At 53.2% G+C, this 56,311-nt stretch carries 60 protein-coding genes (1 of these 60 cut by a window edge); 12 read left to right on the top strand and 48 right to left on the bottom strand.

What is annotated here, in order from left to right; all coding sequences use genetic code 11:
• The 3 genes from HFD92_RS20245 to HFD92_RS20235 all read left to right on the top strand — a co-directional run.
• On the top strand, window positions 1–1,605 hold the 3' portion of the coding sequence (locus HFD92_RS20245) for a heavy metal translocating P-type ATPase (RefSeq protein ID WP_346450549.1). 912 nt of this gene lie to the left of the window's left edge; 1,605 of the gene's 2,517 nt are visible here — the last part of the coding sequence; its start codon lies beyond the left edge, outside the window; it ends in the stop codon at window positions 1,603–1,605.
• Window positions 1,606–1,860: 255 nt separating this feature from the next.
• Complete coding sequence (locus HFD92_RS20240) at window positions 1,861–2,508, top strand: recombinase family protein (protein WP_040126232.1); 648 nt, start codon at window positions 1,861–1,863, stop codon at window positions 2,506–2,508.
• Window positions 2,509–2,587: 79 nt separating this feature from the next.
• Complete coding sequence (locus HFD92_RS20235; RefSeq protein ID WP_040126231.1) at window positions 2,588–2,992, top strand: hypothetical protein; 405 nt, start codon at window positions 2,588–2,590, stop codon at window positions 2,990–2,992.
• A 25-nt stretch (window positions 2,993–3,017) separates the two neighbouring features.
• Here the strand turns inward: HFD92_RS20235 and HFD92_RS20230 are convergent, their stop codons facing one another.
• The 5 genes from HFD92_RS20230 to HFD92_RS20210 are packed head-to-tail and all read right to left on the bottom strand — an operon-like array spanning window position 3,018 to window position 7,738.
• Window positions 3,018–4,526 carry a conjugal transfer protein TraG N-terminal domain-containing protein gene (locus tag HFD92_RS20230; protein WP_167429581.1) on the bottom strand — a complete coding sequence of 503 codons (1,509 nt, stop codon included), beginning with the start codon at window positions 4,524–4,526 and terminating at the stop codon, window positions 3,018–3,020.
• Window positions 4,526–4,891 (bottom strand): hypothetical protein, encoded by a 366-nt coding sequence (locus HFD92_RS20225; RefSeq protein ID WP_242461321.1) that lies wholly within the window; start codon window positions 4,889–4,891, stop codon window positions 4,526–4,528. Before HFD92_RS20225 ends, HFD92_RS20230 begins: the two co-directional genes overlap by 1 nt.
• Window positions 4,892–4,905: 14 nt before the next feature.
• Window positions 4,906–6,360 carry an integrating conjugative element protein gene (locus HFD92_RS20220; RefSeq protein WP_081981872.1) on the bottom strand — a complete coding sequence of 485 codons (1,455 nt, stop codon included), beginning with the start codon at window positions 6,358–6,360 and terminating at the stop codon, window positions 4,906–4,908.
• An 8-nt stretch (window positions 6,361–6,368) separates the two neighbouring features.
• Window positions 6,369–7,346, bottom strand: coding sequence for a TIGR03756 family integrating conjugative element protein (locus HFD92_RS20215; RefSeq protein WP_370525241.1), 978 nt, complete (start codon window positions 7,344–7,346; stop codon window positions 6,369–6,371).
• A complete protein-coding gene (locus HFD92_RS20210) occupies window positions 7,343–7,738 on the bottom strand; it encodes a TIGR03757 family integrating conjugative element protein (RefSeq protein WP_167429580.1) in 396 nt (131 codons plus the stop codon). The genes HFD92_RS20215 and HFD92_RS20210 overlap by 4 nt, the downstream gene beginning before the upstream one ends.
• 185 nt (window positions 7,739–7,923) lie before the next feature.
• Between HFD92_RS20210 and HFD92_RS20205 the strand changes: the two genes are divergently transcribed.
• Window positions 7,924–8,958, top strand: coding sequence for a hypothetical protein (locus HFD92_RS20205; RefSeq protein WP_167429579.1), 1,035 nt, complete (start codon window positions 7,924–7,926; stop codon window positions 8,956–8,958).
• Between the two features lie 81 nt (window positions 8,959–9,039).
• On the opposite strand, the gene HFD92_RS20200 is transcribed toward HFD92_RS20205, so the two are convergent.
• From HFD92_RS20200 to HFD92_RS20070, 27 genes are all read right to left on the bottom strand, one after another.
• Window positions 9,040–9,435 carry a hypothetical protein gene (locus tag HFD92_RS20200; RefSeq protein ID WP_040126225.1) on the bottom strand — a complete coding sequence of 132 codons (396 nt, stop codon included), beginning with the start codon at window positions 9,433–9,435 and terminating at the stop codon, window positions 9,040–9,042.
• Window positions 9,432–12,296: a conjugative transfer ATPase gene (locus HFD92_RS20195; protein WP_040126224.1), complete on the bottom strand. Its 2,865-nt coding sequence runs from the start codon at window positions 12,294–12,296 to the stop codon at window positions 9,432–9,434. Before HFD92_RS20195 ends, HFD92_RS20200 begins: the two co-directional genes overlap by 4 nt.
• Window positions 12,296–12,712: a TIGR03751 family conjugal transfer lipoprotein gene (locus HFD92_RS20190; protein ID WP_040126223.1), complete on the bottom strand. Its 417-nt coding sequence runs from the start codon at window positions 12,710–12,712 to the stop codon at window positions 12,296–12,298. Before HFD92_RS20190 ends, HFD92_RS20195 begins: the two co-directional genes overlap by 1 nt.
• 11 nt (window positions 12,713–12,723) lie before the next feature.
• A complete protein-coding gene (locus HFD92_RS20185; RefSeq protein ID WP_167429578.1) occupies window positions 12,724–14,259 on the bottom strand; it encodes a TIGR03752 family integrating conjugative element protein in 1,536 nt (511 codons plus the stop codon).
• Complete coding sequence (locus HFD92_RS20180) at window positions 14,249–15,169, bottom strand: TIGR03749 family integrating conjugative element protein (protein ID WP_040126221.1); 921 nt, start codon at window positions 15,167–15,169, stop codon at window positions 14,249–14,251. The genes HFD92_RS20185 and HFD92_RS20180 overlap by 11 nt, the downstream gene beginning before the upstream one ends.
• Window positions 15,169–15,825: a PFL_4703 family integrating conjugative element protein gene (locus HFD92_RS20175; protein WP_167429577.1), complete on the bottom strand. Its 657-nt coding sequence runs from the start codon at window positions 15,823–15,825 to the stop codon at window positions 15,169–15,171. Before HFD92_RS20175 ends, HFD92_RS20180 begins: the two co-directional genes overlap by 1 nt.
• Window positions 15,822–16,187, bottom strand: coding sequence for a TIGR03750 family conjugal transfer protein (locus tag HFD92_RS20170; RefSeq protein WP_040126219.1), 366 nt, complete (start codon window positions 16,185–16,187; stop codon window positions 15,822–15,824). The genes HFD92_RS20175 and HFD92_RS20170 overlap by 4 nt, the downstream gene beginning before the upstream one ends.
• A 12-nt stretch (window positions 16,188–16,199) precedes the next feature.
• The gene (locus HFD92_RS20165; protein WP_040126218.1) at window positions 16,200–16,589 is read right to left on the bottom strand and encodes a TIGR03745 family integrating conjugative element membrane protein; all 390 of its coding nucleotides are present in this window, start codon (window positions 16,587–16,589) and stop codon (window positions 16,200–16,202) included.
• A gap of 32 nt (window positions 16,590–16,621) precedes the next feature.
• On the bottom strand, window positions 16,622–16,864 hold the full coding sequence (locus HFD92_RS20160) for a TIGR03758 family integrating conjugative element protein (RefSeq protein ID WP_040126217.1): 243 nt from the start codon (window positions 16,862–16,864) through the stop codon (window positions 16,622–16,624).
• A complete protein-coding gene (locus HFD92_RS20155; RefSeq protein ID WP_040126216.1) occupies window positions 16,864–17,199 on the bottom strand; it encodes an RAQPRD family integrative conjugative element protein in 336 nt (111 codons plus the stop codon). The genes HFD92_RS20160 and HFD92_RS20155 overlap by 1 nt, the downstream gene beginning before the upstream one ends.
• 388 nt (window positions 17,200–17,587) lie before the next feature.
• Window positions 17,588–18,361: a TIGR03747 family integrating conjugative element membrane protein gene (locus HFD92_RS20150; RefSeq protein WP_167429576.1), complete on the bottom strand. Its 774-nt coding sequence runs from the start codon at window positions 18,359–18,361 to the stop codon at window positions 17,588–17,590.
• Complete coding sequence (gene traD, locus HFD92_RS20145) at window positions 18,354–20,453, bottom strand: type IV conjugative transfer system coupling protein TraD (protein WP_167429575.1); 2,100 nt, start codon at window positions 20,451–20,453, stop codon at window positions 18,354–18,356. The genes HFD92_RS20150 and traD overlap by 8 nt, the downstream gene beginning before the upstream one ends.
• On the bottom strand, window positions 20,450–21,019 hold the full coding sequence (locus HFD92_RS20140; RefSeq protein WP_167429574.1) for a restriction endonuclease: 570 nt from the start codon (window positions 21,017–21,019) through the stop codon (window positions 20,450–20,452). The genes traD and HFD92_RS20140 overlap by 4 nt, the downstream gene beginning before the upstream one ends.
• On the bottom strand, window positions 21,016–21,522 hold the full coding sequence (locus HFD92_RS20135) for an integrating conjugative element protein (RefSeq protein WP_167429573.1): 507 nt from the start codon (window positions 21,520–21,522) through the stop codon (window positions 21,016–21,018). Before HFD92_RS20135 ends, HFD92_RS20140 begins: the two co-directional genes overlap by 4 nt.
• Before the next feature lie 2 nt (window positions 21,523–21,524).
• Window positions 21,525–22,154: a lytic transglycosylase domain-containing protein gene (locus tag HFD92_RS20130; protein WP_167429572.1), complete on the bottom strand. Its 630-nt coding sequence runs from the start codon at window positions 22,152–22,154 to the stop codon at window positions 21,525–21,527.
• The gene (locus tag HFD92_RS20125) at window positions 22,133–22,858 is read right to left on the bottom strand and encodes a TIGR03759 family integrating conjugative element protein (RefSeq protein WP_167429571.1); all 726 of its coding nucleotides are present in this window, start codon (window positions 22,856–22,858) and stop codon (window positions 22,133–22,135) included. Before HFD92_RS20125 ends, HFD92_RS20130 begins: the two co-directional genes overlap by 22 nt.
• A 10-nt stretch (window positions 22,859–22,868) precedes the next feature.
• Window positions 22,869–23,477, bottom strand: coding sequence for a DUF2275 domain-containing protein (locus HFD92_RS20120; RefSeq protein ID WP_242461322.1), 609 nt, complete (start codon window positions 23,475–23,477; stop codon window positions 22,869–22,871).
• A 155-nt stretch (window positions 23,478–23,632) separates the two neighbouring features.
• The gene (locus HFD92_RS20115; protein ID WP_167429569.1) at window positions 23,633–24,280 is read right to left on the bottom strand and encodes a PilL N-terminal domain-containing protein; all 648 of its coding nucleotides are present in this window, start codon (window positions 24,278–24,280) and stop codon (window positions 23,633–23,635) included.
• Window positions 24,281–24,409: 129 nt separating this feature from the next.
• The gene (locus HFD92_RS20110; RefSeq protein ID WP_135778150.1) at window positions 24,410–24,658 is read right to left on the bottom strand and encodes a DUF2442 domain-containing protein; all 249 of its coding nucleotides are present in this window, start codon (window positions 24,656–24,658) and stop codon (window positions 24,410–24,412) included.
• Window positions 24,642–24,884 carry a DUF4160 domain-containing protein gene (locus HFD92_RS20105; RefSeq protein WP_135778149.1) on the bottom strand — a complete coding sequence of 81 codons (243 nt, stop codon included), beginning with the start codon at window positions 24,882–24,884 and terminating at the stop codon, window positions 24,642–24,644. The genes HFD92_RS20110 and HFD92_RS20105 overlap by 17 nt, the downstream gene beginning before the upstream one ends.
• A 104-nt stretch (window positions 24,885–24,988) precedes the next feature.
• Complete coding sequence (locus HFD92_RS20100; RefSeq protein WP_101826806.1) at window positions 24,989–25,201, bottom strand: hypothetical protein; 213 nt, start codon at window positions 25,199–25,201, stop codon at window positions 24,989–24,991.
• Window positions 25,202–25,258: 57 nt separating this feature from the next.
• Window positions 25,259–25,741 (bottom strand): STY4534 family ICE replication protein, encoded by a 483-nt coding sequence (locus HFD92_RS20095; RefSeq protein ID WP_167429568.1) that lies wholly within the window; start codon window positions 25,739–25,741, stop codon window positions 25,259–25,261.
• A gap of 329 nt (window positions 25,742–26,070) precedes the next feature.
• A complete protein-coding gene (locus HFD92_RS20090) occupies window positions 26,071–28,137 on the bottom strand; it encodes a DNA topoisomerase III (protein WP_167429567.1) in 2,067 nt (688 codons plus the stop codon).
• A 14-nt stretch (window positions 28,138–28,151) separates the two neighbouring features.
• Window positions 28,152–28,706 carry a hypothetical protein gene (locus tag HFD92_RS20085; RefSeq protein ID WP_167429599.1) on the bottom strand — a complete coding sequence of 185 codons (555 nt, stop codon included), beginning with the start codon at window positions 28,704–28,706 and terminating at the stop codon, window positions 28,152–28,154.
• Window positions 28,707–28,716: 10 nt separating this feature from the next.
• A complete protein-coding gene (locus HFD92_RS20080; RefSeq protein ID WP_135778145.1) occupies window positions 28,717–29,430 on the bottom strand; it encodes a PFL_4669 family integrating conjugative element protein in 714 nt (237 codons plus the stop codon).
• 254 nt (window positions 29,431–29,684) lie between these two features.
• A complete protein-coding gene (locus HFD92_RS20075; protein WP_167429598.1) occupies window positions 29,685–30,878 on the bottom strand; it encodes an STY4528 family pathogenicity island replication protein in 1,194 nt (397 codons plus the stop codon).
• Entirely contained in the window at window positions 30,859–33,744 is a 2,886-nt protein-coding gene (locus HFD92_RS20070) for a Tn3 family transposase (protein ID WP_001138082.1), read from the bottom strand. The genes HFD92_RS20075 and HFD92_RS20070 overlap by 20 nt, the downstream gene beginning before the upstream one ends.
• A gap of 125 nt (window positions 33,745–33,869) precedes the next feature.
• Here HFD92_RS20070 and HFD92_RS20065 point away from each other — a divergent pair, with 125 nt between their 5' ends.
• The 4 genes from HFD92_RS20065 (at window position 33,870) to HFD92_RS20050 (ending at window position 37,424) form a co-directional block, all read left to right on the top strand.
• A complete protein-coding gene (locus HFD92_RS20065; protein ID WP_000904906.1) occupies window positions 33,870–34,484 on the top strand; it encodes a recombinase family protein in 615 nt (204 codons plus the stop codon).
• A 64-nt stretch (window positions 34,485–34,548) separates the two neighbouring features.
• A protein-coding gene (locus tag HFD92_RS20060; protein ID WP_085959879.1) for an IS3-like element IS1133 family transposase occupies window positions 34,549–35,678 on the top strand; the annotation gives its coding sequence in 2 pieces (ribosomal slippage) (window positions 34,549–34,795 and window positions 34,795–35,678; 1,131 coding nt in all).
• Between the two features lie 106 nt (window positions 35,679–35,784).
• A complete protein-coding gene (aph(3'')-Ib, locus tag HFD92_RS20055) occupies window positions 35,785–36,588 on the top strand; it encodes an aminoglycoside O-phosphotransferase APH(3'')-Ib (RefSeq protein WP_001082319.1) in 804 nt (267 codons plus the stop codon).
• Complete coding sequence (locus tag HFD92_RS20050) at window positions 36,588–37,424, top strand: aminoglycoside O-phosphotransferase APH(6)-Id (RefSeq protein ID WP_000480968.1); 837 nt, start codon at window positions 36,588–36,590, stop codon at window positions 37,422–37,424. Before aph(3'')-Ib ends, HFD92_RS20050 begins: the two co-directional genes overlap by 1 nt.
• A 237-nt stretch (window positions 37,425–37,661) precedes the next feature.
• Here HFD92_RS20050 and HFD92_RS20040 read toward each other — a convergent pair whose 3' ends face one another.
• Genes HFD92_RS20040 through dnaB-PI form a run of 4 tightly spaced genes read right to left on the bottom strand, consistent with a single transcriptional unit; the run spans window position 37,662 to window position 41,440 of the window.
• A complete protein-coding gene (locus tag HFD92_RS20040; RefSeq protein WP_049852763.1) occupies window positions 37,662–37,910 on the bottom strand; it encodes a hypothetical protein in 249 nt (82 codons plus the stop codon).
• Window positions 37,911–37,955: 45 nt separating this feature from the next.
• Complete coding sequence (locus tag HFD92_RS20035) at window positions 37,956–38,540, bottom strand: DUF2857 domain-containing protein (RefSeq protein WP_101826812.1); 585 nt, start codon at window positions 38,538–38,540, stop codon at window positions 37,956–37,958.
• Window positions 38,541–38,543: 3 nt separating this feature from the next.
• On the bottom strand, window positions 38,544–40,055 hold the full coding sequence (locus HFD92_RS20030; RefSeq protein ID WP_167429566.1) for a ParB family protein: 1,512 nt from the start codon (window positions 40,053–40,055) through the stop codon (window positions 38,544–38,546).
• Window positions 40,055–41,440 (bottom strand): SPI-7-type island replicative DNA helicase, encoded by a 1,386-nt coding sequence (gene dnaB-PI / locus HFD92_RS20025; protein ID WP_167429565.1) that lies wholly within the window; start codon window positions 41,438–41,440, stop codon window positions 40,055–40,057. Before dnaB-PI ends, HFD92_RS20030 begins: the two co-directional genes overlap by 1 nt.
• A 588-nt stretch (window positions 41,441–42,028) precedes the next feature.
• On the opposite strand from dnaB-PI, the gene HFD92_RS20020 reads away from it, so the two are divergent.
• The 3 genes from HFD92_RS20020 to HFD92_RS20010 are packed head-to-tail and all read left to right on the top strand — an operon-like array spanning window position 42,029 to window position 43,442.
• Window positions 42,029–42,604 (top strand): hypothetical protein, encoded by a 576-nt coding sequence (locus HFD92_RS20020; protein ID WP_167429564.1) that lies wholly within the window; start codon window positions 42,029–42,031, stop codon window positions 42,602–42,604.
• The gene (locus HFD92_RS20015; protein WP_167429563.1) at window positions 42,586–43,056 is read left to right on the top strand and encodes a hypothetical protein; all 471 of its coding nucleotides are present in this window, start codon (window positions 42,586–42,588) and stop codon (window positions 43,054–43,056) included. The genes HFD92_RS20020 and HFD92_RS20015 overlap by 19 nt, the downstream gene beginning before the upstream one ends.
• Window positions 43,056–43,442 carry a thioesterase family protein gene (locus HFD92_RS20010; protein ID WP_167429562.1) on the top strand — a complete coding sequence of 129 codons (387 nt, stop codon included), beginning with the start codon at window positions 43,056–43,058 and terminating at the stop codon, window positions 43,440–43,442. Before HFD92_RS20015 ends, HFD92_RS20010 begins: the two co-directional genes overlap by 1 nt.
• A 32-nt stretch (window positions 43,443–43,474) precedes the next feature.
• Here HFD92_RS20010 and HFD92_RS20005 read toward each other — a convergent pair whose 3' ends face one another.
• The 12 genes from HFD92_RS20005 to HFD92_RS19950 form a co-directional block, all read right to left on the bottom strand.
• Window positions 43,475–45,127, bottom strand: a complete 1,653-nt coding sequence (locus HFD92_RS20005; protein WP_167429561.1) for a TraI domain-containing protein — start codon at window positions 45,125–45,127, stop codon at window positions 43,475–43,477.
• On the bottom strand, window positions 45,117–46,634 hold the full coding sequence (locus HFD92_RS20000; protein WP_167429560.1) for a UvrD-helicase domain-containing protein: 1,518 nt from the start codon (window positions 46,632–46,634) through the stop codon (window positions 45,117–45,119). Before HFD92_RS20000 ends, HFD92_RS20005 begins: the two co-directional genes overlap by 11 nt.
• 116 nt (window positions 46,635–46,750) lie before the next feature.
• Window positions 46,751–47,431, bottom strand: coding sequence for an N-6 DNA methylase (locus tag HFD92_RS19995; RefSeq protein WP_167429559.1), 681 nt, complete (start codon window positions 47,429–47,431; stop codon window positions 46,751–46,753).
• An 89-nt stretch (window positions 47,432–47,520) separates the two neighbouring features.
• On the bottom strand, window positions 47,521–47,832 hold the full coding sequence (locus tag HFD92_RS19990) for a DUF5983 family protein (RefSeq protein ID WP_167429558.1): 312 nt from the start codon (window positions 47,830–47,832) through the stop codon (window positions 47,521–47,523).
• A complete protein-coding gene (locus HFD92_RS19985) occupies window positions 47,829–48,767 on the bottom strand; it encodes a DUF1281 domain-containing protein (protein WP_167429557.1) in 939 nt (312 codons plus the stop codon). The genes HFD92_RS19990 and HFD92_RS19985 overlap by 4 nt, the downstream gene beginning before the upstream one ends.
• Before the next feature lie 101 nt (window positions 48,768–48,868).
• Window positions 48,869–49,855, bottom strand: coding sequence for an ArdC family protein (locus HFD92_RS19980; RefSeq protein ID WP_167429556.1), 987 nt, complete (start codon window positions 49,853–49,855; stop codon window positions 48,869–48,871).
• A 75-nt stretch (window positions 49,856–49,930) separates the two neighbouring features.
• Window positions 49,931–50,527 carry a hypothetical protein gene (locus HFD92_RS19975; protein ID WP_167429555.1) on the bottom strand — a complete coding sequence of 199 codons (597 nt, stop codon included), beginning with the start codon at window positions 50,525–50,527 and terminating at the stop codon, window positions 49,931–49,933.
• Window positions 50,528–50,598: 71 nt separating this feature from the next.
• Entirely contained in the window at window positions 50,599–51,210 is a 612-nt protein-coding gene (locus HFD92_RS19970; protein ID WP_167429554.1) for a hypothetical protein, read from the bottom strand.
• Window positions 51,211–51,323: 113 nt separating this feature from the next.
• Window positions 51,324–51,932 (bottom strand): hypothetical protein, encoded by a 609-nt coding sequence (locus HFD92_RS19965; RefSeq protein WP_167429553.1) that lies wholly within the window; start codon window positions 51,930–51,932, stop codon window positions 51,324–51,326.
• 109 nt (window positions 51,933–52,041) lie between these two features.
• Window positions 52,042–52,383, bottom strand: a complete 342-nt coding sequence (locus HFD92_RS19960) for a hypothetical protein (protein WP_167429552.1) — start codon at window positions 52,381–52,383, stop codon at window positions 52,042–52,044.
• Window positions 52,384–52,481: 98 nt separating this feature from the next.
• Window positions 52,482–52,829 (bottom strand): hypothetical protein, encoded by a 348-nt coding sequence (locus HFD92_RS19955; protein WP_135778128.1) that lies wholly within the window; start codon window positions 52,827–52,829, stop codon window positions 52,482–52,484.
• Window positions 52,830–53,127: 298 nt separating this feature from the next.
• Complete coding sequence (locus tag HFD92_RS19950; protein WP_167429551.1) at window positions 53,128–54,024, bottom strand: integrase domain-containing protein; 897 nt, start codon at window positions 54,022–54,024, stop codon at window positions 53,128–53,130.
• Window positions 54,025–54,952: 928 nt separating this feature from the next.
• On the opposite strand from HFD92_RS19950, the gene HFD92_RS19945 reads away from it, so the two are divergent.
• A complete protein-coding gene (locus HFD92_RS19945) occupies window positions 54,953–55,576 on the top strand; it encodes a hypothetical protein (protein ID WP_167429550.1) in 624 nt (207 codons plus the stop codon).
• Window positions 55,577–56,311: the final 735 nt, after the last annotated feature.

Genomic DNA, 56,311 nt, shown 5'->3' with positions numbered 1-56,311 from the left:
GCCATGGTAATGGTGCTGTTCACGATCGCGGAACTGATTGAGGCGAAGTCTCTTGACCGCGCCCGCAATGCTATTGGCTCCCTGATGACGCTGACGCCTGAAACAGCCACGATTCAGCAGCCGGACGGTTCCTGGACAGTGGCAGATGCCAGATCTGTACCCCTTGACAGCGTGGTCCGGGTAAAACCGGGTGAGCGTATCGCCCTTGACGGCAGGGTTGTCCGAGGCAGGACCAGCATCAACCAGGCACCCATTACCGGCGAAAGCCTGCCGATCGAAAAAGGAGAAGGCGATCCGGTTTTCGCCGGGACGGTTAACGGCTCCGGTGGTTTTGAATACCGGGTAACGGCTGCTGCCGGAAATACTACACTCGCACGCATCATTCATGCCGTGGAGGAGGCCCAGGGGGCAAAAGCCTCTTCGCAACGCTTTGTTGACCGCTTTGCACAGGTTTATACCCCCGTGGTGTTTGCAATCGCGGTTGCGGTTGCCATCCTCCCGCCACTGATGGCAGGTGAAAGCTGGCACGAGTGGGTTTATAAGGCGCTTGTCATGCTGGTTATCGCCTGCCCCTGCGCGCTCGTCATTTCCACGCCAGTAACTATCGTCAGCGGCCTGACGGCGGCAGCCCGCCGGGGAATCCTGATTAAAGGTGGCATTTATCTTGAAGAGGGCAGAAAACTGAAATGGCTGGCGCTCGACAAAACTGGCACGCTGACGCACGGTAAACCTGTACAAACGGATGTGATTATCTATACCTGGGTTGCCGAAGATGAAGGCCGCAGACTGGCTGCGAGTCTGGCGGGTTACTCCGATCATCCGGTTTCGCAGGCCGTGACAGCAGCATTAGAGGGTTCGCAGCGTTATGACGTTGAGCGCTTTGAAGCTCTGCCGGGCCGCGGGGTGCGGGGTGTCATCAATGACAGAACCTACAGCCTCGGGAATCTGAGACTGGCTGAAGAAACGAGCAGCTGCCCGGAGACTGTCAGGGCGACGCTCAGGGAACTGGAGTCCGCTGGTAAAACGGTCATCCTGCTCTGTGACAGTCATCAGGTACTCGGGCTGTTTGCAGTGGCAGATACAGTCAAAGAAAGCAGTCGCGAAGCGGTGAGCCAGCTGCACAGTCTGGACGTCCGGACACTCATGCTGACCGGAGACAATTCGAGTACAGCGCAGGCCATTGCCGTTCAGGTCGGTATCGATGAAGCCCGGGGTAACCAGTTGCCTGAGGACAAACTGCGCGCCATTGAAACACTTACGGCTCAGGGTACCACTGGCATGGTAGGCGACGGCATCAATGATGCGCCGGCGCTGGCTCGCGCCGATATCGGCTTTGCCATGGGCGCGATGGGCACCGATACCGCCATCGAAACCGCTGATGTTGCCCTGATGGACGATGACTTACGTAAAATCCCTGCCTTTGTCCGGCTTTCAAAACAGACTTACAGCATTCTGGTTCAGAACATCGTTATGGCAATTGGCATCAAAGCAATATTTCTGGCCCTGACCATTGCCGGCATGGGAACCATGTGGATGGCTGTATTTGCCGATGTGGGTGCAAGTCTGCTTGTTGTGGCAAACGGCCTGCGCCTGTTGCGTAAATAGCTGGTTATTATGTTGCCCGCTGGCTAACGGCGGGCAACGTCTGCTTTTCGCTCATAGCGGACATTTAGCATCTTCATGAAATGATCGCGCTACGTGAATTCTGTTGAAAATCCTATGTGATTCCCACAAAGCGTAAAAATTTGGCCGGGTATACCCAAAAGTCACCCCCTCAAATGCACCCATTTTATCATTAAGTCATTACCTAAAAGTCATGCTATGATAAGTCATCACCTATAAGTCATGGTAGCCTGAAAAATGTACATTTTTGCGTACCTCCGCGCATCTACCCGGCAACAAGATGCCGAGCGTGCTAAAAACAGCCTGCAGCAATTTGTAGCTGAGCGCGGCCATCGTGTAGCAAGCTGGTATGTTGAGAATGTTTCTGGTGCTTCACTTCAGCGGCCCGAACTTATGCGGCTACTTGAGAATGCCTCGCCAGGGGATGCCTTACTGATTGAGCAGGTAGATCGGCTTTCTCGTCTTGATGATGCTGGATGGGTAAAACTCAAGGAATTGATTAACAGTAAAAGTTTATCGATAGTAAGTTTGGATCTACCAACCAGTTACGTCGCGCTGGAGAACCATAGAAGTGACGACTTTACTGCTGCAATGCTCAGAGCAATAAATGCAATGATGTTAGATATGCTTGCAGCTATAGCCCGTAAGGACTATCAGGATCGCAGACGCAGGCAGCAAGAAGGTATCAAAAAAGCTGTTGAGCAAGGAAAGTTCAAAGGAAAGCAGGCTAACCATCAAATGCATAAAAACGTTATAAAACTGCGGCTACATAACGGGATGAGCATTAGTGAAACAGCCAATATTTGTGGGGTTTCTGAACGGCAGGTAATCAGGATTACTAAACGTTATCTTGCTGAGCATGATGAAAGTTTGCTTAATGAGTAGAGGTGATAAATGTTACAACCAAAGTTCTACAGACATTCTATGTGACTATTAAGCTCAAAGATTATTCTAAGGAGAGGCTATGGATAACTCAGCTTTCAACAGAGGAAGGCGTGCCGCCGGATTTTGGCTCAGGCTCTCTAAAAGCGCGAGAGCTGCTAACAATATTTGTATCGCATGGGCTGTCAGGCGTGAACTTCCTGCTTTTTTAGGGCGCATACCGGTTCCATTGGCGTGCTTTGTAGCGCTGTGTACTGCGGTCGCATGTGGAGTGATCTTCGGAACCATTATGATCATTGGCGGGATATTTGTTTATATGCTGTGCAACATAGCTATCAGCGGTGAAGATGGCTGCAGCGATGATCATGCCCCTTCTTATGGGACTGAGTGGCGTGATGGTTATGAGGGAACGGGGATTTATACAGGCTCATCAATGCCAGGAGCAACATCATCCAGGGTAGATAATTACGACGACGAGGAAGATTAGAGGGCATCCATGCCCACTAACAAAATCATAGCTTAGCGGCACTTTTAGCTGTATTTACAGCTGAGCCTCCCGCCTTTTGCACATCGTTTGTACCACTTTTGAACGCAGCATCCAGTGTGCCGCCAATACGTACGCCAGCCCATGAAAGTGCCCCCATCCATACTGCAGGCAGTACCAGAAACATCGTGGCCATAACAAAGTTCATGATCAGGTCATCCGAACTGTTCTGAAATCCGGCCATGTTAAAGCTACTGTGCGTGTCAGAGCTGTACAGCGCTGTCAGCAGCCAGCTGTCGAGCCACCGCGCCAGCTCCCACCAGAACGTCAGGAAGTTCAGCGCAAAAAGCACAAACGTAAGCGTAATAACGGTCTTAATTTCATAAGCAGAGAACGCCAGGATAAGCGGCAGAATCACCACTACGGCCATGAGCAACACGGCCTGGACCATTGGCAACGCCTGGCGCATGGCATCAAATGCTGGGAACGCTGCCAGACTGCCTAACGCGGTGCCGCCGATTGCAGCTACGCGGGCTACGGAGTTATCGAGCGTGAAATCGGCGTTGCCTCCGTAGCCGGCATAGACGTGTCCGCCCTGTGATACGGTCAGACTCTCAGGACTGACCAGGCGGCGGATAATAGCCTCTTTATAGTCCGCTGAGTTGCCCCCGATCATTTTCATGGCAGCTGTCAAACGGGTCCATAATCCCGGGTCAGCCTGATCGACGACGCGAGCCTCCAGCCCGGTATCAGCGCTATTCCACCACTCGCGGCATGTCGGATAGCCGCCCCGGCCTGTATCCGGCCTTCCGCTGTCGCGGCTTTCATTCCAGGCAAATTCAGCCCTGGGCGTTTTCGATTGCAGGCTGCCGTAATAATTACTGAGGAAAGTTTTGCTGCCTATCCACTCAATATCACGCAGCGCGGCTTTGTCTTTCGTCTGCCCCTGATCCTGACGTTTCCACATATACAGCGCGAGCGAATAGCAGTCGTTGGTAAAGTCCTGCAGCTCCTCCGCGAGAGATTTGTTGTTAATACGCGTGTGCTGCACCTCGAAGCGGAGCTGACGCATGTCCGGACGGCAGGGGATAGTGGCAACAGACGCCTGGGTAATGCCCTTTGCCAGCTTGTGAATCAGATACCACCAGACCGGCGCGGCAGCCGTCTGATCATTAATGCTCGATATGACCGGTGAATATCCCGTGTCATCGGGCGCTTTTGGCGTCCACGTCCCGCAGCTCTGCGCACGCGACGTGTCATATTTTATCGTGCTCATATCGACGTTCATCAGCGGCATACAGCAGGCAATCATCACCAGAAAAGACGTGTAAACCGCGTGCTCCATGCGGGGTATGGACAGGGCACCTTTATTCCCCTCATCTTCACCTTCTTCACGCACTTTCAGCCAGATGCCGATAAGCCGGAAAGCGACAGGCGCGGCAAACAGGCCGGTCGTGATGAGAATATTCCAGAGTCCGTTGTTAACCACCCAGCCGAGCAGGGTAAGGAAATATTCCAAGTAGCTGTTAGTCAGCATCAGGACGCTCCCGTGCCGCCGAGCAGCACTAGTTCACAGACAACGGCAAAAATAAGGCTGACAGCCGCAATGCGGATCAGCGGCTGCCGGTGTTGCGGGCCGAAGCCCGGTGCACGGAAAACTTTCACAAAACCCCACGCAAGCACACCATAAATCGCCAGGCGCCATATCAGCCAGCCATAGCGGGCATGCTCCATCCAGTCGCGAAATGTAGCGGCCTGTGCAGGATTTTTTATTGCCCGATCCGCGACGATGAGCCCGCCCAGCAGAAATGCCAGTAGAGCGCCGGCAGTACACAGCACGCGAAACAGCGCGGGGTGCCGACGGAAAAATGAGGCGCGTGTCGCCCCGTTATCGGTTTTCATAGGCTGCGCTCTCATCAGTTGTTTTCCGTCTCAGGAACGGCTAGATGGTTCATACGGTTGTCGGTGCTGTCATCGCTCTGCGTCTGAGGATTACTGTTAACGCGCCCGTTTTCCCGATCGATAATGGTGAGCACTGAATTACGAGACAGCTCGCGCTTAAGCTCCATTTCATTTCGTAAAGCGGTGATCTCACGATCGATGGCCGCAACGCGACGATCGCCTTCCTCAATGGCCGCATTCTGCGCGGCTGCGTTAGGCTCAGACATGCCGGTAACAATCATGCGGCGCATAATCAGCGCGGTTTCAACCGTATCCGCCATCGCCAGCTCGCCGGCGAGGCGGGCGGTCAGGGCTGCGTTATCAGGATCCCGCTGAAGTGCTCTGATAACGCCTGCAGTGATGGGCAAACTGCCTGTTTTGAGCTTTGCCAGGTTAGTCGCGTTGGGCTGTTCGGTGCCGTTAACGAGTTTTACCAGCTGTTCAGTATTCTCTTTGGTGGTCTCTTCCAGAATCGGAGCAAAGCCAGTGCCGGCCTGAGTAGCCCCCGGCTGCTGTTCGTCATCGCCGCTTGTACACTGAGATGCATCGCTGCAGGTGCGCAGGGAGCTGTCTCCCACAACCTGAACCACGGCTTTAGCGGCTTCTTCAGCACTCGCATATTTTCCGCAGGCTCCCCCGTTACAGCTGTTGCTGCTGATCGTGTCAGAGCTCAATACCGGCAGGCTGTTCATCATATTGAACCCTGCGGCCGTTAAGTCATGCGTTGGCCGGATGGCCTTCTGCCCCTGACCGCCCCGTTTTTGTCCGCCGATCCAGTTCTGGCCTGAGTTGCCCTGCAGCTTGTCCGCTGAGTTATTCACGCGGACAGCATCAGCGTCTCCACTGTTAACAAGCGATCGGTACTCATCCATTACCGCGCCCTGCGTCCATTTGTTGTTGCCGGCAAAATCCATCATGCGCTTCGACATGTTCTGGCAGTTGAGCTGGGCTTTATCAAAAGAGACGTTTGCCTGCAGCACGCCGTTTGTGAGCATGTCGTACAGGCCGGGATTGGCACGCTGGATAATCATTGCCGGCAAGCTGGCGACGGCACCGGTGGCGTTCTGAACCACGTCGCCCATGAGATTTTTGAAGCCATTTGTTACCCCGTTGAGCTGATTACCGACCGTCGTTTTCAGGTCGAAGTTGCCGCACATCAGGTCGCTGCTCCAGCCTGCGCTCATACCGATTTTACGCATGTTGCTGCGCGTTGCCGGCTGTGAAATCACTGAGCCGCCGCCGAGCGTATAGTAGAGCTTGTCAGAAACCGCGCCGCTGACGTCCTTGCCGTAGCCTATGGCGCTGTTATTTACGGAGGGCAGTGAAATACCGAATGTGCCGGACTGGTTATCATCAGCTGCCTGCGCGGATGCCGCTGCGGACGCAATACACAGGGCAAGTGCGGCCGATTTAAATTGAACTGGTGACATTGTGCCTCTCAGAAGTCAGTTGAATAGAGGAAGGTCTGGCCGCGTCGCTTGCAGCAGCTGTAGGGCTGCCATAGCGCATAGGCTTCGTTGCCGTCCTGAGCAATGGGATACGCGCCGTCAGGGAAGACGGCGCAGGAAGTAGAAAGCGTGGGTGAAAGGCGCTGCCATTTATGATTCGCCGTGCCCGTGTTTTCTTTCACCTCTCCTGGCGGCCAGTAGCCGGCTTTGTGCGTGCCCTTGAGTACCTGATAAACGTGAGGCTGCCCGGACCGGGTGATAATGTCGGCGACCCGCTGCGCGACCACGGCAGAGGCTTTGTCATCGTCCGTCTGGCTGACGAAGCCTGAGCGGGGATAAATATTGCCCCACATGTTGGCGTTGACCTGGCTGCCCAGTTCACGCTGGCCGGGAACCAGCGCCTCGGGATACAGCGATTCAGGTAATCCCGATCGCCAAACAAGTGAATCCAGCGTGCTCAGAAAGTAGGGATTAAATGGCGTGGCGGCGGTATTGCATGAATAACCGGGAATGCTGCCACCAATGACGGAGGTGGCTGGGTGGCCTATCGCATCGGCGTACTTGAATTTGATGTTCGACTTACGCTGCCCGGGAGTCTTAATATCGGCGGCATTACCACCGCCGGCTGGCGCCCCGCTGGTCAGCGCGTTATCGATCGTACCGGATGCGCCGCTCATAAACGCCATTTCTGTCCAGGGATTACCACCCGGGCCGGTGTAGGTGGACACTACGACTTCAGGAATGAAGTGCGTCACTTTAACGGAGGTTTTCACCGAACAGCCAAAGGGCGTACACATCAGCCAGTAACAGATGCCGCTGACGCGCCAGCTTATACAGTCCTGAGTGATGGCGCTGGCAATGATGCCGGCAGTATTAATGGCAGAAACCGTGGCCGGCGTCGCGGCTGCTACCAGCACGGTGGCAACGCCGGCGGCACGGAAGTGTGTTTCTGGGGAGAAGCGCATCATTTACCCCCCTGACTGCGAAGCATGGTAGCCCGCGCAACGTCGGACGTGCCATAAACCACATCCCGGTCATCGAAAACGACGGCAGGGAACTTATGTAGCCCGATCTCCCAGGCATGCACAACCTGCCGGTATGCCTGAGCAATCTGCTCCTGCTGTCCGGGCCACTGCGGCGACTGAATGATTTCGCGGGCCTGCTGAGCGGCCAGCTGCGGATCTGCAGCCAGCTGGCCGAAAATGGAGTTCTGCAGGCGGTCGGGGCCATCAAGCCAGACAACAGAGCTTTCTTCAGACAGATTCTGAGGAGGATGTACGGCATCGGTATAGACAACGGTGCCGGCCATCAGCTGAAACGGTATAAACAGGAAAAATGAGTTTAATAGCCTGAGTCGCATAGCGGATCTCCTTCACGGTAACATGCCGTCAGAGTGGCAGCGCCGAGTCAGGCTTTCAGTAGTAAACTCTTTTTCAGAAAATGAAAATTTAGTTATTTCAAGAAAAAACTATTAGTAGAAATATAAACAGAGTAATTTATACCTCTGAAAATATTATAAAATGTTACTAGGTTAAGGTGGTTTTTATGAAGCTAGATTTTTTCAAGCCAATAGTAGACACTAAGGATTACCATCCTAACTTTGAAAGGCTTCTGCCCGACAAATATAACAGCGCAAAAAGGCTATTTAATGATTGGGCGTCTGGTTTTGATGATAGAGACGGTAAGTTGGTTAAAGAGTTTCAGACGACTTTTAACTCAACTTTTTGGGAGGTCTACCTACACGCCACTTTTAGAAGCTTAGGGTTTGAAATTGATTTTTCCTATGCATCACCTGATTTTAATTTAAATAAAAACGGGTCGGAAGTTATTGTTGAGGCCACAATTTGCAATTCTGCAAATGGAAAAACCCCAGAATGGGATCGGGCTGAGGAATATAAAAGTTCGATTCCAAAGAGGTTTTGGGATTTAAATAAAGAGGCAATGATAAGGATTAATAACTCAATTGTATCAAAGGTAAATAAGTACGAAAAAAGTTATAGTAAATTACCACACGTTAAAGGAAAGCCATTTGTGATTGCTTTGGCTCCTTTTGAACAGAGGTTTTTCAATCTTCAGAATGACCGCCCTATAAGAGCTGTTCTGTATGATGAATACATCAACGAAGACATATACTTAGACAACCCTGAGCGTTATCCTGATGGCCCTCCAGTGCAAAACTTAGGATTTGTAGAAAAAGATAATGGTGCAGAGATACCCCTCGGTATTTTTAACGATAATCAATATGAATGCGTGAGTGCTATAATTTTTAACAATGCGGCTACTTTCAGCAAGCTCCAAGCTTTAGCAAACAAAAATGGTGAAAAGGTAATGATCAGTTCAACATGGTCAACCCCTCCAACTGGTAAGCCAGAACACATCGAAGGTTGGTCATCAGACTATAAAGAAAACATAACTGATGGCCTTATGATATTCCATAATCCATTTGCAAGAATCAAGGTTGACCCAAAATTATTCCGAGCTGAACGTATTTTCCAAGTTTACGCAAGTGATGAAGAATGGACCTTAATATTTGAGAATTATGAAGACAGATTATTAACAAGGTCAGCCTATTCATTTTAATTTAAAACTTAATTATAAGTCAGTGGGTTATAGTTGGTTTTTAAAACCGGCCTTGCGGCCGGTGATAATTTGAGGTTTGAATTAATCTGAGAAAATGGAGTTAATCCACAGTGTTAGGTAAACCATATCCGCAGCGTCAGGTACGTTTACATGCCAGCGTGGCGAATCGAATTCGTGATCCAGCGGGAGACCGGCACGGCCTTCCTGCGTCAGCAGAATGTCCGCACGCTTGCCTCTGCTGTCCTCAATATGAACCGACACGCAGCTACTCTTACCAATACGATGTGGATTACAGGTGATCGTTACCGGCGATTGCAGCCTTGACCTCAACGCGTTCTCCATTGCTTTAAGGCGCTCTGCCGTCGTTGCCGTCATCGCGGGCTCACCCTGCGGATGCAGCCTGAACATAGCAGGGGTTGGCGTATCGTCCGGCGCAGGGCGCTGGATCAGAGGTTGCGCATACTTGAGCTTAATCATGCGGTCAGCATCTCTCTCTTATCATTGTGTTCGGGCATCCCGTCCGCATCTTCCTTCATCAATCCACGCAGACGATCCAGTTTTTTCGCTACGAGAATAGCAGCATCCAGCTCAGAACAGTTATGTTTACGCATCAGCGCTTTACGTTCGGCTTTCTCTTCTTTTTCCGTCATCCCGAGCGCGAGGTAAAGGCTGGGCGGAACAGCGCGGAACAGCGCTTCAATTTTCTTCGAGAGCACCACACCTTCGGTATAGCACCGTGAGAGTTTACTGGCGGAAAGCAGCACGGCTTTTTGTTCTTCTGAAAGCGTTCGGAAGCGGGCAATATCCTCCACCTCTTTTTTCGGCATCGTCAGACAGATCCACCACTCCGCCATATTCAGCATCTTGCCGGCAGCGTTCGGGTAATCCTCAAGGTTCTGAGTGGCAAGCCACAGCCATGCGCCAAGCTTACGCCACATTTTGACTACTTTGGTCATGTAGGGGGCGAGAAGTGGGTTAACTGTCACAACGTGCGCCTCATCCACGGTGAAAACAATGTCACGTTCAAGGTACTGGTCACGTTCGGCAATGTTGTTGATGGTGTTCGTCAGCGACACCATCGTGAGCGCCATCTGCGCCTCGTACCCTTCACGGGCAAGGTGCGCTAGGTCGATCAGCGTAACGTCCGCCTCCGGCCACAGAGAGCCCTCCTGGTTAAAGAGCTCTGCCTCAAAGCTTCCGTGCTGCGTAAACATGCCCAGGGATTCGGCCATTTCAGCCGCTTTCGCCCGGCGGGTTTCATTACGTACCTGCCCGTTGCCGCTTTCAGTCTCCAGTGAAATGGCGTTAAGCGCATTCTGCAGGTCGCCTGGCAGCATCTGGCGGCCTTCCTCTAGGGTTTTACGCGCGGCCATAATCAGCGCCTCGCGGATCATGGCGCGGTCAGCACGTTTCAGCGCGGCGTCTTCTTTCGGGTCGCCGCCGGTAATCATCATTCGGGCAGAAATCTCCATTTCGCCCAGAATGTCGCGCTTACCGTTCTCTTCATCATCATCTGGATCGTCTTCAATATCCGGCAGGTCACTCTCATCAATTGCCGGGGCGGGCGCGTCGCCGTCAAACAGCTTATGCGCATCAGCAAAGGGGGGCAGCGATACGCCGCTGCCGGGTTTGACGCTGACTTTGTTAACCGTAAGGCCCAGACTTTCAAAGTAGTCAGCGGTCAGCCCGAAACTGTTACCGGCTTCCGCGATGAACAGACGCGGGCGGTGCACGGCCATCAGCTGACAGAGCATCGAGCAGAGCGTGGCCGATTTACCTGCGCCGGTCGGTCCGAACAGCAGCATGTGCGCGTTCTGAGAGCGGTCATCCTTGTTCAGAGGATCAAAATCAAGCACGTCGCCGCCACGGTTAAAAAAGCTGAATCCGGCGTTGCCGGTCCCGGTTTCGCGGCCGGTGACGGGCAGCAGCCCGGCAAGATGCTGAACCCACGTCAGGCGGGTATACCAGTTTTTTTTGTCGTGCTGCGGGTTAAAGCACATAGGCAGCGCTCGCAGCCAGGTGTTAAGCGGGCCGGTTTCATGTTCAGCGCGCACCGGCTGCAGCCCTTCGTTCAGGAGTACGGTGCTGAGCTCGATGCGCTTACGGTTCATTTCAGGCATGTCTTTTGCCCGGAGCACAAAGGTGATGGCGGCGCGATAAAGTTTGTGGCGGTTTCCCAGCAGCTCCTTGACCGCCGCAACGTCCTGACGGACGCGCCCCGACTCGGTATTCTCGCCGATGGCGTTTTTCGCCAAGCGGTTAAACTTCTCTTCCAGCGTGTCCTGCGGCTCAGCGACAACTGTCATGCACAGCATGGTGCCTTCGGGGAACGTGTCCATCAGCGCGTTAATTTTCTTTTCACCACGGCTCTTTTCTCCGGTGAGCGTGCCGGGCTCGGGGGGTTTACGCAGGCGCTCCACGGAAATGGCTGAATGGGCAATGTTATCCAGCCACCACACGCCGTTCTCAACGTCAGAACGTGGCGGTGTGAACAGCAGGGTTTCGGTGAAATCATTCTCTACGGGGATCATGCCAGCAGGCGTGTCGCGACTGTCTTCATAGGCAGCTGCGCGGTAAAACGCTTCTTTATTCATGCCCTCGGGCGCAGGATTGAACATCCGCAGCAGCCAGGCGTGAACCTGCAGACCGTTCTGACGCTTGCAGTGGATGTTCACGCTGGAAAAGGCGCTGCAGAGGCGCTCACACGCCTGATTCAGCATGCCAATGGGTGACATTAAATCAGCGCTGTTTTTTGTCGCCCAGCGGTAGATAACCATGCGCGTGCGCCGCTGCTGCCCGCGCCACGGCTGGCCGGTGATCAGCTTGTCTTCAAAGAGACCTTCAGGACGCGCAATCCCGCGCATATGCTGCTCAGTCTCCTTAAGCCACGCCTCGGTAAACTCGCTGCCCTGCGCGTGCGGCCTGACGTAGCCGCGCAGCCGGTTAAGGTAGGCATCAACGTTATTCTCATCCTGACAGTAGAACTGCACGATCCAGGGATTGCTCGCCAGATCGTCAAAGCTGTCCTGCAGCGCATCTTCCACCACGTCGCGGATCTGCTCCAGGCGCTCGTCAGGACGGCCTTCGGTTGCCGCCGGCGTCACTTCATATACGGCTCCCACGGAGAAACCATCATCAAGCAGCAGGCACTGCTCCGCGTCCAGAAACTCTGCCCACGGCAGATAATCAACGATAGACGGATTGTGTGAATAAACGCGCTTTTCATCGGCCTGAGACATTTTACCGGGACGGGCAACGGGCTCCGGACCGGCTTGCTCAGAAACGTCAGTTAAGTGACGGTTTTTTTCAGGGGATTTCCCTTTAAAGAGTCCAAACATTACAGCGCCTCCGTACGTTCGCCAGGCATGGCGTACTGCGTCTGGTCATAGAAGGGGAAAACTGTGCTGTAACCTGGCACGGGGGTGTTTCCGTGTGCGAGATGAGGGAACACGTACATCACCATGTCAGGATTAGGCAGCCGCGGGAACTGCTGGCTGATTTCGGACTCCTGCGTGCGGCTATAGCTTCGATCGTCGCGAAGTGCGGCCTGTTGCTCACTGTCAGAAAGGCCTCGGCGCAGCGTGCTGCGGGCTTCACTGCCTCGCGAGACGCCTGATTCACCGTCGGTGCCTTTCCACAGCTCCAGCATGTTGCTGTTGCCCGGCGGCAGCATTTCATCTTTGTTTGTGGAGCAGCCGGCAAGCGTGCTGGCTGCAATAATCATGAAAACCCCGAATTTTGCAGTAATACCCATGGTTATTCTCCTCAGTCCAGTCCGCCGGTGCTGCCGTCTTCGCCAGGCAGGGTAAAGTCGTAACGCACCCGGCGGCCCTTGTCTTCATAGTCGATCGCCAGCTCGCGGGTAATGTGTACGGCAAGTTTTGCCCCCGGCTGTACGTAGATAGCGTCAAAAGTCTGCCCGTAACGCTGTTTGACCCACTCGGTGATTTCGTCAGAACTGCCTGAAATCGCCTTGCCCAGAACGGCCTGTCCGGCGTCGCCGGTAAGGGTGGAGGTCACGCCGCCGTAGGCGTTGGTCTGGCTTGTCGTCTGGTTCTGGCCGATGGCATCTCCCGCCGCGCCGGCTGCGCCCAGCAGTCCGATCGTTGGTAGATAGCTTGAGGCATTCGACTTGCGCGTGCCGGAGATGCAGGGGATCCCGTTTTCATCAGAAATCCAGCCGATACCGCCACTGGTGCCGGTCTCTTTACCGCCGCTCTGGTTGCTGTTATTGCCGCCCTTGCCGCTGCGGTCCGGCTTCGGCAGAGTACGCACGGTGCCGTCGGTAAACACAAAGGTGACGCTGTTGACCTGACCACGCACGCAGGACAGGGTCCAGTCGCCGGAGGCGGTGCCGGAGACGATCGCACCCTCAACGTCCGGCAGCTCAATGCCGTTAGCCGTCAGGTTGTCTTTTCCGATAAGTACCTTAAAGGGATAAGGGTCGGTTACGGTGCCGTTGATCGGCACGCGACCGAGCAGTGCCGTCATGGCGCGGCTGCCAATCAGCGTGGAGTTCTCCGGAAGCGTATACACCGGTTCGGCCTCTTCTTCCGCGCCTTTTTCAGCGGTTGACCCCTTTACCTGCTGTTCATAGCTGCCTTTTTGCTTCGTCAGCGCGTTTTCACTGAGAAACGACGTCGGGAACTGTGAACCGCCGGTGCTGCTGCCCGACGCGCCATTTTTCTGCGCCGATGACGTGGAGGGGCTGTCCTGGGGCGTGACCCACATTAAGCCATCGCTGCCGGAGGCCGGGGCATTGCCACCGCCGGCACCCATACCGTCGAGACCCAGACCCAGCGGGATATCGCTGTCAGACCCTTTTGCCTTGTCTGTAATATCCTTACCAGCACTCTGCAGTTTATTCGTCAGCTCGTTGATTTTTTGCGTCAGGACGTTCTGCTGCTGGCGCATCTGATTTTCGCGCTCGTGATAGCTTTTCTCCACGCCCTGAACGGCCTGATTGACCTGTCCGGAAACGTTGGTATTGCGCTCGCGCAACTTTTCATTTTCATCCAGCAGCTTGGCATTCTGCCGGTTGAGAGAATCCTGCTGCTGACGAACGGCATTAAGCGAGCCCACGATCGTTTTCAGCGTGTCCTGAGGCGTATCGCCCTCGATGCCGAGCGCCTTGAGTTCCTGCGGAGACAGGTTTTTTAGCGCGTCATTTGTCTGTGCATGTGCAGTCTGCGTGGCGGGCTCCTGCGGCTTGCTGTTATGGCTTTTCACTGCAATAAATCCGCCACCAACCAGGATGGCCGGAACCAGCACTTTAACCAGTCCGTTTGACTTAATTTTCATAGCGGATCACCTTCTGGGCTGGGCGAGTAGCAGCCTTATGTGCGACGGAGGGCTCACGTACAAAAGCGTCATCAGGGCGACCGGCGGTAACTAGGTACAGTGTGGTTGTGTCTTCCGGCGTGCCGGCGGCACCCAGCCAGCGGTGCTGAAAGGTGGCCGTGACAAACTGGCCCTGCAGCTCTCGCGGATCGAGCACAACCTTCTGCGACGAGCTGTTACGGATCCTCAGCGCGATGACGGTACGACCGGCCACGCCCCAGCCGGCTACCGGTGACACAGTCACGGGGGCCGAGGGGTATAATGTCGTAATGCGTGATGGCAGGTGCGGGTTAACGGGATGAATGCCCGGCACGGCTTCAACGGTGCGCACCGGTGCATACAGGTTCTGGGCTGCGTAACGCGTCAGCAGTACCGGAACAGGAGCCTTATAGCTGACTTTTTTACGCTTCGCCTGCGTGCTGTTGCCGTCGCTGGCGGCTTTCTGTGCGGTGCCGGCGGCAGCACTGCTGACCGTAGTGACGTCACCGCTGTAAACGATTTTAACCGGCTCGGCTGAAGCGGTGGCCGTTGTACGGACGTCCAGAAGAATAACCTCCCCGCTTTCCATGTCCTGCAGCTGCAGGCGCGACTGAGGGAAATCACTGTCGGCTTTGAGATAGACCGCGCCGCCGAGGCTCTGCACGCGCAGCTTGCCGTTCAGTGCCGGCGGAAAACCCACGCGCACGTTTTTATCAACGAAAATTACGCGTTCCTGACCAGTTTTGAGGGGGATCTGCAGCGGTACGCGTTCCCATTTCATCAGCTCGTCCGCTTGCGCCGGCGCGGAAAGCATCGCTGTGGCCGGCAGTAGTGATAATGACAGCGCCACAAGGCATGCACGAGATCCTGAGGTAAAAGATGGATTCAACATCAGAACATCCCCTTTCTTTCTGGTTTCGGCTGTTCAGGTGCGGCGGCTAGACGCTGCGGGATGCCTTCATAGCAGTCCAGCGCCATACCAAATGGATTAGATTCAGAGTCGCCGTCCCAGCGCACGACTTTTAGCGGATAGCGCACCATCGCGCGTTTAACCGGCTCGGTGAGGTAGTATTCGTCGGCAACAAGGTCGAGTTTCACCACCCAGTTATCACGATCGATGACTTTCACGCTGTCACCTGAATAACCGCGCCCTGGAATTTCATAAACGACGCGCACGCGGTCGGTCAGTTCGTTTTTTTCACCGCGAACTCTTGCATCCTCAGTAAGAAATGCCTTGCACTGTGGCGTCAGATAAGCTGAAAGCGACTGAATGCGGGCGGGATAGTCCACTTTGCCGTTTTTAGGCCAAGCGTTCAGCTGCTGGAAAATGTAATACGTAAAGCCGTAAACGGTCGGAGGCGGGATTTCCCACCACGGGCGTGTGCTGCCTTTACGCAAATCAGGCGGGTTGTGGATGGTCAACTTTTCAGGTGCCCGCATCCAGCCCGCCATTGCGGTAACCAGCAACAGCAGCAACACTACACAGGCCGCCCGCAGGGTAAAAATATGCTGATCGCGGCCCTTAACCGCGTGGCGAAAACGACTCATTTGGTACTCCTGAGGTTTTTGCTGCGTCGCAGGGACCAGCCCCGCGAGTCAATAATCAATCTGGGATCGCCCAGCCCCATACGGCGCTTTTTTAAAGCAAACCGCTGCCAGAGAAAATTCTCGGGTTTGCCACGTTTTTTACTGCTGAGCCACCGGCCACCAAAAGCGATTAGGACGAGAGGAAAAAGCAGCGTTACCGTTGGCACAATCAGCCAGCTGAAGAACGGGAGCAGAAGCAGGGAGAGAATAAAGCCAACCGCTACACCGATTAGCGCCGCAAGCCCTAATTCGGGGGTGGTAAACCCCCGAAAGACCACAGGCTCAGCGTTCAGGCGATCCGGTAAAAATCTTATGGTCGCCATTCTGAAATATCCTTAGGCGATGATTTCGGCAGACTTACCGAGCAGCCAGATGATGGCAACCAGCAGCGCGACACCAACGACCACAATCGAACCAAACTTCACCCAGGTGGCGCGTTCGTTACGCACTTCGTTAAAAGTAACTAGGCAGTTCTGGGCAACCATAAAGAATGCAATTGCGCAAAGCACGAGTCCACCCAAGACCAAGCCATCCTGGATATACCCCGTCAGCTGACCATTCAGACCGGTTCCGGCACCACTTGAAGAAGGAGCTTCAACGGTTGGCAGGTCCGCAAAGGCCGGCTTAACAGAAAGCCAGCCGAACAGGCTCACCGCCAGAGCGCGAACATAAGAAGACTTAGCCTTAGAAACTGAACGGGATACAACAGAAGCAAATTTAGACATGATTTCACCTGCATTAAGGGATTGAGTAAGGGTTAACTGCCAAACATCCAGATACTTACAACTAACAATAAAACTGAGCGGACAACGGCTCTGCCCACCGCGCCTTCCTTCAGGCGCTGATTTGCCCAGCCCGAGTAAACGTCAACAATTGCCCAGGCTGCCCACCAGAACATGAAACCGAACAGAAGCCCGAGGCAGAGAAGGTGCAGACCTGATGGCTCAAGATTTCCGGAACCCGCTTTGAAGGCTGCTTCCTGTGCAGCTGTCATCGCCATCAGGGACGCTCCCGGCGATAATTTCCCGCCACGCTAGACAAATCGCGGGGTTGGGCACGCGTTGGTTCCATATAGCGATCAATACCGGCGCTGATGGTCTTCAAATCGCCATTAGCACGCTGGTAGTCGAAGAAGTAGCGGCCACGCTCCGACGGATCAGCCTGTGCTGCGGCAACCCGCGCCCGTTCCAGCGAAGCCTGAACCTGGACGATCATTCGCTGCGCGGATGCCAGCTCGTCTTTCTCAGATGCAGACGCCGGAGAGGACGCGAGAAAGGTCAGGCCCAGCACACCGCCGCATAACAGAAGTTGTGTCGCCGGACGAAGAGATTTCATATGCACCTCCAGTGGTTGTTGAGTGCGGTAAGCATGCGAAATCTGGCTGCCGGGTTCAGCCGTTAACTCTTTTTGGAAAAATAAAAATTTAGAGTTCAGCGCAAATGCTGATTTATATTGAGAAAAGACACCTAGTTTGTTGTAACTAACTTAAAAGCACTGACGCCCCGCTATGCGGGTTGTCTGCTGACGGCAGGCTTCTGAAAACAAGTTTCAGTAGCCTCCGTCCAGCTCCGAGTTAAGGTCACCGAAATGATTAATTTAGTTCGTGCATGAATAATTAAAGGAAGGGATTTGATCTGGACCGACAGTGGTATATACACGTTGAAAGAAATTTACTGATAGCAAAAAATACAGCCTGCGGCGTACAGGCTGTATGTCATCATGGTTAGAGATATTTTTTGAACGATGCTGTTGTTACCGTAATGGTCAGCCCAAGCATTAACGCTGCAGGCAACAGCAGAAAGTTTGGATAAACCGCTGAAGGCCATGAAAGGTAGGCCATCACCGGCAAATACACAGCCGGTTTAATCAACCTTTTTGCGCGGTGGTACAAAAAAGACGACTCGTAACCGGCACCAAAACGGCGCAGATCACGACGGCCAAGCCCTTCAACCACGGCAACACATATAACCAGTACGAACAGCGGGACAGAAAGAGCAATAATGGTAACGCGGATCAGCGTCACGATAGAAACATATACCGTTGCCAGCATGTACTGCTGCAGATAATTACCCAGCCAGCTGCTGGCACCTTTAAGGTTGCGTGATACCTCATTGCCGCTGTTCATTTCGGCCTGATATGTCTGCTGTATCCAGCCGATGATCCCACTGTCCACAAACGCCCATTGATAGGCATCAGTCACCCAGCGCGTCACTGTTACAGCCGGCTCGGAAAGCAGCAGGCTGCGGGTAAAATCAGAAGACAAATAGCCAAACTCGGTATTCATCACCGCCTGGCTGTGCGCGGCACCCATTTCAGGCCAAAAGAACGCAATCCCGACATATTCAATGACAAGGCTCACTATCAGTGAAGCCAAGATCACGCCAACGAGTTTCCACGGCCAGCCCCAGACCAAGTTGTAAAGCAGGCCGTGCTCACGCGGTTGCGCGGGGTACTGCTGCGGATATTGCTGCGGTGCGGTACGACGTGCCTCAGCCATTGTTATCTCCCTTCACTGGCGTAGCTGCAGAACTGCGGCTGTCCCACCACCCTTCACTGCTGTGATAATTCCGGCGCATCTCTTCTGCAAGCCGCGCGATGTTCTCAGGCATATGCACGTCACCTGCATCGCCTGCCGGCAGCGGCATACGAATTTTCCAGAGCTGGCCACCCTCAAGCAGCGCAAACGCCTGACCTTTAGGCAGTGTGACAATGTCGGCAGGCTCAAGCAGTGGCACCTTAATGGTGCCGACGCGATCCTGAGTGCTGGAGGTAAAATCGTGATTGACAGTGACGTCAGCTGAATCCTGATGACCTGAGACCAGCGTTTTACTGTAGATTTCAACCTGCGGCAGCTGTGATGTCAGCAGCTCTGCCGTCCGGTTTTCTCGCACGCGCAGCATGATCAGGTTATTGAAGTTACCCTGAACCTGAGAGGTTTTGGCCGCGCTCCCGATACGGGCTTCGATATCAGATGAGGTCTGCGTATAGGCCGTCACCTGCATGCCCGCACCGCCACCTTTATTGATGAGCGGGATAAACTCATTGCCCATCAGTTCGTTGAATTCATCACAGTGCAGGTTAATGGGGTCTTTACCCTCTTTTGAACCCGGCAGGCCGCCGTTGATACCGTGCTTGTAGATGTGACCGGCCACGCTCACCAGATCGGCAAACATACTGTTACCTACGGCGCTAGCAACCTCGCTGTCGCTGAGCGCATCAAGCCCCACGTAAACGATGCCTTTTTTACGGATAACCTGCTCCCAATCAAAAATAGGGCGCGGATCTTCCATATTCAGATAATCGGGAGACAACAGCTCCGCCGTTTTACCGGTGGTCAGTTTTTCCAGTAGCGGCAGCAGTGACGCCACAATTTTGTCAAAGTAGGTACGGTCATAACGTACTGCAGAGCGCAGTCCGTCAAGTATCGGGTCATACAGTGCGTTTCCTGCGTCCGAACTCAGCGCCACTTCAACTGCCCAAATCCGGATAGCTTCAGGCTGCCCCTGCATGTTGCGCGGCACGTCGTCCTCACCAAATGCGTTGGCATTGTTCTCGATCTGACTGTTCAGTTCGGGTAGTTTCTCAGTAATGATTTTGTCGGCGTAACGCAGATACAGTTCGGCGATGTTGTTCACATAGCGGGTGATGAGCGTGTAATCCGGGCGTTCCCCAAGAGCAACCAGCGCCCGGGCAACGATATTCACGAACCGCCAGGCAAACTCGCGAAACGCTGCGCTGTTACCTTCACCGCTGAGCTGGCCGGCAACGCGGGTAGCCACCTCTGATACGCGCCCGAAGCGGCCTACGGCGTTATACCGCGCGGAAATATCAGGCCAGCCCAGATGGAAAACGGTCAGCTGATCGCCCCGGCCTGCCCGGTGAGCTTCCGCCCAGACCCTTTTCAGTAAGTCCGCATCGCCTTTTGGATCAAACACGATAGTGACGTCTCCACGACGTATATCCTGAGTGATTAACAGCTCAGCGAGGCGTGTTTTGCCCACGCGGGTTGTACCGTAGACAACCGTGTGACCGACACGCTCACGTAGATCGAGCGTGACGTCGGTTTCATCCGGTTCAATGCCGTGTACGGCTGGGTTACCGCCAACCGGGGGAAGCGGGCGAACCGGATTGACTGGCGTATCGGCACTGAGCAGTCTGCCAATCGCCGGCAAACTGTTTTCTGTCGCTTCCTCTAACTGGCGGGCAAGCTGATACAGCTTCGACGGCTTAAGGTAGTGGGCCACTTCCGGGCGCAGCGTATCGCGCAGGCGCTGGGTGTGTTTCTGGGTCCAGCGAAACCCACGGCCCAGAAAAAGCCGGCGTTTACTGACGGGGATCTGTTTTGACGTCATTACGTAGCGCGGTAAACGGCGAAGATTGCGGCGGTAGCGAATAACCTGTATTCCCTGACGCGCGCGCATGGCAGAAAGCACGGCGAATCCGCCGGCGGTGACGTAGCTGACGGAGGGGGCCAGGGCTACTGCCCAAGGCGCTGTCACGCAGACGATGGCGGCAGTGCCCGCTGCGACCGCTGTATTCAGCTCCACAGCCGGGCGCAGAAGGGCTTCAATTACGTATTTATCACTCACAAAGAAAACTCCTTAAAGGGTTTACCTGCCAGCAGAGCCAGAAGGCGTTGTCCGCTGATAATCATCAGTTGCTGTGAACCGCTGCTGACAGCCCTGCTTTTCTGGCCCGTCCGGCCGGTATGAATAAACAGGCCACGCTGCCCCATGCGCGTCAGCAGCGCGTCAAAGTCCTGAACGTGCGACGGCGTTATCGCCCGGCTGTAGCGCTTAGCCTGAATCAGCCAGCACTCGCCGTTTATGTGTACCCGTCCGTCCAGGCCGCCGTCGCCGCTGTATGACGCATTGCGCTGTACGGCATAGCCCTGACGCTCAAATGCCAGCAGCAGTAACTCCTCAAAGACGTAGGGATTAATCTTGCGCAGATAGCTCATGCGCTGCCCGTCTCCGCTGAGCTGGCGAAGGCGGGTATAGACGCGCTCTGCCGTTGCGCGATACCGGCGGTGCCGCCGCTCGCTGGCCGACTGCCGGCGAAAGCGCCAGAGCAGAAAAATAATCACGGCCAGCAGGACGGCCAGCAGGACCGGATTTGCCATCAGCAGTGCCGCGACGTAAGGAGCTGATATCACTGCCCTACCTCCTGAGATAAGCCGCTGTCCGTGATAAGTAAGGGGTAATGGGTCAGCTGCAGGCGGCGGGCAAGTTCAGATCCCGATGAGGGCGCCAGCTGAAGACCGGGCGCGAGACCGCGCAGAGCTTCCAGCGATTCTAGGCTTTCAACGTTCACCACGAGGCCGGCAGCATTTCTGGCCGAAAGCTGCTGTGCGTTCTGCTGCAGCCACTGCCGTGAATAGCTGTCATCACCAATGATAAACAGCGCTCCGATGCCCGGCAGCTGCAGCGACCGGGGAGTCACGTTTCCGGGGGAAAGTTCTGGCGTAATAACGGGCAGCATGGCCGCTTCACCCTGTTCAGGAGCTGCAGCAGGCGCAGGCGGCGTATCCTGGCGGTTTACGGCCTCGAAAATAGCCTGCGTGCTCTGCCCGCCCAGGTCTGCAATGACGTTGAGCTCAGCCAACGCGGCAGGCGAAAAGGCGATAAATGCGGTAACGATGAGGTTTTTCAGATTCATGATCACTGACTCCGTGGATCTATCCAGACGAGGCCGTTATCCGGCACCGATGCGGACGCTGTCTGCTCAACTGCGGTAGCGGCCGGCAGATGCGGCGAGGACTGGAGCATCGCGAGCTTGCTTTTAACGAAGGCGCGATAGCGGGCAGCGGGTGCGCCGCCTGCGGGATGGTGATAACAGCCGGCTGCATCGAGCCAGCTTCCGGGTTTCCGGTCCCAGCACTCGCGCAGGATGGCGGCAGCGGCGTTCAGATTCACGTAAGGATCCAGCGCCTCCCAAGTTGACGTAAAACGCTGGCCGTTCCAGCCGAGATTAACCTGGGCGATACCGACATCGATGCGCTTCAGTGAGTTTGTTTTCATGAACACCTGCAGCGCCTGCCAGGCTTCAAGGCGGGTTTTATAGCGATAGCCCTTACCCGCGACGTTGAGAGTCCACGGCCACGGGCGTTCGCCCTGCGGCAGCCTGCGCGATGATTCCTGCAGGCTGACGGAGTAGAGCGATTCTGGCGGCACGCTGTGCGCCTGCGCCACGCGCACATACCCCTCCGGAACGGTCTGTTTGCCACCGGCGAACGTGGAAAATGAAAGCAGCAGCAGCGCCGCTCCGGTCAGAATGCGGCGAGTTGCCATCCGTCTTCCCCCTGCTGCAGAACCACCGGCATGATGCCGTTACCGAACCGCATCCAGCGACCGCCGTCGTGATTCAGTGTGATCTGACGGCTGCGCACCCTGTCCAGCGGAATGTGATGGTCTTTTGCCCAGCCGCGAAGTTTCCCGTCATCGCCCTGGCTGTCTACAAGGTAGATATCAACCGGCCTGTTATCGGCTAATACCGCTGCCAGCCGGGCGTCACATTGCCCGCAGCCCGCTGACTTAACGAACAGTGCCAGCCGCCCTCCTGTGTCGTGCGCAATGCCGGCTGCGTTGCCCATATTTACCGCAAGCGTTTCCGGATAGAGCCGCTTCCATGCGGCGGTGACTTCGCGCTGGAAATCCAGCTCTTTTTGCGTACGCGCAAACTCTTCCTTAACCCACTTCTCAGCATACTGACGACGCTCAGCCTGGCTCCGCGCCTCAATACCTAGCGTTGACAACGGATCCAGACCCGGTGACTGAATGCCGCGCGGACCGTTCATCAGCGACTGATAGCGCTGATAATCGTCCTGACTCAGCCCCCACTGACCGGCTTGCTGCTTCAGATCCTGCACGCTGCTTTGCTGCACGCTCTGCGCCGGCGCATCCACCGGTTCGCCTCTGGAATTCTGAACCTGAACGCTGGCCTGCGCAGAGCAGCAAAGCATAATCGCTGCAAGACTGGCTATTTTTAGCTTCATATCGCCTCCGTTAGCGAACTTTGATAGTCGTTAAGCGTCCGTTTACGCGAAATTGCGCCTGCCCGTAACCGGCGTGAACAAGTGTCCAGCCATTAACGGTCTGGCCTTCGCCGATCAGGCGGATTTCAGCCAGCGAGCTGAATCCCGACGGCGCGATGGCCGCAAACGACTCCGTGCCCCGCTTTTCAACGCCGGTCAGTACAAATGGCGCTTTGCGGGCCACGGTGTTGACTGCCCGGTGCGGCTTAGCGGGTGCCGGCTTTTTTACAGGCGCTGCCGCTTTGGGTTCAGCTGTGGCCTGCTGCGCTTTCTGGGGCGGGTTCTGCAGTGCGGTGACTGACTGTTCCAGTGCAGCCTGACGGCTCTGCAGTGCAGTCTGCGAATCGTTTAGCTCATCGATCGAATGACGAACCTGACCGACTGCTTCAGATAAGCCTTTGGCAGACCAGGCTTCGACAGATTTACGGACCGCATCGAGCTGAACCTGCTGCTTTTTTATCGCCTCGGCCTGCGTGCTGATATTTGCCTGGAGAGGTTCAAGATCGGTTTTAGCCAGCGCCTGGGTGTAAACCACGTTTTGCTGCTTTTCGACGTAGCTGAGACGGTTTTCCTGCGACACGCCGGCGCGAAGAGATATGAATGCGAGACCAAGCGCGGCAATAGAAAGCGTGGACAGTGCTATAGCCGGCAGCCGGCGTTTTACGGCGCTGAACCTGCCGCCTGATGACGGAACACCGTCATCTGCATTTTCGTGAGGGAAAGACGTTTCTGTGGTCATTTTGTCAGCCACCCTCCGTGAGCAGGCTGGGCCTGAATGGAACGAGGGGCGATCACCTGAGAGGAACTGGCAGAAGATGGAGTGCCTGCAGCCGGTGCGTAGGCGCTGGCAGAACGCGGCGGCAACTGTGTCACGGGCAACTGATAACCGGCACGCAGGCTGTGACAGACCACACGCTGTACGTCATCAACTTCAAGCTCCCATGCCGGGCCCGCCAGTACCTGCAGCGCGGTGCGAAGGCGCATAGGACCGAGCTGGAACTGGACTGCCGGCAGCGGCTGACGGTATAACACGCCGTTAGCCGGACCGGTCTGACAAAGCGAATAGCCGGACTGCTTCAGGGCATAGCGCATGGCGTCAGCCACGGTTGGCTGCACTGAGGAGGGGATGCGGACGTCAATAATCTGGGAAAGGGGGTCGCGTTGCACGGCTTGCGGATCCGTGCTGACCAGCAGGTAGCGATCGTAGCGAACCACTTCCGGCGTCCGCGCATATACATCATCAGCGGATGCCTGGATATTGCGGGATACGCTGACCGGGGCAACCGGTTCAGCAGGTGCCCGCTCCTGCAACTTCTGGGGCTGCTGAACGCACCCTGCCAGCAGCGCAAGCGGTAAAGCGGCAAAGACGGCGTTAAATTTCATCTGAAAAGTTCCTGTACAGTGAGAACAGGCTTCACTGTGCGCAACTCTTCGGCATGCTTCTATCAACAACTCTTTTTGCGATTTCAAAAAAAAACGCCGACCGGAGTCAGCGTTTTTTAATCAGCACCTTCAGGCGACCTGATGAGGCGGGTGCGTTACATCACCGCGCCCCTTTAACAAGCCATCGATTGAAATATCTTCGTCCAGTGCGTCCCAGTGGATACCACGGGGAGACAGTTCGTAATCTTTCAGCTGTTCGGCAGACGCGTTGCGAAGCCGGGGAAACCATGAAAGTGGTACGCCGATTATCCGCTCGTCTGAGAGTTCGACCCACATAGTGTGATGATCGAACCGAACGTTCTTAGCTGAAATAATCATTCCAGGCCTCCAGAAGCATGGGTTGGTGTTGCCTTATCACTGTCATCAACTCTTTTATCGTCCGGGAGTCAAATCCATCGTTACTTGCCAGTTTTACAACCGGCTCCAGCCAGAATTTTGCTTCTGTACCGGCCTTTATCACATGAATGTGAGCAGGTTCGCGCGGATTGCCTTCGTTGGAGTAGAAAAAGAACCGAAAACCGTTCAGCCGTAGTATGGCAGGCATCGTCAGTAACCTTTAAAGGATTATGGTGAAATTTACTGCAGTAATCAAAAGGCAGTGAGGGGTCGCAAAAAAACAGCGGCATATTGTGTTATGCCGCCCTTCTATTACGGATGCTCTTTCTGAGTCCATAAGTTAGCTTTAAGCGCATTTTCAGCGTCAATTTTCTTACGAAAATATTCGTTAGATTCTCGGGTTGCCGGTGCACCGCTTTCCTGATCTGCTGTACCAATATAATAGCCTCGACCAGATTGCATAACTTCCAGCGGAAGCGCCACGTTGAGATATTTCTGAGCTAAAAAGCCTGTTTGAGTATTCATAGAGTTACCTGTGAAAGATGACTTACTCTGTTTATAGCAAGTCTAAGGTGAGCGGATTTAGAATGAGTTATCAGCGTAAGATTGCTGCTGTGAAACAGTATTCTGTGCCTGATGAGGTTCAGCGCGTTCAGTCTTGAAGACCATGTCCTGGCCTATCTTGATCCAGTCCACTTTGATCAGGCGGGCTTTCAGACTGACGCGGCTTTCACCTGCGTGCTCACCATTTTTCAGCTGAAAAATGTCCGTTGATGGGTTGCTCAGAACAAAGCCAATCAGCACTTTCTTATCCTCATCTACCGCTTTCTGGCAACGGTTAATGAGGCTGCTGGCTTCTTTGCCGGCAACGGTGACGTCGAAACGCACATAAGAAGGGCTGTCGCTCGGACCTGACAGTGCGTTGATCACGCAGCTGATAAAGGTGCCGGACTGAGCATTTACCTGGCGAACGTTGCTGAGATAGCCCAGTCCGTTGATGGTCAGGTTGAAGTAGTCTTTAGATTTACCGGTGTTACTGGCATTAGAGGTGTTGTTTACAGACATGATGTTTTCTCCATGGAGGTCAAATTTAGTTCGACGGAGAAAACTTCTGCCCGGACGGGAGAAGTATTCCCGTCGGGGAGTCAGAATCAGCTAAATTCTGACTGTCTTGATAGTTGAATGTACCTTCATCGTCAGGCAGTAGGAGCCGTGATTGACGATATCTGCTTCCAAAGGCGAGCAGATGTACCACACTGATGTGTTCTCCCTTGCAGGCTACAGGAGTGTTATGTTCAGCCACCCGAAGGCGATTCTCTCAGGCCGATGAATCATTGGTGGTCGTCAGAGACGACAGACAAGCACGTTTATTTTTAAGCCAAATGTCACTACTGTCAACCTTTCTGGCTCTGTAGATTGAGAGTAGCCGGCGCAGAAGCTGGGCTTTTCCGGCCTTTACCAGTGCCCCGGCTTTTCCCCGCAACCTGGCGTCGAGTTTTACGGTTTGTCTCACCAATGATCCCCTTACAGTCCGGGTACTTCACACAGCCCCAGAATTTACCTTCCTTACTCTTACGCTGATGGGTCTGTCCGCCACACAGCGGACAGACAGGGCCGACCGGAACCGTGACCTTAAAGGCAGTGTCCCGCTCTTTTTCGACCAGATGTCGGGTCCACTGGCTTTGCTTTTGCATAAAATCACTGAGCCTGCTTTTTCCCTGGGCAATGTCATCCAGCGCCTGCTCCCACAGGGCCGTCATGCCCGGACTGGTCAGCGTCTCTGGCAAAGCAGAGATCAGCTCCCGCGCCATCTGCGTGGCAATGATGAATTTTCCTTTTTTCTCCAGGAAGCCCCGTTTAAACAGCGTTTCCAGTACGCCGCTGCGCGTTGCTTCCGTACCGAGTCCCGCGTTATCGCGAAGCACCTTCCTGAGCTGGGGATCCGTGACCAGGCTGGCGGCATTTTTCATGGCGGCAATAAGCGTTCCTTCCGTGTGGTGCGGCGGCGCTTTTGTCACATTATCTTTGACGTCTGCACCGGTGACGCTGCAGACATTGCCCTGTTCCAGCACGGGCAGCTGCGCTGCAGACTCTTTATCACCCTCTTCCTCTTCGGCCAGCTCCCCTCTGAACAGGGATTTCCACCCGGCATGAACCATCACGCGACCGCGCGTGCGGAAAAGCTGATTACCGATATTGAAGGTGGCATCCGTCACATCGGATTCCTGCAGCGGCATAAACTGAGCCAGATAGTGCAGGCGGATAAGAGTGTAGACTTTGAGCTCTTTAGCGTTCAGCTTTGCTATATCGAAGGGCTGTCGCGTAGGAATAATGGCGTGGTGCGCGGTAATTTTCTTGTCGTTCCAGACACGCGAGGTAAATGCGGTATCAAGACGGGAAAGTTCGCCGCCGATAGCCGGATCAGAATGCTGTACAGCCTGAAGAACGTCATTGACCTCTTCCCGCATCGATACAGGCAGATAACCGCAGTCAGTTCGCGGATAAGTCGTTGCTTTGTGCGTTTCATACAGTGACTGGGCTATAGACAGCACCTCATTAGCGCCCAAGCCCCATTTCCTGTTGCAGGCTTCCTGAAGATCTCCGAGGGAAAAACAGAGCGGTGCCGGCGTTTTAGCCCGCTTTTTCTCAACGGAAATCACACTGCCGTTCCCGGATTTAAGGCAGAGCTGCTGAACCGCCTGTGCAATTTGCTGATTTACACACCGTTTTTCATCATCACAGTATTGCTCCGCAGCAACCCATTCAGCTTCAAAACGGACACCGTCTTTTTCAAGCTGCGCTCTGACTTTCCACCAGGGCTTTGGTGTAAAGCCGGCAATTTCAAGATCCCGGTTAACCACTATAGCGAGCGTGGGCGTCTGCACCCTGCCCACGGAAAACACTTCCGATAATCCGGCTTCACCGGCCTTAAGGGTATAAAGCCGCGTCAGGTTCATCCCGATAAGCCAGTCCGCCCGCGAGCGGCCAATACCCGCCTGATACAGTTTTTCGGTCTTGTCGCCTGACAGCATTTCACTAAGGGCTTTTTTGATGCTGGCTTCATCCAGCGCGGAAAGCCACAGCCGGCGCACGGCACCGGTGTAATTGCAGTAATCCATCAGCTCACGCGCGATCACCTCACCTTCGCGATCGGCATCGGTTGCGATGACTACCTCACTGGCCTGTTTCAGCAGTTTTTTGATAACGCCAAACTGATCGGCAGTGTCTTTCTTGACGGTCATCTGCCAGCGGTCCGGGATGATCGGCAGAACCTCCGTGCGCCACGGGCGTCCAAACTGCTCGCCATAGGTTTCGGGCGTGGCCGTTTCCAGCAGATGGCCAACTGCCCACGTGACCGTAATGTTACCGCCGGTAATACACCCCTGGCCGCGCTGGCTGACGCCCAGCACGCGGGCAATATCTTTGGCCTGGGAGGGTTTTTCACATAGATAAAGCTGCATGCCGGCCTCCGGTTTTAGCGTGCCTGACCAGAAGCAACCTGGCGGACCTGAGACATAACGTTGTTGAATGTGCTCCCGGTAAGGTGCGATGCGACGGGCGATTTGTATGTCACATATACCCGCGTACCGGAACCGTTCTTTTCAAGCTCGATATCCATATGGTCGTTGTCACCCACATCGCTGCCCATACGATAGGAGCTCCCCGGAACGGCCTCCCACACTGGATGAGCATCCTCAATAGCAGCAGCGCTCCAGCGGCTGTTACGATCTCTGGAACGAATACGTTCAATTTCATCCGCACTCACATAGCCGTAGTGGCGCTTTAGTCGCGCGGCTGCCGTATCAATATCTACCGGCACGCTGAACTGTTTGCTGGCACTCTTCCCGCCAGATCCTGATGCTTTTGTCAGCACCGGCATACCGTTGCCGGAATCCATGGAACTTGAATCACTGCCACGCAGGGTTTTACTGATACTGAAAGCGGTATCGCTGATATTTTTGTTGATGCTGGCAAAGTCAGTGCCGGCACAGCCGCTGAGAAGGGCGCAGATAACGCCCAAAGTAATCATCCGGTTCAAATTAATCGTCCTCTGAGGTAACGGCAGAAAGTGGAGAGAATGAAGAACGTTTTTTGCCTGACATAACGGCAGGATCCGGTTCCCCCAGGCGCTCTATGGCAGCCAGACCCCGCGCCGTTTTATGGCGGATATCCTCGTATGTCACCGGCACGGTCCGGTAGTTCTGAATCAACCCGTAGACTACACGTATCGCTTTACTCCCTTTTTCGAGGAAATCATCGCGCTGTGAACGGGAGATCAGACCGTAATGGAATGCCCGGAAGGCTTTCAGCGCCAGCTGATCGTAATGCACTAACAGCCAGACACAGCGATAACCAAGGGGGGAACGGCTGAATACATCAAGGTTCAGCGGCTCGGAAGATGTAACTTCAGATATGGTGATACCTGCCGGAATGGCGGCTGTAATGGTTTCTATCTTTTTGACTTGCTCTTCCACCTTCTGAGTCGCCAGCTTAATGGCCTCTTCAAGTTTGACCAGCAACTCATCACCATAGGGGTTGCCGGCCGCTGCATCACGCCCGGCGAACCCCGCCCGCGAAATCGCTTCCGGCATCCCCAGAATTTTGGGGCGTTTTTCCGCCTTTGATTTCTCATCTGATCGATTGCGCCCTTCCCAGAGCCTGATTGCATAATGCGAATGCAGCTCGACAGTCAGCGTGGATACTAATCCGCCAGATCGCCGGGACGCTGTTTGAGGGGTTGTCTGTTCGGCCATAGCTGTCTCCTGATTGGCAAAGGCTTTCGTAAGTTAAGTGGCGATCCTCATTCCTGAGAGGACCGTAAACAATTCGAAATCAGATATTCGAAAAGTAAAATTTGTTCGCTGCCTATGACGCTTAATTAATGACCACTGTTGCACCGTGCAACGCTGCTCTTTTTTTAACCACCGTTGCACCGTGCAACACCGCTCACTTTTTAACCTCTACTACACCGTGCAATACTGCTCGCTCTTGTGAGTCCGCTGGCTACCTAATCATTTCTCTGAGATCCAACAGACATTCGAAGACTCTGAACGATTTCTCTTACGCGCTCTTCACTGCACGTCTGCCGGCTATCAGGGCGGGAAGGCTTAAAAGGGCGTAGTTCAGGGCGCGGTGACGAGCTCATGTGATCAGGTACTTTTCGTACGTTTTCTGCAGGATAAAGCTCCCCCTGTCGGGCCTTTTTAAGCACCGTCAGCAACCAGCCAAGCGGGTTTTGCAGGCTGCCTTCACGCTGTGCACGAATAACATTCGACAGCACCGAGGCAGAACGCTCGGGCGACAGCGCCTGCAGCTGGCGATTAACCATGTCGCGGTCTGCTGGTTTCAGCAGTGAGGCGAAGTCATCTGGCAGGCAAACCGAACCGGTTACGTATGTTTTATCTGTATTATTAGTAAAACTACGTACGTAACTGTTCGGATTCCGAACCCGGTTGCCATTCCCGCTACTCTCACTGTGTTCGGAATCCGAACCGGGCTGCAGATCATGCTTTTTTAAGCTGAGTTCGGAATCCGAACCCGGCGAGCGGCCTGTCTGCCCGGGTGCGGCACGGCGGATCGATTCTTCAGGACTTTGGGCTGAGCCCAGACGGGCCTCAATCATCTGGAGATGACTGCGATGATGGAGCATTGTGGGATCAAGCCGGATTTCACTGATGATTATCTTTGCCGTGGCGCTGACGGTCCGGTTACTGCTCAGACAGGCTTCAGCCACCGTTTTAAGCCAGTGTGGGTCGAACATTTCTGCATCAGCAAATGACAATGGCTCATCATGCTGCGCATAAATATTTCCTCTTACCCTTCCCTTTTCATCCCTGACGCGTTTGCAGAGGCTGAGCCAGCCCGTGATGCGTAACATCAGAAGTATCCGGCTGATGGTCTCTTTTGATGCCCTGCCTTTACCCGGCGTTGCCAGCTGCAGCTGCAATTCTTCATAGGAGGGAAAAACGGTACCGTCATTGCTCAAAGCGTGTAAGCGGATAATTATCCAGCCCATTTTATCAAGCGGGGAGAGACGTTGATCGAGAAGCAGCCGGCGCGGCATAGAATCGTGTATGTTACCCGTGAACAACAGACCGCCACGGACATAGCTGTTCTGTTCTTCCGGTAAACGTGCCGTCAGCCGATCAGGGGTCGTTTGCGGGAGGGGGCGGAATCCTACGCTAAGGCTTTGGCCAGCGATATTCTCCGGTGAGATTGATGTGTTCCCATCCGAGCGGCGAAACATGGGCCAAGAGATCGGGCGATAGCAGCTTTCCATCGCGTTTCTGGTTTGCAACGACCTCGCCGAGCTTCATGGTGTTCCAGAAGATGATGATGGCGGCGAGCAGATTCATGCCGGCGATGCGGTAATGCTGGCCTTCGGCGGAACGGTCGCGGATTTCACCGCGGCGGTGGAAGCTGATTGCCCGCTTCAGCGCATGATGAGCTTCGCCTTTGTTGAGCCCGATCTGGGCACGCCGTTGGAGTTCGGCATCCAGAATCCAGTCGATCATGAACAGGGTGCGCTCGACGCGACCGACTTCCCGCAGGGCTGTCGCGAGCTCGTTCTGCCGCGGATAGGAGGCGAGTTTCCGCAGAATCTGGCTTGGCGCGACGGTCCCGGCAGCAATGGTGGCGGCGATGCGCAGGATGTCGGGCCAATTGCGCTCGATCATGGCTTGGTTGACCTTTCCGCCGATCAACGCTCGCAGGTGCGCCGGGGCGGCCGACGGATTGAACGCGTAGAGCCGTTTGGATGGCAGGTCGCGGATGCGCGGAGCGAACCGGTAGCCGAGAATGGCACATGCGGCAAAGACGTGATCGGTGAAGCCGCCCGTGTCGGTGAACTGCTCGCGGATATGGCGTCCAGCATCGTTCATCAGCAGGCCATCGAGGATGTAAGGCGCTTCGCTTGCCGTTGCAGGAATCACCTGGGTTGCGAACGGCGCATATTGGTCGGAGACGTGGCTATAGGCTTTCAGGCCCGGGGTATTGCCATATTTCGCGTTGACCAGGTTCATGGCCTCACCTTGCTCTGTAGCGACGAAGAACTGTCCGTCGCTCGAAGCCGACGTGCCCATGCCCCAGAACCGGGCCATGGGTAACGCTGCCTGTGCCTCGACCACCATGGCCAGCGCCCGGTCATAGGCTTCGCCCTCGACATGCCACCGTCCAATGCGGATCAATTCCCAGAAGGTGTGGGTGTTTGTCGCATCCGCCATTTTGCGCAAGCCGAGGTTGATCCCTTCCGCCAAGATAACGTTCATTAGCCCGATCCGGTCAGCGCAGGGTGCTCCTGTGCGCAGATGGGTGAACGCTTCGGTGAAGCCGGTCGCCGCATCCACCTCCAGCAGGAGATCGGTGATGCGCGTGGGCGGGATCTGCTTGTAGAGATCGAGCACCAGATCTTCGGCGCCTGTCGGCGCGGCGGCTTCGAGTTTCTCGATATGCAGAACGCCGTTTTCAATCGACCCGCCCGGGATCGTGCCTGCGCGAGCGGCACGGCCAAGCTCGCGCAACCGCATGTCGAGGCGAGCTTGCCGGTCTGCCAGCCATTCCTCCGGCCGCAATGGCACAGCGAGACGACCGCCTTCCGCGATGGATTGTGCCGGAACGAGTGCGTGTTTCAGATCGCCATAGCGCCGGGACCTAGTAAGCCAGACATCTCCGGAGCGGAACGCATCGCGCAGATGGAACAGCACCGCGATCTCCCATAGGCGAGCGTCGCCAGCCCTCTGGGCCCGAAGGTGGCGATGCCATTTCGAGCTGGGCCGCAAGAAGCTGGTCATCGCGGCATCGTTCAAACCGGTACGAAGGGCCGTCACCGCTTCCAGAAGCGGCAGTGCAACGGGCGCAGCTCGCAGATCGAGCAGGCGCAACATGCGTGGAGCGTATCGGCGGAAGCGGTGATAACCGTCGAGCACATGATTGAGCGGATCGTCGGCCATGGTGGCGGTCAGCCTGGTTGCCATTGCAACAAGGGTTTTTAAGCCGTCCCACCCTGACCCACTCGCGATGACATCGCCCAGCGGCTGGCCATCATCCTGTGCATCGACCAGGGCGCCCCCGATCTCGGCGAAGGATTTCAGGGTGTCACGCACCACCCCCGCTTCGTCTGCGACCTTTGCATGGCAAATACGCTCCGAAGCACGGTAGAGACGGCCGACGATCCGGTCGTGGGTTTCGACCACTGCGTCGGCCAACATCGCCTGCCATTCCGAGACGCAAACAGCCAAGATCGCAAGCCGCCTGTCCTCCGGGAGATCGCGCATGCCGTCGGCATAATACCGTTCACCCTGCCTGCGCAGACGAGTCACCCGATGGGCAGGAACGCCGGCAAGCAGATCCTCGGGGAGATCGATGCGTTGCAGATATTCGAGCCGGTCGAGCAGCCGGTTGGCCGACGAAGAGTTCGAGCCAGGCTCGAACTGGCGCAGCCACACAAAACGGGTCACCCGATCATCAGCCGTCTCCTCGAGCAATGCCAGCAACTGTTCTCGGATCGACATAGGCAGCCGACTGGCGATCCTCGTCTCGATGCGTCGCTCGGCATCGACGAGAGCCGCGGCACAAAGCCGCTCGATCGTGGATGTCGCGGGAAGGACAGTGCGGGTGCGTCGGCACTCGGCTACGAAGCGACGGGCGATATCCTCGTTCGACACCGCCATCTCGGCTTCTCGGAACAACCATTCCTTCAGCTCGCTCGCACCACGTCCGGAGAAGGTGCGGAAGCCGTAGAGCCCCCGTAACTCGGCAAGATGCTCGTGCCGTGTTTCCTCGCGGGCAGCATAGTCTACGAGATCGTCGGCACCCAGGCCAAGCTGCGCTCCGATAAATTCGATGACCTCTGCAGGGATCAGTTCGCCTGGAGCCAGCACCCGGCCGGGATAGCGCAGGACACACAATTGCAGGGCGAAGCCGAACCTGTTGTGAGCGCGCCGACGCAGCCTGATATGCCCAAGGTCTTCATCACTCAGCGTATAGTGCTTGAGCAAATCCGTCTGTGAAGTCGGCAAGCGCAACAGCGCGTCTTTCTGCCGATCGGTTAGAGTGACGCGACGCGGCATACATGTTCCTTTTTCAAAATCTGATAGCGTTCAAGACGCTTTGTTTATGAAGCTGGTTGAGATACATTTCCAGAGGTCAATGCAATCGTGGCCGAAGCGCCGCCTCAAACCAACGTTTGTGATACATGCTGATCGGATATGCCCGCGTCTCCAAAGCCGATGGCTCGCAGTCTCTCGACCTGCAGCACGACGCCTTGCGCGCCGCAGGTGTCGAACGGGACAATATCTATGATGATCTTGCTTCCGGCGGTCGTGATGATCGCCCTGGCTTGACTGCCTGCCTCAAGTCATTGCGTGACGGCGATGTGCTGGTGGTCTGGAAGCTCGATCGCCTCGGACGATCGCTTGCCCATCTGGTCAACACGGTGAAGGAGCTGTCAGACCGCAAGATCGGCCTGCGGGTTCTGACTGGAAAGGGCGCTCAGATCGACACCACGACTGCGTCCGGTCGCATGGTGTTCGGAATCTTCGCCACCTTGGCCGAGTTCGAGCGGGATCTGATCCGAGAGCGCACCATGGCGGGTCTCGCCTCCGCGAGAGCGCGCGGTCGCAAGGGCGGACGAAAATTCGCGCTCACCAAAGCTCAGGTGCGTCTCGCGCAAGCCGCCATGGCCCAGCGCGATACTTCAGTTTCCGATCTCTGCAAGGAACTCGGCATCGAGCGCGTCACTCTCTACCGATATGTCGGTCCCAAAGGCGAGCTCAGAGACCATGGAAAGCATGTTCTCGGACTTACGTAGTGGACTTGCCTCGGTTTCGTTCCGGTCTTTTTGAGAGCATTATTTGTTATCAAGGAGACCATATATGTCATTAAAGCATAGTGATGAATTTAAGCGTGATGCAGTTCGCATAGCACTCACTAGTGGCTTAACACGCCGTCAAGTTGCGTCAGATTTAAGTATTGGGCTTTCCACGCTTGGGAAATGGATCGCATCAATTTCCGATGAAACTAAAATTCCTACCCAAGACACTGATCTTCTGCGTGAGAATGAACGTTTACGCAAAGAGAACCGTATCCTTCGGGAGGAGAGGGAGATATTAAAAAAGGCAGCAATATTTTTCGCAGTACAAAAGCTGTGAGATTTCAGTTTATTACGGATTACCGTGGCTCTCTCTCACGTTCACGCATATGTCGTTTGATGGGCGTAACAGATCGTGGTTTACGTGCATGGAAACGCCGTCCTCCATCACTGCGCCAGCGTCGTGATCTTATACTTCTAGCGCATATACGTGAGCAGCATCGGTTGTGTTTGGGGAGCTATGGTAGGCCGCGTATGACAGAAGAGTTGAAAGCGCTGGGCCTGCAGGTTGGGCAGCGTCGGGTTGGACGTTTGATGCGCCAGAATAACATTACAGTTGTTCGAACGCGTAAATTCAAACGGACAACGGATAGTCATCATACCTTCAACATTGCACCGAACCTATTAAAACAAGACTTTAGCGCAAGCGCACCCAACCAGAAATGGGCAGGCGATATCACTTATGTTTGGACCAGAGAAGGATGGGTCTATCTTGCTGTTATCCTTGACCTGTATTCCCGTCGCGTGATTGGCTGGGCAACAGGTGATCGATTAAAGCAGGATCTTGCATTAAGGGCACTGAATATGGCGTTGGCTTTACGCAAACCACCACCGGGTTGTATTCAACACACAGACCGTGGGAGCCAATATTGCGCTCATGAATATCAAAAGCTACTGCTCAAACATCAATTGCTGCCGTCCATGAGCGGGAAAGGCAATTGTTTTGATAACTCCGCAGTAGAAAGCTTCTTTAAATCATTAAAGGCTGAGTTGATTTGGCGCAGACACTGGCAAACAAGGCGAGATATTGAGATTGCAATCTTCGAATATATAAATGGCTTTTATAATCCACGCCGAAGACATTCAACACTCGGCTGGAAATCGCCGGTGGCATTTGAGAAAAAAGCCGCTTAAAATGAGAGATAGACCGGAACACAACCGGTGCAAGTCCATAGCAACTCGTTTCTTTTCGCAGGTTGAGCCACCTCCGCGCTTCATCAGAAAACTGAAGGAACCTCCATTGAATCGAACTAATATTTTTTTTGGTGAATCGCATTCTGACTGGTTGCCTGTCAGAGGCGGAGAATCTGGTGATTTTGTTTTTCGACGTGGTGACGGGCATGCCTTCGCGAAAATCGCACCTGCTTCCCGCCGCGGTGAGCTCGCTGGAGAGCGTGACCGCCTCATTTGGCTCAAAGGTCGAGGTGTGGCTTGCCCCGAGGTGATCAACTGGCAGGAGGAACAGGAGGGTGCATGCTTGGTGATAACGGCAATTCCGGGAGTACCGGCGGCTGATCTGTCTGGAGCGGATTTGCTCAAAGCGTGGCCGTCAATGGGGCAGCAACTTGGCGCTGTTCACAGCCTATCGGTTGATCAATGTCCGTTTGAGCGCAGGCTGTCGCGAATGTTCGGACGCGCCGTTGATGTGGTGTCCCGCAATGCCGTCAATCCCGACTTCTTACCGGACGAGGACAAGAGTACGCCGCAGCTCGATCTTTTGGCTCGTGTCGAACGAGAGCTACCGGTGCGGCTCGACCAAGAGCGCACCGATATGGTTGTTTGCCATGGTGATCCCTGCATGCCGAACTTCATGGTGGACCCTAAAACTCTTCAATGCACGGGTCTGATCGACCTTGGGCGGCTCGGAACAGCAGATCGCTATGCCGATTTGGCACTCATGATTGCTAACGCCGAAGAGAACTGGGCAGCGCCAGATGAAGCAGAGCGCGCCTTCGCTGTCCTATTCAATGTATTGGGGATCGAAGCCCCCGACCGCGAACGCCTTGCCTTCTATCTGCGATTGGACCCTCTGACTTGGGGTTGATGTTCATGCCGCCTGTTTTTCCTGCTCATTGGCACGTTTCGCAACCTGTTCTCATTGCGGACACCTTTTCCAGCCTCGTTTGGAAAGTTTCATTGCCAGACGGGACTCCTGCAATCGTCAAGGGATTGAAACCTATAGAAGACATTGCTGATGAACTGCGCGGGGCCGACTATCTGGTATGGCGCAATGGGAGGGGAGCAGTCCGGTTGCTCGGTCGTGAGAACAATCTGATGTTGCTCGAATATGCCGGGGAGCGAATGCTCTCTCACATCGTTGCCGAGCACGGCGACTACCAGGCGACCGAAATTGCAGCGGAACTAATGGCGAAGCTGTATGCCGCATCTGAGGAACCCCTGCCTTCTGCCCTTCTCCCGATCCGGGATCGCTTTGCAGCTTTGTTTCAGCGGGCGCGCGATGATCAAAACGCAGGTTGTCAAACTGACTACGTCCACGCGGCGATTATAGCCGATCAAATGATGAGCAATGCCTCGGAACTGCGTGGGCTACATGGCGATCTGCATCATGAAAACATCATGTTCTCCAGTCGCGGCTGGCTGGTGATAGATCCCGTCGGTCTGGTCGGTGAAGTGGGCTTTGGCGCCGCCAATATGTTCTACGATCCGGCTGACAGAGACGACCTTTGTCTCGATCCTAGACGCATTGCACAGATGGCGGACGCATTCTCTCGTGCGCTGGACGTCGATCCGCGTCGCCTGCTCGACCAGGCGTACGCTTATGGGTGCCTTTCCGCAGCTTGGAACGCGGATGGAGAAGAGGAGCAACGCGATCTAGCTATCGCGGCCGCGATCAAGCAGGTGCGACAGACGTCATACTAGATATCAAGCGACTTCTCCTATCCCCTGGGAACACATCAATCTTACCGGAGAATATCGTTGGCCAAAGCCTTAGCGTAGGATTTCGCCCTCTCCCGCAAACGACCCCGATCAGTTAATTTTGTGACTGCCTGATGGATAAGGCTGTCATCTGGTAATGTCATTCTTCACCTTCTGAATACAAAAAAATGCTGAGCAATGTGCCGCTAAAGGCTCATCGCTCAGCATTCTGACTACGCTTCAGTTGCGCATAGCCGTGTTATAGCGCTCATGGTTCATCATCTCCCAGGTACGCCCTTCATCACGGCTGAGCAGTCGCCAGAACGGGCCGAGATCAATCTTGTAATAGCCCGTGCGGTTTTCATTCAGGCGCTTATAGTTACGCTCTCCGTGCCAGAATCGTTGAACCGCGCTGACCGCTTTTTTAGACAGTGACGCCGGAACAGTCGTCGGGGCTTTCAGGCCCGGTATGATCTCTTTAAATCGCATCCTGCCCCCATCTGATTACAGTGAACGCACTCCGCCGGTTAAAACTCATGCTCTTCTCCGCGTGGCCGCTGTCAGATTTTCACTCTCCCACTTGAGAACAGTGTTCCAGACTGCAGTGAGAGAAATATCCATTTGTTCTGCGGCAAGCAGCATCAAATCCAGCCCCTCATCCGTTTCGCTTCGAAGTGCTTTATTGTCATTTGCCGCCCAGATTTCCCACAGCTCCGTACTTTGTTCATCGCTAAGAACGGTTCCACGACCTGCACGAACTTTTATGCCGGCTATCCTGCGACGCGCCGCAACGTCATTACTCATCAGCCCGAAAAAATGCTCCATGAGCTTGATGGAACCACCCAGAGCAAGTGCGCGATCAATACGTTGCTTACGCGTTTGTTCTTCCCTAGCTTGCGTCATCAGTCGGGCCAGATTGTCCTGGTTTATCTGGAACGAAAGGACAGAAACCTCGCTATTGATGATGTAATGAATATCTTCAATGGTCATATCTTTCAGCGTGGCAATCTCTTCAGACGTTAGTCCCATTTTGTCACAGCGCCGTATAAACCCATTTTTGAGTTCCATGACTAAGTCAAGCAGGAAGCCATTAGCAGCCCGGGAGAGGTTCGTGTTCATCAGTTACCCTTCATTTGCAGGAACAATGGAAGCAGCACTTTTGCGCTGCAGTTCTCGGAGACGACGAAGGATCCTGATTAGCCGAAACACCGTCAGGGTTTGCTCGTCATCAAAAACAGGTTTGGCTGATTCAGATGACCCGATCAGCAATTCAGAAGTGAGGTTCGCAGCATCCTGATAACTCGTATCGTCTGTCAGTGAAGCGAGAAATAAGGCTACAAGAGGAGCATCATTAACAGGCACTGAAAGCCGATAACCAGACTGTGATGCGTTTTCGCTGGCAGGTGTTAACGAATTACCACAGTCATGAGCACTGGCAATATCCCAGCTCAGACGCCAGGCCAAACTTTGCAAATGCTCAATGTCATCCTGAAGGGCACTAACGTGCCAGAGCGAATGGATTTCTGGTTGAGCAACAGCTGGCAAATAATCATCTGGGCCTTGTAAAGCATGCGATTCATCTTCTTTTACTAAAGAAGATGAATCCTTAGGTTGCTCCTTTACGGTAGGTTGCTCTACGCCAGAAGTATCATCCTCAAGCAGGGTTGAATCGCCTGGAGTCAATTCATCAGACAGCTGACTGAGTTCAGCTACATCGTCATTTGCAACCGTTGTGGAATTGGCCGGTAAACCAGAAGAAACAGCAAAAGTAATGTCTTCAGCAGGTTCTGCTTTTACTTTGTCGGCACCACGTAGCTCAAGCAACCAGCCATCATAGTCAAGGTCATCGCAAGGAAACGCATCTGTAAGGTCGCCAATAAGTTCATCAGTGAACATTTCAATTGACCATAGTTCAGGATCATCAAATTTACGGCAGCACTCGCCAAATACATTTGTGAAATCGGCTTCTGTACAAATATTCTTTTCAAACCGGTACTTATCCCAAACTTTTTCAGCTCCATGACGGAGTTTGAGCAATTTTCTAAGCTCACGACCACCAAAGCCGGATGCGAGCAATACAGGCATCCAGGGATAGATATTTGTCACCACATCTTCCATTCGGCTAACACTGGAGAAATGTACGGGCAGGCCGCTGTTAGTTAGTTCAACGGCAAGATTACGCAAAGAAATTTTTTTCCCACGTTCTTCTTCGAGCAATAACCGCGCTTCACTTACAGAGAGAGCTTTATCGATGAAAGTTAACTGTCCATGAGTTTCATTTTCAGCGAGGTGCCCCGCGAGACACTGGAAGCGTCCAGGCCACGGCTTTTCAATGCAGGTCATTTTGAAAAAACGTGGATCTCCAGTCTCATCCCAAAGTTCACGCATGATGGTGTAACGCGTGTTACCGCCATCGCTAAAGGTCCACTTACCATCGGGAAGACGGGGATCGCGCGTCACTAAAGGCACAGAATTAAGACCGCGCGCGCGAATAGATGCTTTGAGATCATCAAACAAAGGATTACGGCTTTTGCGCGGATTATCTGGATTCACACAAAGTTCATCCAGAGTAAAATCCCTGGCCTGATTGCTACTATTAACAAACGAGTTTTCTACCAGTTGAAGTTTACTCATTAACCAGCACTCCTAAAATCGTAACCAAAGTCATACCCGCCTTCAGGATATTCACTGAAGAGAGTAAACCTGCTGTCAAACTGGGTTTTGATGGTGCCGGTAGGGCCTTGACGCTGTTTACCGATGATGATTTCAGCCTGACCGGGATGCGCCGTATCAGCGTGGTAGACTTCATCGCGGTAAATAAATGCAATCAGGTCAGCATCCTGCTCAAGAGCGCCTGAATCACGCAGATCACCATTATTGGGACGTTTGTCCGCACGCTGTTCTACCTGTCGATTGAGCTGCGACAGAGCCAAGATGGGACAGTCAAGCTCTTTGCCAAGCGCCTTAAGCGAACGGGAAATTTCGGCGATTTCCTGCGTGCGGTTTTCCATATCCGGGCATCGCATAAGCTGTAAATAATCGACCATGATTAAGGCAGGCTTGCCGTACTTACGAACATAGCGACGCGCACGGGTACGTAGCGTCGCCGGCGTCTGGAAGCTGTTGTCGTCGATAATAAGTCGGTCGCGCCACGCTGCTATTTCTGTTGCGCCCTGGCTGATGCGGCCCCAATCTTCATCGCTCAGGTTGCCACTACGAAGTTTGGTCAGATCAACACGGCTGCGCATCGATAGCATGCGCATAGTTAGCTGATCAGTTGGCATTTCAATACTAAAAATAAAGACAGCGTCTTGAGGCTTACTTTCTATTGCACCGATGCACCAACTAACAGCCAGAGCGGTTTTACCCATAGAGGGACGTGCTGCGAGGATAATCAGATCACCTGGTTGCAAGCCACATGTCATGAAGTCCAATTCAGCCATGCCTGTTGATGTTCCAGTGATACCGTTTTCAGTTGCAGTAGCTACTTCAAGCTTGCTGAGCACTTGATCAAGGGCAACCATAATTTCTGATTCGCACTCGTTTGCGCTTGTGCCTTGCTCATGAAGCCGGAAGAGCGCATTTTCAGCTTGATCTGCGACCGTTTGCGAACTGAGCCGATTGGTTTGGATATCAGCTACAAGGCTGTTGCCGATAACCAGCAGAGTACGCAAACGGCTCTTTTCAACGATGACATCCGCATAACCAAGAATGTTTGCAGCTGAAGGCGTGTTCTTGCTCAATTCCGCTAAGTAAGCAAAGCCGCCACTTTGCTCAAGCGCACCGTCACGCTCCAACTTCTCGCTAAGGGTTATCAGGTCGATAGGCTGGGATAACAAAGACAAGCTGCTCATCGCCTTAAATATATGACGATGGGCAGCGACAAAGAAATCTTGTGCTGTCAGTAGGATGTTTATTTCATCCCAACGGTCATTATCCAGCATCAACGCACCCAGAACACATTGTTCGGCTTGCGTTGAATGAGGTACAGCTAACTGAGTGCTGGGCTGATTAGGCATGAGTCTATCCCTCCACAGAACATGTGGATTTGCTGAGCTATGGATAATGGATGTGTTACGTAATTGCAGACCTAGCAGTTAGTTCAGTTACGTATTGATCTAAATAAGTGTCGATAAGACCTTGAACGATTTTCGAAGCGCTTATAACTCGACCTGATGAATGAGTAAGCTTTACTGCACACCCTTCCAGATTGTTACGTCTTACTGGACCTATATAAATGATGGGAGCCGGGGCTCGTGATTGATTATGTGAGGGCATATCATCTCCAGGATAAGTTTTACTTAGGACTTTCCTTAACCCAAATGACGGGAAAGGAATATCAAATTGCTAAAACGGAGCGGAACCCTGATTGCTCAAAAACCCTCTCAGATGGCTTCTGGATGGGTTATGCCCTCACTTCTCACTTAAAAAGCGTCAAGAAAAGGTCATTTTATGATAATGTTTAACACTAAATTTGTTAACTGTTTACATATTACCACTACTAATGCCTTTTATGCAATTTTTTCCCATTAATCAGGAATTATTCCCGAAACCTATGCAATTTTTTCCTTTAAAATCATTGCAATAATTTCCGTTAAGGAATGCGAATGTTAGACACGATTGAGAAGAGACTTAAGTGTTGCAGGGCTGCGACGGGTACAACGCCACAGGAAGTTGTGAGCTACATACAGCAAAAAAATATGGACCTGTCCTACACCACTTACACACGCTGGGAATCTGACGGTTCAGTTCCTGCTCGTAGAATGGATGTGATTCATATAATTGCTGAGTTTTTCACCGAGAATGGTCTGCAGGTAAATGGTCAGTGGATCATGACGGGTGAAGGGTTCCCGCCCCAGTTCACAGAATATGCGAAGCTCGATGAAGACACGCTTTTCATCCTTGCAAGCCGCCAACTACCAGATGTTGAACTGGTTCAGATAGGCGGCATGTATGGTGAACCATATGTAAGTTTCGGAGAGTTCTGTATTGTATCTACAGTCACAAATATCGACCCTAATAATAATAAATTGTGTTATGTAAAAAGTGAAAGTGGGTTACATATTGGTGTACTGAAAGTAATGGATGAAAAATCAATCATTCTGGAAGGTAACCAAAGCATAACACTGATGAAAAATGATATTTATGAATGCCGGAGAGTTAAATGGATTCAAAAGAAGTGAAGTTAAAATTTCATCAGTGCAGCAATGAAGTAATAAATTTCCTCGATAAACTTGAGCGTACTACATACATTTCTACATTACTGGTCGTTAATAACAACATTTCAGCCCACCAAAGCAACGGCTACGCTGAATGGGATAACAAATTTTATTACGAAGGTAAGTATAAAGACAGCCTGTTAATAAAGATGGGAATTGAGCTTACAAAAATAAGCAAAGGTGACGTCAGCACTGTCATCTGGGATGACGCCTTACGCAATGAAAAAAATAACTTCATTGATACGCAAAGGAAAGAACATAATATATATCATGGCGTTAGCTTCATATATGGTATAGAGAATGATATGAGCATGGCGCTTAATATCTGCACCGGATCTGATACCTCGCAAAAAGAATTTGAAAATCTGATACTGCCAATGCGCTTTGCACTACTGAACTACTTTAAGGACTTATAATGTTTACCAAAACCTATTCCGTGGATGAAAAGCACGTTGATTTTCAAGGCGTTGTGGATGGACTATATTATCCCTTCTACATGGAGTGGACGCGTCACGCCTTTATGAAAGAGGAACTGGGACTGGATCTGGAACAGGAGTTCGCTGAAGGGCGCCTTCACATGATCCTTGAATACACGCTGCGCTTTAAAAAGAGCCTGCAGAAAGGGGATGAAATGCAGGTAACATGCGCCCTTCAGGCAAACGAGAAGCGCAGCCGTGTCAATTTCGTCCAGCAAATACTGGTTAACGATGTTGTGTATGCAGAAGCGGTATTCACCGCTACGTGTATCGCTAACGGCAGACCTGGTATCCCTGATGTAGTGAAAAATGCTATTCCTGTCTGAGTTTTCTGAGGGAACCCTGCCGGGTTCCCCTGTCAATTTTCAATCAGTATATATCGACTGTCTTTAACCTTATCCTTTCCTGCTTGATAAAATAAAGAGAGCCGAACTAAATATCCACTCCGCTTCTGATATTTACCTTCCAGACCTTCAGACTCATATATTCTCACCCTAAAAAAACGCTTATCGTTACGCATATGCAATACGCCATTCTTTTCAAATGACGCCTGAACAGCCCTACGATCGTTATCAATGCCTGCTGCCTCAATGAATTTAAAAGGTGCTCCCGGCAGGGAAATAAACATAAATCCACTCACTGCATGAAGCAGACTGTCGCTCTCATTCACGCTGAGAGATTTATTATTAACTGACTCTCTGAGCCACAATAAAAACTGCTCACCAAGATTACCTGCATTACTGCTTTCAGGTGCAGCGAGAATAACGGGGTGTTCACACGCCACTTTTTCGTTGTCGGTTTGATCCAGCACTGAATCAATCACAGGCGATATTTCCTGCGGCCTAGCATCGGGAATAAGTTCCGGGCTTTCATCCGGAACTGCAATCATCTGTTCATTCATATCCTGTACAGGCAAACACTCATCTGCTGTAGCCGTAACTGCTCTCTCCGCCTGTTCATCCTCGTTGGTGTCCGCCGGTTCAGCTGCTGCAAACATGCTGAGAAGGACGGTCGTATCATCATCATCCGCTTTTTCAGCCACTGGCTGCTCAGTTACTGCGCCGCAGTTTTCTGAAAGTGCCGAGGGCAAAGATCCGGTTTCATCATCCGCACTTAACGAAGGTTCTGCGTTCACTGGTGCGAGACCGGAGGCCAGATCCTCAGCACTTTCCGACCGGGTATCGGCGAGTGCAGAGGCGGCACTGATGATATCGCCCGGGGATATCGTTACCGGTATCCCCGGATCCGGCACCAGCTCCGCAGCGGCTATTGCAGGTAAGCCCGTCTGCGCATAACCGGCGGGTGAACCGCTCATTCCTCGCGCTTTGTCGAGAATTTCTTTGATGAGCGGCATAGCTGCCGCATCCCCGCCGGCCAGAGAAGCCATCACCCGCATGGCCTGGCGATCGCCACAGAGCCAGGTGACTCCGTCATCAGGCAACAGCCTGGCGGCCATTATTGCCGCCGTACCGGCATCAGCTACATTGCTTATCCGAAATCGATAGGGCGCACCCGGCGATGACAGACCGGGGATCCAGCATTGCCCGTCCAGTAATTCACCTTCAATCCTGCTCAGTTGTGGCAGATGCGCGGTAAGCGCTGACCAGAAAACAATCGCATTCCAGAGCGTGTTTTTAGCGGCCTGTTCCTCGGGTGACGCGCCGGGAGGAAACATATGGCCTTTTGCCAGCCTAACGCTGCAGGCGGTAAATTTCAGGGTGAGATCTATGTATCCGCCCTCTTTACTCCATTCACCTTCCGCGCTGGCCGGCACGTTCTGTACGCTCTCAACGAGTTTTTGAAGCGGTGCTAGGTAAAGCCGGTTATAAATCTCCTCAGGCAAAGACGTGTTATCCCAGATTTGCCTGAGAAGGAGCTTACGATGCGGGGAAGAAAGAAGCTCTACGGCTGAATTTGGCGCGAAATATCCCGGCGGAACCTTACCGCCAGCCTGCGCTGATTTAGCCGCGTTTTGCCCCCCGGATATCATGGTTATGAGCTTACTGAACATTCTGGCTCCCTGATAATTCAGCTTCATTGCTGATATTAAGCGCAGCCTTTGCGCTTTCTGAGTCCTTTCCGTCCGGCGTTTCAGAGTCTCCACTTAGTGCATCGAGGCAGCCGGTCACAATACAGACCAGCTCATTCGGCACCAGAATTTTGCGCGCGCGCGTCACCGATACGTACAGAAGATTCAACTCATCTTCTTTTTCGCGCGGGTTTAAAAGGGGATCGGTAATATCAACAAAATCGTCGTTCATTTTGACCACGTTCCACTCAAGCCCTTTACTGCGGTGCGCCGTGACGACCGTCACATCAGCATCGCTTTCGCGCGTCACCGCCTGCTTTTTTAACACGGCCAGTAGCATTGGCAGCGGAAAGAACATGTCCAGAAGCCGAACTCCCTGCCCCATTTCCGGATCCTTTGTTGCTTTGGCAGTAGACCGGTATGCTTCAAAATCGCTGAAGTCTCGCGTCAGCTGCGGCGACTGGATGCGATCCGGCATATCGACCGAAAGCCAGTACAAATCTTCCAGTTCACCAATGCGATATCCCTCCATGCCGCCCACCCAGTACACCTTTTTACCCGTCAGGCTCTCCATCAGGGCTGAGCCAATCACGCCCGCTACCGTTCGGCTGATAACGCAGCAGTGCGCGGTTCCGGCGGGCAGTTCAGGTACAACCTGGTCCTCACCGCCAAGGCCGCAGATCCGGCGGGTTTCCCCCGCCTCGGCAAGCAGGGTATTCGCAACGTCTGCGACCGCCGGCCCAAACCGGAAGCTGTTCGTCAGCCACAGCCTGTCTGCAGTCTCCAGCTGTAGAGAAACGAGAGCGTTTTCCGCCCCCCTGAAGCGATATATCTGCTGATAACGATCGCCGACAAGGATGATGCGACAGGGCTGGCTAAGAACAAACTGACTGGTCACCGGATTCGCATCCTGCGCCTCATCGAACAGGATTACGTCCCATTGCTTGTTCAGCTCCGGAACGGACAGCTGATAAAGTTTAAGATAGGTGTCATGCGTTACCGGAAAATGTGAGTCCATACGGGTCATTTCGTGCCATATGACCTGTGCAGCACCGAGTATTTTGCCCGCGTCCAGTCCGCTCCGTTCGCTCTCATCGGGCAGATGCAGAAATGAGATTTCTTCGTCGGCGCTGTACAGAAAGGTATTGAGCGTGTTCAGCGCAGTCCGAGCCAGCAGCCAGTGACGGGTGTTGAGCAGCCGCGCAATATCCGTTACGCGCAGAGACGTGGTTAGCCGCGCCTGAAAGTGCCGCCCGAACGCCGGCCATGCCAGTTGATGAAACGTTCTGCACTCGACGTTAAAAGGAAAACGACGCTCGGACTCCTCCCTGATCGCGCGATTGTAAGCGAGATAAAGCATCCGCTCCGTGGGGTTTGCCAGCGCGTAGGCTTCAAGCGTGGACGTTTTGCCCGTACCGGCAAACGCCGTAACGACAAGTTTTGTGCCTTTCCAGGCGATGATCTGTGCCTGCTCCTGCGTGGGTTGCATTTATTCAGTACCTCCGTCAGCGTCATGCCATGAACCATGCCCTGCCGGGGAGGCGGTATCCACCGCAAACTCTATACTGACCAGCAAAAAAAAACGCCTCCGGAGAGGCGTTATGGTCAGGCTGCGCGTTGCTCTGCGCGGCCGAGTTTTACTGCCCACCTGGCGGTGTAGTGCAGCGGGGTGTAAAGCGTGCGACGCCGTTCAAGCGTCAGCGCATTTCCGGTCACAACCTCTGCCGCAATGCCGCAGAGCGAGAGCTGTATATAGGACATACTGGCGGCCAGCGGATCAACGTCCGTCACCGACACCCACAGCTGTTCTGAGACCGTGTAACCGCGCTGAGCAAACTCTTCAGCGAAGGCGATGACCATACAACCTGCACCGCTCGCCGGTTCCTGCAGGGTAATGAAGTCTTTTCCCTGCATCAGCGCATCGATGCCGGAAAGCTGCACTGATGCCATCATTCGCGATACGTCCCACGGCGTAAAAAACTGGCCGCGATACTTATCTCCCAGCTCAAGCTCCATAAAAACGCTGCCGAGAAAATCACAACGTTCCTGATCGAGCGCCATCACGACGTGACCCAGTAACTCAGCCATCCGGGTGACGTCTTCCTTCTCGTAGCCGGCAATTATGCTCAGATACTGCTTTTCCAGCTCTGCATCGTGCGCAACACCGTTGTGCAGCGCAATAGCAGCGCAGCTGACGAAGTCCTCAAACACTTTGTGCCGGTGATGATAACGGGCCGTGATGTTGAAAATCTTCAGGAATGCGCTGCGATGGTTGATAAAAGTCATGCGTGTTCTCCATAAAAAAAGGGGAACACGCCCCTGAGGAGGTGTTCCCCTCAGGGTGTGAGGCAAGCCCTACGGCCCGCCTTTTTTGGTTAGCAGCTGTACGTGGTGAATCCTTCCGCCTCCGGAGCCCCTGATTCAAAAATCAGGATTTCCACGGCATCCGAACGCATCAGTGAAGCGATCACGCGGCGGGCTTCTTTCGATAACCCGGCTTCTTTCAGCCGCAGAACCGGCGCGGTACACGCGGTTAACCGCAGAAGATAGCCCCCACCGATATAGTGGACCCACTCACCGTCACCGACTTCACGGGTCGTGATTTCATCCAGCAGCGCATTGTCTTCTGCGCTGAGGTGAGCCGTCGAAATAACGCGGCAGCGAAGGTACTCACTGTTGCCGCTCATACCTGTGCCGCATGATGAACGGATGTTGCACCTTCTGATTCATAAGGTTCAACTACCGGCACCAGATGCAGCCCGGGCCTGCCGTCGTCCAGCTCGTCAATAATCACCTCAGCACTGCAGACGTGCTCGCCCCGATCGTAACAGTCATAACCATCAAGATCGTGAATCGGCTCGCTGTACCAGTGCCGAATTTCACAGTCAAAGGTCGATGACAGTGCCGCGATGACCTCTGCTGCCGGCGGGAACCAGGCGGAATCAAACGCAAGTTTTATGCTGCTGACGCCATCACGTTCCCAGCTGACATTGTGACCTGCCGGCCACTCCATACCGTACTGCCGGCAATAGAGGCTGCAGGACGTAGACGCCCCGGACAGGAGTCCGCCACTTCCGTTCAGTTCGGCAGCCAGCCGGCTCGGGATTATCTGCAGCATATCGCAGGGTTGCGCCCTGTCAGGCAGCTGACTCAGTCGTTCCCAGCACTGGCCCGGATCGATTTCCCGGGAAAGCGTGGCAATACCAAACCAGTCTGCATAGCGTTCCTCAATGAGTCGCGCGATATGTCTGCGTGAAACGTCCGGAATACTGTCCCAGCGGATCGCGTCGATACCCGACTGATGGTAAAGCCGCTCAATTTTGCGCAGATGCTCCCCGTCAAGCGGTACGTCATTGCGCAGTAAACCGAGCCACTGCTCAAACGCCAGGTTGGCTGGCGTGCCCTGTCCCGTTCCGCTCTGCATTAACTCGGGAAACGGCGGAAAAGACTCCGTTTTAACCGGGCGTAGCAGGCCGCCATACCCCGCCAGAAACAGCTTTATGCTGCGCATGACGGCGTGACGGTAAAGCGGTACAGCTTCACCGCTGATCCACTCTTCCATAATGCTGATGAGCGCGGATTTTCCGGTGATTTCTAAACGGTTATGGCACCAGTCTGACATGGTAGATTCCTCTTTTTTCAAAAAAAGAGGGCACTGTCCCGTGAGGAACAATGCCCTCACGGGACGGCAACGTGTTTACTTAACGATGCCGGGTTGGTGTGTTATGCAGCTTCAGCCGCACTTTTATCTAACTGCAGTAAGAATTCTGACGCTTCTCTTGCGTGCCGGCAGGCACGGAAAAGCGCTTTTTTGTCCGACTTCAGTACCTCAAGCCATGAATTTATATAGCTGTCGTGCTGGACATCGCCAAACACACCGAGCTGGGCGCAGAGAAACGCGCTGCCCATCTCCGCTATCAGCTCCTCAAACGCATAAACCGGATCGCCGAACTTTTTCGACGGTTTGGTTATGCCTTCGCGGTTCAGTCGTGACTCATGGCCGGTGGCGTGCACAACTTCATGCAGCAGCGTGCTGAAATAGTCGGCGTGGGTAAAAAATTGTTCAGCCTTCGGCATCAGTATGGAATCAGTGTGTCTGGCGTAACAGGCCCGGTTCTGTAATCTGAACTCAACCTTAACGCCCGCCATATGCACAATCTCACATATCCGTTTTTCCGTCGGCCAGTCGATCGTAGCGGGGTATTCAGCTACGGGAGGCTCATGCGGTACAGCCGCAACACTATCCGGTAAACCGTCACACTGCTCTACGTTAAACAGGAAGTTAGGCTTTATCATGGCCCGCGATTCCATCAGTGGCTTACCGTCGGAATCAAACAACTTGTTTCCGCTGGCGTCCTCAGCCTGCTTTTCAAAAGGTCTGAAGATAATTGCCTCTGATGACGTTTCACCTTTGCGAACCTGACCGCCCAGCTCCTGCGCCTGACGATACGTTACCCAGCGATCGGTGCTGTATCCTTTTTCCTCTGCGGCCAGCCATAACAGCAGCACGTTTACGCCGCTGTAAGGCTTACCGGTTAAGGCATTAACCGGTAACGGACCCGCTGCGGCGTAGCGGCCAGCAGTGCGCCACGGTTTTTTCCATGGCGCCACGCCGTTCTCAAGTGCCTCAACGATACGGTCAGTGACCTTCTGGTACAGATCGACACCCTCAGTTTTCTTCGTGCGACGGGTTTTGGTTGGTTTAGTCATGGGATGCTCCTTAAATGAAAAAAAGGGCGCATCCCTCCCCTGACGGGCGAGAAATACGCCCGTCAGGGAAAGTGGTTAACGCACCGGAGAAATAATCTTTCCGTCGGTGGTTATGCTGTTCAGCCGCAACCGGAGTTGCCACCTTGAATGATAGAAAGCGTGGCGGTCATGCCGCTTACTGTCAGTAAACATTGCTTCTTCAAGCATTAAAGCTGCCGAACCGAACCACCGGGCCCGCTCTTCGTCGCAGCTGCAGTCACAAAAATCCGAAGTCCTCATCCGGTCGATCCGCTCACGGTACAGCGCGAGTTTACGCTGACTGAGCCAGCTGATGGTTTTGCGCTTCAGCTGATAGGGTGAACGGACAGACAGAACAACCACCCTGTCTACCGGCGTTATGGGACTGAAAAAGGCCGGGTCATCGACAGTGAGATCGTATGTCTCTGAGATATGACCAAACTTCAGTTCTACCTGCACGCCCGGGTGGGTACTCCCACCGCTGTATTCAAGCGCATAAATTCGCGCCTTGCGGTAGAAAAGCTGACCGGGCGATCCGTTCCTGAACTCCAGGAACAAACCTTCCTGCGAACTGATAACAAGCCTGACTGACATAGCATGATGGTAAGTTTCATGAAACAGCTGCGCGAGCGCGTCACTGCTGAAAGTAAACATAGGATCACCTGCTGTAATAGCGGGATCTGTCTCCTTCCGGAGAGCAAATCCCGGAAGGATGGGTATACAGGTCAGCTGTTGTGCTGCTGAGCAAGCCAGAACTCAATGCCTGATATGGCTTCCCACTCTTCAGTGGTGACCTGCTTGCCGGGACCGGAGGTTTTTACCAGCAGCAGGTGTTCAATTGCGCCGGGTATAACAAACGATGCCGGTATTTTTTCAGGTGCTTTGGTAAACATATCCATATTCCATGCCAGCCATCGCTGCGCGAAATGCCAGTTTTGCGGACAGGAACTGGTTATGTGATAGCTGTCGGGACATAGGTTATGCAGAAGAACCAGCACGATACGCACGAATAAATCCTGTTTGCATCGCTGGCTCTCCACTTTACGGTATGGCCGAAAATTATCCGAAAGCGTCTGCCTGAGATAGAACGGATTGAGGCAGTAGCCTTCGCCGTCCTTATGGTTGAATGTGACCGAACCATCTTCGTCAAAAAGTTCTGACGCGCGGTTCATGTCAAAACCCAGCTGCTTATAAGGCCGGAGTTGAGCGGGAAGAAGCCAGAAAGCTTCTTTGACTGCGTCGGTAAATCTGAACCACTGTTCATCATTTATGGACGCTCCCTGCTCAAACTGGTAAACGCCCGGAAGGACCAGAGGATCAGTTGGTGTATGTGTCATGATAAATCTCCATTAAAAAGGGGATTTACCGCCCACAGGGAGGTAAATCCCTGTTGGGCTAAGTTAGTCTATCCGGAGAGTTAATCCCGGAAGGATGGTTCATAAAGGTAATGTCAGCGTTTGCCGGTTTTCAGTTCTTCGAGCGTGAACTCAAGTTCTGAAATCAGTCCCCAGTCAGCCGTCGTAAACGGACGATCACCCCCGGAAACGCTTCTGATGAGCAATTCATCAGCTGCGCCGGTAATGAAACCTTCCGTGCTAAAAGGCTGAGGAGCATTACTGTCAGCAATCAGTTGGTGCCGTATTGCCCAGCGAACAGGAAGCGCCCAGCTGACGCCGCCGACTGATGACGTTATCTCAAAGCAGTCTGAGCAATGGTGATACAGCATCAGTAGCGCTATCCGCGTGAAGAAGTCGATGGGCTGACCTTCAGTTTCAATACGCAAATCAGGGCTCATATCCAGAGTAAACATCACGCTTTTGGATATGTGATTTCCTTCGTCTTTTCCACCGAATTCAAAAGCCCCGGGGTGAGTAAACATCATGGATGCGCGTTCCAAACGTGTACCGTTAGTTGGCGAGCACGGACGGAGATGTACCGGTAACAGCCAGAATGCTTCTGTGACTGCCAGGGTGAAACTGTGCCACTGGCTCGGGGATATCGATCCGCTCTGCTTCACGGTGTAGGTAACGTGTTGGGGCGGTACGGAGATTGGTGTCATGATAAATCCTCAAAAAAAGGGGATTTATCCCCCTGATGGGGAATAAATCCCCACAGGGTTAAGTCAGATTAGAAAGATTTTAATCGGCCAATTGCCAGATCTCCCTCCATCACTGATATGCATAACGCAGTGTTGCCATCTGATTCGCCAGCTTCAGTGCAAAACGGCGAGCCTGACGGTAAGAGCGGAATACCTCATCCGGCTTTTTCAGAGAACCAAACCGGTGATTACCGTAAAACGTGCCGGAACGTGTAAGTATGCCGGCCGTCCATTTTCCTGAAGGTAACTGATGAACCTGAACCTTAAAGCTGAGTGAGCCAGTCCGGTTCGTTATCCAGTCTTCTTTTCTTTTACCGGCCGTGACGCGATCTCGCAGGGATGACGCTGCTGCGGAGGCTGCTGAAAAGATGCCTTTTAGGGAAAAGGAGGTTGGTAATAAAAGGGTATACATGGTGTTTCTCCTGTTGAGCGGGAAACACCTGCCCTGTCGGGAAGATGTTTCCCGATGGGCATTCGCATAGCGAATGTATGGTTCAGACGACTGCGCTGTTACTTCTGAGCGGTGAACACTCTGAAGGTCGCAGCATCAGACGCGGCATGCTGAGCGGCTTTCGCTGCAGCTTTATGTGTAAAATGCTCACCGTGCCGGCTAAAAATGAATTCATCACCAGGCTGGCCTTCAATCAACGTTCTAGCCATAACAATGGCGTGATAACGTTGATCGTCAAACCAGACGCGTGAACGGAATTCATAATGACCGGAAGGTGAAGCAAGCCACGATGTTCCCCTGAGTGCAGCCTTAAGGTCAGGACATTCAGATGCAACGCGGGTTGCAACGGAAAGGACTAGATCGAATGGCGTACGCAACTCATTCAGAAACGAGCGGGTTATGGACATAGTTTCTCCAGAAAACAGAGAAACATTTGCCCTGTCGGGAATGTTTCCCCGAAGGACGGAGCCGGATGGTTGAATGTACCTTCATCGCCAGGCAGTAGGAGCCGTGATTGACGATATCTGCTTCCAAAGGCGAGCAGATGTACCACACTGATGTGTTCTCCCTTTCAGGCTACAGGAGTGTTATTTGCAGCTACCCGAAGGCGGTCATCTCAAGCTACAGACCATTGGTGGTTGTCCGAAGACAACGTAAGAAGCGTTTTAATAATAGCGTCTGCTTAAGGCAAATTACAAGAGCCCTTTATTCATCTGGCTCATCTGTCCGGTTATAAACCCGGGCAACGTAAGCACCACGTCCATCTCCGTGTCCAAGATCCATTGATACAAGCGCCTCAGCTTCTTTACGACTCATGCCATTCTCAAGATGATGGTTTACAGCATCCTGTGAATAAGCGTATCTGAGACTATGCGGCGCATGAATTCCGGTCATTCCACTTTCACGTAATACGTTATGATAACGATCAAGCGCCTGATGAAGCGTTGGCTTATCAATTAACTTACCGTTATTCTTTTCTATGTACTGAATAGCTTCATTTAACAGCTTACCAACCTTGGCTTTCTCAAAAACGGTGGCATCACGTGGACGCCCACCTTTAGATCCAAACACAACGCGTACATTATCATTTCCGGCTTCAAGACTTTTCCGCCAGGTTTTTAATGACTTTGCAGACTGAACCGTTTCCTCCGCACGTAAACCAATATATCTGGCGAGCTGCACACCTAAGGCAATCCCCTTGTCTTTCTCTGAGACCGTCAAGACAATTTCTTTAAGACGTTCATCAGAAATGGCAACTTTAGTGCCTTCGCGGCTGGCTCCAGAAATATTTAACGCCTGATTACTCAATTTTTCATGCGCTGGGTTAGCCAGAACGTTACGCCCACCTTGAGAAAGGATTGAACGTAATGCGGCCATTTCATTTTGCAGTGTCCGGGACGAAATATTTTCATCCTGACGACTACGAATATAGTTTTCGATATGTTTGGTTTTAATATGGCTTACGTCCCGAATCTGAATATTAAGGGTTGCCAGTCGCTCCGAAAAGCGACTGGCAATCTTTGAACGATCAGAAACCGTTTTAAAACTTCCTCCGCCCTGACGTGCGAGCGTGACGAGCTGCTTACCTAATTTTCCGGACATTGCTTTTCTCCATCAGAACCCACAGCTGTTGACCCGCTAACCCACAGCTGTATGACTCTGAATCTGTACGTCTCTTCCCCGATGACACGGTTGCTTTTGCGCTTCCTGCGTCTCGACTGGTATCTGTGCATCGGGGCGGCGAAATGTTGAGTTCTTGCGAGGCTCCCCAGGTCTCTGACCTGTTTGCGGCTTGCGCCGTGCTGACGTTAGTCAGTCTGCCTCCGTACACCAGTTTCCTGATGTCGCCATCGATACCGAGTCGATCATTCTCCTTCTAGTAAAACGCCCTTAACGAGTTGTTCGTTAACGTCGCGTCATGGTTGATAAATAGCCAGTTGAGCATCTGAAAACACGTAATACGTGCATGTCAGATTGTACCGGCATGCTGAAAACCGCACTGTACGTGGGTTTGGTCGTTATGCGCTGCGCGCGTCACTTTGTTCTCGTTTCACTCGAACCAAAGTGACGCCGCGCAGCTTCATGCTCCTAATGCGTCTTCCGCAAGCGCCCAAATGTTCCAAATGGGCTTATGCGTCATTGCAAAAGTCGTATGCAGCTCAGGGCGTATCCCTGAAAATTCTCATAACGTAAGTGAAGAAAGCATCGTGGGGATGCCTTGTCTGATGACGCTAGGCGTAGGTAAAAGCCCGGGCTTTGGTGTGATTAATGTACCCCCATCGTCGCGTCGTAGGTGCGCTTATTTTGACGATATCTGCTTCCAGGAGCGGGCAGATGTACCACACTGATGTGTTCTCCCTTTCAGGCTTCAGGAGTGTTTTCATAGCTACCCGAAGGCGATCCTCTCAAGCTACTGGACCATTGGTGGCCGTCATTCGACGACTTGTTACTATTGAAAAGATATCAACCAAGCTGTAGAAATGTCAATGTTGAATATTCGGAAACCTAAAAGAAGGAGTAGCTAAAGATCATGGACTGGCTAAAGTTAATAAGTTTCATCATTCCCTCAATTGCACTGTTTTTTAGCGTTAATGCAAGGTTCAAAGGGTTTAACAATGAGAGAATATCAGTTTACAAAGACATGAAATCTCTCTCATCAGAACTTAAAATGGAAGATTATGAGATAAAAGTAATTGATGATGAGTTAAATAAATTAGTTCTCAGGGAAGTCACTGGAATATATGAGATCACGCTTGCAAAGAGATTAATGAAAATCCTAAGCTGCAACCCAAACCTTGATGACTTTAAAATAAGTAGATTAAAAAGATTAACGCGCTGCATTCTAGAAAAGGACGTCTTACTTCAAGAACAAGATGCGGATATAGCGTTTTATTTAGACAAAGATCTTTTTAAAAAAAGGGCTCGCGAGGGTGTATTATTTATTATGGTGTTTTTTATAGGATTCACAGTATCCTTCATAGCTGGAAATTCATCTATCGTCAGAGAAGAGTTTTTTTGGGCTACCATCCAACTATTGATGTCATTATCTATGATAATAACAACGATTTTCACGGTACGCTCTTATCCAGCACCATGGAGATTTATATCACATAAAAAATTCATTGACGGGTTAAAGGGGTTCAAGAGTAATTAAATAGCAAACTATCAGCTAGAAAATAATCATAGCTATGTCCTTTTAACCTACAGCTATATGTAAGAAATACCCCAATTTCTAGATATGATTGATCTTTACCGGCGCATCAGCGCCAGATATGCGAAACAATCCTATTTTAAGAAATGACAACTTACAGCTGACGCTCATACGCCAGTTATAGGATTCAGCCGTATTTTACAGATTGTCCAGCACCGCAGCCGGTTCGCGGGCACTCGTCATGGGAAATAGCTCTACTTCTTGAACTACCAGCCCAGAGCTAACGCACCGACTCCTAATTTTGGATCCAGCCCTACTTTAAGGACCGCCCGGCGCTGCAGCGGGAACGCCGGCGCACGATGTAGGAAACAGTCTTACTTCGCAGGCCACACGGTACCGCAGCGGGTATGCCGGCACACGAAGTGGGAAACAGCCCTACTAGGGGCCGCCCGGCGGCGCTGCAGCGGGTATGCCGACACACGATGTGGGAAACAGCCCTACTTTGCGGGCCGCCCGGCGCTGCAGCGGGTATGCCGGCACACGATGTGGGAAACAGCCCTACTTTGCGGGCCGCCGGGCGCTGCAGCGAGAATGCCGGCGCACGATGTGGGAAACAGCCCTACATTGAGGGCGGCCGGGCGCTGCAGCGGGTATGCCGGCACACGATGTGGGAAACAGCCCTACTTTGCGGGCCGCCGGGCGCTACAGCGGGCGCTCCGGCGTCAGGTGTGGGAAACA

It is taken from the genome of Pantoea sp. EKM101V (assembly GCF_011800325.1).
Lineage (GTDB): Bacteria > Pseudomonadota > Gammaproteobacteria > Enterobacterales > Enterobacteriaceae > Pantoea > Pantoea anthophila.
Note: the sequence above shows the minus strand (reverse complement) of the source record. Positions and strands in the feature narration are given on the sequence as shown.

Coding starts and splice junctions, on each gene's coding strand:
- HFD92_RS20240 (WP_040126232.1), top strand. CDS start 1,861: ATGTACATTTTTGCGTACCTCCGCGCATCTACCCGGCAACAAGATGCC.
- HFD92_RS20235 (WP_040126231.1), top strand. CDS start 2,588: ATGGATAACTCAGCTTTCAACAGAGGAAGGCGTGCCGCCGGATTTTGG.
- HFD92_RS20230 (WP_167429581.1), bottom strand. CDS start 4,526: ATGCTGACTAACAGCTACTTGGAATATTTCCTTACCCTGCTCGGCTGG.
- HFD92_RS20225 (WP_242461321.1), bottom strand. CDS start 4,891: ATGAAAACCGATAACGGGGCGACACGCGCCTCATTTTTCCGTCGGCAC.
- HFD92_RS20220 (WP_081981872.1), bottom strand. CDS start 6,360: ATGTCACCAGTTCAATTTAAATCGGCCGCACTTGCCCTGTGTATTGCG.
- HFD92_RS20215 (WP_370525241.1), bottom strand. CDS start 7,346: ATGATGCGCTTCTCCCCAGAAACACACTTCCGTGCCGCCGGCGTTGCC.
- HFD92_RS20210 (WP_167429580.1), bottom strand. CDS start 7,738: ATGCGACTCAGGCTATTAAACTCATTTTTCCTGTTTATACCGTTTCAG.
- HFD92_RS20205 (WP_167429579.1), top strand. CDS start 7,924: ATGAAGCTAGATTTTTTCAAGCCAATAGTAGACACTAAGGATTACCAT.
- HFD92_RS20200 (WP_040126225.1), bottom strand. CDS start 9,435: ATGATTAAGCTCAAGTATGCGCAACCTCTGATCCAGCGCCCTGCGCCG.
- HFD92_RS20195 (WP_040126224.1), bottom strand. CDS start 12,296: ATGTTTGGACTCTTTAAAGGGAAATCCCCTGAAAAAAACCGTCACTTA.
- HFD92_RS20190 (WP_040126223.1), bottom strand. CDS start 12,712: ATGGGTATTACTGCAAAATTCGGGGTTTTCATGATTATTGCAGCCAGC.
- HFD92_RS20185 (WP_167429578.1), bottom strand. CDS start 14,259: ATGAAAATTAAGTCAAACGGACTGGTTAAAGTGCTGGTTCCGGCCATC.
- HFD92_RS20180 (WP_040126221.1), bottom strand. CDS start 15,169: ATGTTGAATCCATCTTTTACCTCAGGATCTCGTGCATGCCTTGTGGCG.
- HFD92_RS20175 (WP_167429577.1), bottom strand. CDS start 15,825: ATGAGTCGTTTTCGCCACGCGGTTAAGGGCCGCGATCAGCATATTTTT.
- HFD92_RS20170 (WP_040126219.1), bottom strand. CDS start 16,187: ATGGCGACCATAAGATTTTTACCGGATCGCCTGAACGCTGAGCCTGTG.
- HFD92_RS20165 (WP_040126218.1), bottom strand. CDS start 16,589: ATGTCTAAATTTGCTTCTGTTGTATCCCGTTCAGTTTCTAAGGCTAAG.
- HFD92_RS20160 (WP_040126217.1), bottom strand. CDS start 16,864: ATGGCGATGACAGCTGCACAGGAAGCAGCCTTCAAAGCGGGTTCCGGA.
- HFD92_RS20155 (WP_040126216.1), bottom strand. CDS start 17,199: ATGAAATCTCTTCGTCCGGCGACACAACTTCTGTTATGCGGCGGTGTG.
- HFD92_RS20150 (WP_167429576.1), bottom strand. CDS start 18,361: ATGGCTGAGGCACGTCGTACCGCACCGCAGCAATATCCGCAGCAGTAC.
- HFD92_RS20135 (WP_167429573.1), bottom strand. CDS start 21,522: ATGAATCTGAAAAACCTCATCGTTACCGCATTTATCGCCTTTTCGCCT.
- HFD92_RS20130 (WP_167429572.1), bottom strand. CDS start 22,154: ATGGCAACTCGCCGCATTCTGACCGGAGCGGCGCTGCTGCTGCTTTCA.
- HFD92_RS20125 (WP_167429571.1), bottom strand. CDS start 22,858: ATGAAGCTAAAAATAGCCAGTCTTGCAGCGATTATGCTTTGCTGCTCT.
- HFD92_RS20115 (WP_167429569.1), bottom strand. CDS start 24,280: ATGAAATTTAACGCCGTCTTTGCCGCTTTACCGCTTGCGCTGCTGGCA.
- HFD92_RS20110 (WP_135778150.1), bottom strand. CDS start 24,658: ATGATTATTTCAGCTAAGAACGTTCGGTTCGATCATCACACTATGTGG.
- HFD92_RS20105 (WP_135778149.1), bottom strand. CDS start 24,884: ATGCCTGCCATACTACGGCTGAACGGTTTTCGGTTCTTTTTCTACTCC.
- HFD92_RS20100 (WP_101826806.1), bottom strand. CDS start 25,201: ATGAATACTCAAACAGGCTTTTTAGCTCAGAAATATCTCAACGTGGCG.
- HFD92_RS20095 (WP_167429568.1), bottom strand. CDS start 25,741: ATGTCTGTAAACAACACCTCTAATGCCAGTAACACCGGTAAATCTAAA.
- HFD92_RS20090 (WP_167429567.1), bottom strand. CDS start 28,137: ATGCAGCTTTATCTATGTGAAAAACCCTCCCAGGCCAAAGATATTGCC.
- HFD92_RS20085 (WP_167429599.1), bottom strand. CDS start 28,706: ATGATTACTTTGGGCGTTATCTGCGCCCTTCTCAGCGGCTGTGCCGGC.
- HFD92_RS20080 (WP_135778145.1), bottom strand. CDS start 29,430: ATGGCCGAACAGACAACCCCTCAAACAGCGTCCCGGCGATCTGGCGGA.
- HFD92_RS20070 (WP_001138082.1), bottom strand. CDS start 33,744: ATGCCGCGTCGCGTCACTCTAACCGATCGGCAGAAAGACGCGCTGTTG.
- HFD92_RS20065 (WP_000904906.1), top strand. CDS start 33,870: ATGCTGATCGGATATGCCCGCGTCTCCAAAGCCGATGGCTCGCAGTCT.
- HFD92_RS20050 (WP_000480968.1), top strand. CDS start 36,588: ATGTTCATGCCGCCTGTTTTTCCTGCTCATTGGCACGTTTCGCAACCT.
- HFD92_RS20040 (WP_049852763.1), bottom strand. CDS start 37,910: ATGCGATTTAAAGAGATCATACCGGGCCTGAAAGCCCCGACGACTGTT.
- HFD92_RS20035 (WP_101826812.1), bottom strand. CDS start 38,540: ATGAACACGAACCTCTCCCGGGCTGCTAATGGCTTCCTGCTTGACTTA.
- HFD92_RS20030 (WP_167429566.1), bottom strand. CDS start 40,055: ATGAGTAAACTTCAACTGGTAGAAAACTCGTTTGTTAATAGTAGCAAT.
- dnaB-PI (WP_167429565.1), bottom strand. CDS start 41,440: ATGCCTAATCAGCCCAGCACTCAGTTAGCTGTACCTCATTCAACGCAA.
- HFD92_RS20020 (WP_167429564.1), top strand. CDS start 42,029: ATGTTAGACACGATTGAGAAGAGACTTAAGTGTTGCAGGGCTGCGACG.
- HFD92_RS20015 (WP_167429563.1), top strand. CDS start 42,586: ATGGATTCAAAAGAAGTGAAGTTAAAATTTCATCAGTGCAGCAATGAA.
- HFD92_RS20010 (WP_167429562.1), top strand. CDS start 43,056: ATGTTTACCAAAACCTATTCCGTGGATGAAAAGCACGTTGATTTTCAA.
- HFD92_RS20005 (WP_167429561.1), bottom strand. CDS start 45,127: ATGTTCAGTAAGCTCATAACCATGATATCCGGGGGGCAAAACGCGGCT.
- HFD92_RS20000 (WP_167429560.1), bottom strand. CDS start 46,634: ATGCAACCCACGCAGGAGCAGGCACAGATCATCGCCTGGAAAGGCACA.
- HFD92_RS19995 (WP_167429559.1), bottom strand. CDS start 47,431: ATGACTTTTATCAACCATCGCAGCGCATTCCTGAAGATTTTCAACATC.
- HFD92_RS19990 (WP_167429558.1), bottom strand. CDS start 47,832: ATGAGCGGCAACAGTGAGTACCTTCGCTGCCGCGTTATTTCGACGGCT.
- HFD92_RS19985 (WP_167429557.1), bottom strand. CDS start 48,767: ATGTCAGACTGGTGCCATAACCGTTTAGAAATCACCGGAAAATCCGCG.
- HFD92_RS19980 (WP_167429556.1), bottom strand. CDS start 49,855: ATGACTAAACCAACCAAAACCCGTCGCACGAAGAAAACTGAGGGTGTC.
- HFD92_RS19975 (WP_167429555.1), bottom strand. CDS start 50,527: ATGTTTACTTTCAGCAGTGACGCGCTCGCGCAGCTGTTTCATGAAACT.
- HFD92_RS19970 (WP_167429554.1), bottom strand. CDS start 51,210: ATGACACATACACCAACTGATCCTCTGGTCCTTCCGGGCGTTTACCAG.
- HFD92_RS19965 (WP_167429553.1), bottom strand. CDS start 51,932: ATGACACCAATCTCCGTACCGCCCCAACACGTTACCTACACCGTGAAG.
- HFD92_RS19960 (WP_167429552.1), bottom strand. CDS start 52,383: ATGTATACCCTTTTATTACCAACCTCCTTTTCCCTAAAAGGCATCTTT.
- HFD92_RS19955 (WP_135778128.1), bottom strand. CDS start 52,829: ATGTCCATAACCCGCTCGTTTCTGAATGAGTTGCGTACGCCATTCGAT.
- HFD92_RS19950 (WP_167429551.1), bottom strand. CDS start 54,024: ATGTCCGGAAAATTAGGTAAGCAGCTCGTCACGCTCGCACGTCAGGGC.
- HFD92_RS19945 (WP_167429550.1), top strand. CDS start 54,953: ATGGACTGGCTAAAGTTAATAAGTTTCATCATTCCCTCAATTGCACTG.